Source organism: Paenibacillus sp. FSL H7-0943 (assembly GCF_037963265.1).
GTDB lineage: Bacteria > Bacillota > Bacilli > Paenibacillales > Paenibacillaceae > Paenibacillus_AQ > Paenibacillus_AQ odorifer.
This window is the reverse complement of the sequence record NZ_CP150148.1, coordinates 3,633,301-3,690,971: the sequence shown is the minus strand read 5'-3', so window position 1 is coordinate 3,690,971 and position 57,671 is coordinate 3,633,301. Positions and strand designations below refer to the sequence as shown.

Annotated in this window: 54 protein-coding genes and 1 pseudogene (1 of these 55 running past the window's edge); 20 read left to right on the top strand and 35 right to left on the bottom strand. The window is 42.9% G+C overall.

Annotated features, from left to right (window positions below; genetic code table 11):
• The 3 genes in view from NSQ55_RS16060 to NSQ55_RS16050 are tightly spaced (at most 37 nt apart) and all read left to right on the top strand, a layout consistent with a single transcriptional unit that may run on beyond the window.
• On the top strand, window positions 1-750 hold the end of the coding sequence (locus NSQ55_RS16060; RefSeq protein ID WP_076126801.1) for a spore germination protein. It extends 921 nt beyond the left edge of the window; 750 of the gene's 1,671 nt are visible here — the last part of the coding sequence; its start codon lies off the left edge, out of view; it ends in the stop codon at window positions 748-750.
• A 37-nt stretch (window positions 751-787) separates the two neighbouring features.
• Window positions 788-1,891, top strand: a complete 1,104-nt coding sequence (locus tag NSQ55_RS16055; RefSeq protein ID WP_076184847.1) for a GerAB/ArcD/ProY family transporter — start codon at window positions 788-790, stop codon at window positions 1,889-1,891.
• Window positions 1,884-3,074: a Ger(x)C family spore germination protein gene (locus NSQ55_RS16050; protein ID WP_076126641.1), complete on the top strand. Its 1,191-nt coding sequence runs from the start codon at window positions 1,884-1,886 to the stop codon at window positions 3,072-3,074. The genes NSQ55_RS16055 and NSQ55_RS16050 overlap by 8 nt, the downstream gene beginning before the upstream one ends.
• A gap of 75 nt (window positions 3,075-3,149) precedes the next feature.
• Here the strand turns inward: NSQ55_RS16050 and NSQ55_RS16045 are convergent, their stop codons facing one another.
• Both NSQ55_RS16045 and NSQ55_RS16040 read right to left on the bottom strand, forming a co-directional pair.
• Window positions 3,150-3,458: a DUF4190 domain-containing protein gene (locus NSQ55_RS16045; protein ID WP_036676925.1), complete on the bottom strand. Its 309-nt coding sequence runs from the start codon at window positions 3,456-3,458 to the stop codon at window positions 3,150-3,152.
• Between the two features lie 24 nt (window positions 3,459-3,482).
• The gene (locus NSQ55_RS16040) at window positions 3,483-4,262 is read right to left on the bottom strand and encodes a GNAT family N-acetyltransferase (protein WP_076126639.1); all 780 of its coding nucleotides are present in this window, start codon (window positions 4,260-4,262) and stop codon (window positions 3,483-3,485) included.
• Window positions 4,263-4,450: 188 nt separating this feature from the next.
• Here NSQ55_RS16040 and NSQ55_RS16035 point away from each other — a divergent pair, with 188 nt between their 5' ends.
• Window positions 4,451-5,671 (top strand): MFS transporter, encoded by a 1,221-nt coding sequence (locus NSQ55_RS16035; protein WP_076126637.1) that lies wholly within the window; start codon window positions 4,451-4,453, stop codon window positions 5,669-5,671.
• A 45-nt stretch (window positions 5,672-5,716) separates the two neighbouring features.
• A complete protein-coding gene (locus NSQ55_RS16030) occupies window positions 5,717-6,241 on the top strand; it encodes a GrpB family protein (RefSeq protein WP_076184982.1) in 525 nt (174 codons plus the stop codon).
• A gap of 10 nt (window positions 6,242-6,251) precedes the next feature.
• Here NSQ55_RS16030 and NSQ55_RS16025 read toward each other — a convergent pair whose 3' ends face one another.
• Window positions 6,252-7,115, bottom strand: coding sequence for an AraC family transcriptional regulator (locus tag NSQ55_RS16025; RefSeq protein WP_076126635.1), 864 nt, complete (start codon window positions 7,113-7,115; stop codon window positions 6,252-6,254).
• 257 nt (window positions 7,116-7,372) lie between these two features.
• Between NSQ55_RS16025 and NSQ55_RS16020 the strand changes: the two genes are divergently transcribed.
• The 11 genes from NSQ55_RS16020 to NSQ55_RS15970 all read left to right on the top strand — a co-directional run bounded on the left by NSQ55_RS16020 (window position 7,373) and on the right by NSQ55_RS15970 (window position 18,064).
• Window positions 7,373-8,671, top strand: coding sequence for an alpha-glucosidase/alpha-galactosidase (locus NSQ55_RS16020; RefSeq protein WP_076190244.1), 1,299 nt, complete (start codon window positions 7,373-7,375; stop codon window positions 8,669-8,671).
• Between the two features lie 180 nt (window positions 8,672-8,851).
• Complete coding sequence (locus NSQ55_RS16015; protein ID WP_076280406.1) at window positions 8,852-9,529, top strand: succinylglutamate desuccinylase/aspartoacylase family protein; 678 nt, start codon at window positions 8,852-8,854, stop codon at window positions 9,527-9,529.
• A gap of 156 nt (window positions 9,530-9,685) precedes the next feature.
• Window positions 9,686-10,066, top strand: coding sequence for a GntR family transcriptional regulator (locus NSQ55_RS16010; RefSeq protein ID WP_076126630.1), 381 nt, complete (start codon window positions 9,686-9,688; stop codon window positions 10,064-10,066).
• Window positions 10,063-10,932: an ABC transporter ATP-binding protein gene (locus NSQ55_RS16005; protein ID WP_339167988.1), complete on the top strand. Its 870-nt coding sequence runs from the start codon at window positions 10,063-10,065 to the stop codon at window positions 10,930-10,932. The genes NSQ55_RS16010 and NSQ55_RS16005 overlap by 4 nt, the downstream gene beginning before the upstream one ends.
• A 645-nt stretch (window positions 10,933-11,577) precedes the next feature.
• Window positions 11,578-12,216: an ABC-2 transporter permease gene (locus NSQ55_RS16000; protein ID WP_339167987.1), complete on the top strand. Its 639-nt coding sequence runs from the start codon at window positions 11,578-11,580 to the stop codon at window positions 12,214-12,216.
• Between the two features lie 81 nt (window positions 12,217-12,297).
• Window positions 12,298-13,392, top strand: a complete 1,095-nt coding sequence (locus NSQ55_RS15995; protein WP_036676951.1) for a HAMP domain-containing sensor histidine kinase — start codon at window positions 12,298-12,300, stop codon at window positions 13,390-13,392.
• Window positions 13,393-13,580: 188 nt separating this feature from the next.
• Entirely contained in the window at window positions 13,581-13,997 is a 417-nt protein-coding gene (locus tag NSQ55_RS15990; protein WP_254848917.1) for a MarR family transcriptional regulator, read from the top strand.
• A gap of 62 nt (window positions 13,998-14,059) precedes the next feature.
• The gene (locus tag NSQ55_RS15985; RefSeq protein ID WP_036676956.1) at window positions 14,060-14,272 is read left to right on the top strand and encodes a DUF896 domain-containing protein; all 213 of its coding nucleotides are present in this window, start codon (window positions 14,060-14,062) and stop codon (window positions 14,270-14,272) included.
• Between the two features lie 279 nt (window positions 14,273-14,551).
• Window positions 14,552-15,490: an alpha/beta hydrolase gene (locus tag NSQ55_RS15980; protein ID WP_339167982.1), complete on the top strand. Its 939-nt coding sequence runs from the start codon at window positions 14,552-14,554 to the stop codon at window positions 15,488-15,490.
• A gap of 147 nt (window positions 15,491-15,637) precedes the next feature.
• Complete coding sequence (gene asnB, locus NSQ55_RS15975) at window positions 15,638-17,515, top strand: asparagine synthase (glutamine-hydrolyzing) (RefSeq protein WP_339167980.1); 1,878 nt, start codon at window positions 15,638-15,640, stop codon at window positions 17,513-17,515.
• Between the two features lie 15 nt (window positions 17,516-17,530).
• The gene (locus NSQ55_RS15970) at window positions 17,531-18,064 is read left to right on the top strand and encodes a putative immunity protein (RefSeq protein WP_081387607.1); all 534 of its coding nucleotides are present in this window, start codon (window positions 17,531-17,533) and stop codon (window positions 18,062-18,064) included.
• A gap of 834 nt (window positions 18,065-18,898) precedes the next feature.
• On the opposite strand, the gene NSQ55_RS15965 is transcribed toward NSQ55_RS15970, so the two are convergent.
• The 15 genes and pseudogenes from NSQ55_RS15965 to NSQ55_RS15895 form a co-directional block, all read right to left on the bottom strand.
• Window positions 18,899-19,219, bottom strand: coding sequence for a hypothetical protein (locus NSQ55_RS15965; RefSeq protein WP_076184856.1), 321 nt, complete (start codon window positions 19,217-19,219; stop codon window positions 18,899-18,901).
• Window positions 19,220-19,597: 378 nt separating this feature from the next.
• Window positions 19,598-20,389, bottom strand: a complete 792-nt coding sequence (locus tag NSQ55_RS15960; protein ID WP_076184857.1) for a hypothetical protein — start codon at window positions 20,387-20,389, stop codon at window positions 19,598-19,600.
• A 118-nt stretch (window positions 20,390-20,507) separates the two neighbouring features.
• On the bottom strand, window positions 20,508-22,787 hold the full coding sequence (locus NSQ55_RS15955) for a GH32 C-terminal domain-containing protein (protein WP_076184858.1): 2,280 nt from the start codon (window positions 22,785-22,787) through the stop codon (window positions 20,508-20,510).
• Window positions 22,784-25,255: a PfkB family carbohydrate kinase gene (locus tag NSQ55_RS15950; RefSeq protein ID WP_076184859.1), complete on the bottom strand. Its 2,472-nt coding sequence runs from the start codon at window positions 25,253-25,255 to the stop codon at window positions 22,784-22,786. The genes NSQ55_RS15955 and NSQ55_RS15950 overlap by 4 nt, the downstream gene beginning before the upstream one ends.
• Window positions 25,256-25,279: 24 nt before the next feature.
• Window positions 25,280-26,905 (bottom strand): ABC transporter substrate-binding protein, encoded by a 1,626-nt coding sequence (locus tag NSQ55_RS15945; protein WP_076184860.1) that lies wholly within the window; start codon window positions 26,903-26,905, stop codon window positions 25,280-25,282.
• 111 nt (window positions 26,906-27,016) lie between these two features.
• A complete protein-coding gene (locus tag NSQ55_RS15940) occupies window positions 27,017-27,913 on the bottom strand; it encodes a carbohydrate ABC transporter permease (RefSeq protein ID WP_076184861.1) in 897 nt (298 codons plus the stop codon).
• 13 nt (window positions 27,914-27,926) lie between these two features.
• Window positions 27,927-28,844, bottom strand: coding sequence for an ABC transporter permease subunit (locus NSQ55_RS15935; protein ID WP_175617341.1), 918 nt, complete (start codon window positions 28,842-28,844; stop codon window positions 27,927-27,929).
• Between the two features lie 271 nt (window positions 28,845-29,115).
• Entirely contained in the window at window positions 29,116-30,084 is a 969-nt protein-coding gene (locus NSQ55_RS15930) for a LacI family DNA-binding transcriptional regulator (protein WP_076184863.1), read from the bottom strand.
• A 511-nt stretch (window positions 30,085-30,595) separates the two neighbouring features.
• Window positions 30,596-30,899: pseudogene (locus NSQ55_RS15925) on the bottom strand (alcohol dehydrogenase catalytic domain-containing protein); the annotation flags it as partial.
• Window positions 30,900-30,979: 80 nt separating this feature from the next.
• Window positions 30,980-32,062: an alkene reductase gene (locus tag NSQ55_RS15920; protein ID WP_076184865.1), complete on the bottom strand. Its 1,083-nt coding sequence runs from the start codon at window positions 32,060-32,062 to the stop codon at window positions 30,980-30,982.
• 43 nt (window positions 32,063-32,105) lie between these two features.
• Window positions 32,106-32,804, bottom strand: a complete 699-nt coding sequence (locus NSQ55_RS15915; protein WP_076133019.1) for an SDR family oxidoreductase — start codon at window positions 32,802-32,804, stop codon at window positions 32,106-32,108.
• Between the two features lie 161 nt (window positions 32,805-32,965).
• Window positions 32,966-33,544: a TetR/AcrR family transcriptional regulator gene (locus NSQ55_RS15910; protein WP_076133021.1), complete on the bottom strand. Its 579-nt coding sequence runs from the start codon at window positions 33,542-33,544 to the stop codon at window positions 32,966-32,968.
• A gap of 519 nt (window positions 33,545-34,063) precedes the next feature.
• The gene (locus tag NSQ55_RS15905) at window positions 34,064-35,563 is read right to left on the bottom strand and encodes a dienelactone hydrolase (protein ID WP_076184866.1); all 1,500 of its coding nucleotides are present in this window, start codon (window positions 35,561-35,563) and stop codon (window positions 34,064-34,066) included.
• Window positions 35,564-35,835: 272 nt separating this feature from the next.
• Window positions 35,836-36,069, bottom strand: coding sequence for a transcriptional regulator (locus NSQ55_RS15900; protein ID WP_076106729.1), 234 nt, complete (start codon window positions 36,067-36,069; stop codon window positions 35,836-35,838).
• Window positions 36,070-36,476: 407 nt separating this feature from the next.
• A complete protein-coding gene (locus tag NSQ55_RS15895; protein ID WP_076184867.1) occupies window positions 36,477-37,028 on the bottom strand; it encodes a TetR/AcrR family transcriptional regulator in 552 nt (183 codons plus the stop codon).
• 148 nt (window positions 37,029-37,176) lie between these two features.
• Here NSQ55_RS15895 and NSQ55_RS15890 point away from each other — a divergent pair, with 148 nt between their 5' ends.
• On the top strand, window positions 37,177-38,100 hold the full coding sequence (locus tag NSQ55_RS15890) for a 2-dehydropantoate 2-reductase N-terminal domain-containing protein (RefSeq protein ID WP_076184868.1): 924 nt from the start codon (window positions 37,177-37,179) through the stop codon (window positions 38,098-38,100).
• Between the two features lie 362 nt (window positions 38,101-38,462).
• A complete protein-coding gene (locus NSQ55_RS15885) occupies window positions 38,463-38,789 on the top strand; it encodes an MFS transporter (protein WP_076184869.1) in 327 nt (108 codons plus the stop codon).
• A 25-nt stretch (window positions 38,790-38,814) separates the two neighbouring features.
• On the opposite strand, the gene NSQ55_RS15880 is transcribed toward NSQ55_RS15885, so the two are convergent.
• Window positions 38,815-40,308 (bottom strand): SMI1/KNR4 family protein, encoded by a 1,494-nt coding sequence (locus NSQ55_RS15880; RefSeq protein ID WP_076184870.1) that lies wholly within the window; start codon window positions 40,306-40,308, stop codon window positions 38,815-38,817.
• Window positions 40,309-40,654: 346 nt separating this feature from the next.
• On the opposite strand from NSQ55_RS15880, the gene NSQ55_RS15875 reads away from it, so the two are divergent.
• Complete coding sequence (locus NSQ55_RS15875; protein WP_076302981.1) at window positions 40,655-40,972, top strand: hypothetical protein; 318 nt, start codon at window positions 40,655-40,657, stop codon at window positions 40,970-40,972.
• 20 nt (window positions 40,973-40,992) lie between these two features.
• Here the strand turns inward: NSQ55_RS15875 and NSQ55_RS15870 are convergent, their stop codons facing one another.
• The 3 genes from NSQ55_RS15870 to NSQ55_RS15860 form a co-directional block, all read right to left on the bottom strand.
• Window positions 40,993-41,163, bottom strand: coding sequence for an alpha/beta hydrolase (locus NSQ55_RS15870; protein ID WP_217696906.1), 171 nt, complete (start codon window positions 41,161-41,163; stop codon window positions 40,993-40,995).
• Between the two features lie 244 nt (window positions 41,164-41,407).
• Entirely contained in the window at window positions 41,408-41,998 is a 591-nt protein-coding gene (locus NSQ55_RS15865) for a YdeI/OmpD-associated family protein (protein WP_232061375.1), read from the bottom strand.
• Window positions 41,974-42,915, bottom strand: a complete 942-nt coding sequence (locus tag NSQ55_RS15860) for an alpha/beta hydrolase (protein WP_076179403.1) — start codon at window positions 42,913-42,915, stop codon at window positions 41,974-41,976. The genes NSQ55_RS15865 and NSQ55_RS15860 overlap by 25 nt, the downstream gene beginning before the upstream one ends.
• 99 nt (window positions 42,916-43,014) lie before the next feature.
• On the opposite strand from NSQ55_RS15860, the gene NSQ55_RS15855 reads away from it, so the two are divergent.
• A complete protein-coding gene (locus NSQ55_RS15855; protein WP_076126589.1) occupies window positions 43,015-43,926 on the top strand; it encodes a YafY family protein in 912 nt (303 codons plus the stop codon).
• A 543-nt stretch (window positions 43,927-44,469) separates the two neighbouring features.
• On the opposite strand, the gene NSQ55_RS15850 is transcribed toward NSQ55_RS15855, so the two are convergent.
• From NSQ55_RS15850 to NSQ55_RS15790, 13 genes are all read right to left on the bottom strand, one after another.
• Window positions 44,470-45,327, bottom strand: a complete 858-nt coding sequence (locus NSQ55_RS15850; RefSeq protein ID WP_076184872.1) for an ABC transporter ATP-binding protein — start codon at window positions 45,325-45,327, stop codon at window positions 44,470-44,472.
• Between the two features lie 9 nt (window positions 45,328-45,336).
• Window positions 45,337-46,350, bottom strand: coding sequence for an iron ABC transporter permease (locus tag NSQ55_RS15845; RefSeq protein WP_339167964.1), 1,014 nt, complete (start codon window positions 46,348-46,350; stop codon window positions 45,337-45,339).
• Window positions 46,347-47,318: an iron ABC transporter permease gene (locus NSQ55_RS15840; protein WP_256715787.1), complete on the bottom strand. Its 972-nt coding sequence runs from the start codon at window positions 47,316-47,318 to the stop codon at window positions 46,347-46,349. Before NSQ55_RS15840 ends, NSQ55_RS15845 begins: the two co-directional genes overlap by 4 nt.
• Before the next feature lie 128 nt (window positions 47,319-47,446).
• Complete coding sequence (locus NSQ55_RS15835; protein WP_076184875.1) at window positions 47,447-49,417, bottom strand: AraC family transcriptional regulator; 1,971 nt, start codon at window positions 49,415-49,417, stop codon at window positions 47,447-47,449.
• A 261-nt stretch (window positions 49,418-49,678) separates the two neighbouring features.
• A complete protein-coding gene (locus tag NSQ55_RS15830) occupies window positions 49,679-49,954 on the bottom strand; it encodes a hypothetical protein (RefSeq protein ID WP_076126580.1) in 276 nt (91 codons plus the stop codon).
• A gap of 59 nt (window positions 49,955-50,013) precedes the next feature.
• Entirely contained in the window at window positions 50,014-50,565 is a 552-nt protein-coding gene (locus tag NSQ55_RS15825) for an NADAR family protein (RefSeq protein ID WP_339167962.1), read from the bottom strand.
• 2 nt (window positions 50,566-50,567) lie between these two features.
• A complete protein-coding gene (locus NSQ55_RS15820; protein WP_076302975.1) occupies window positions 50,568-51,455 on the bottom strand; it encodes an NUDIX domain-containing protein in 888 nt (295 codons plus the stop codon).
• Between the two features lie 26 nt (window positions 51,456-51,481).
• Window positions 51,482-52,492 (bottom strand): AAA family ATPase, encoded by a 1,011-nt coding sequence (locus NSQ55_RS15815; RefSeq protein ID WP_339167960.1) that lies wholly within the window; start codon window positions 52,490-52,492, stop codon window positions 51,482-51,484.
• The gene (gene pnuC, locus NSQ55_RS15810) at window positions 52,489-53,169 is read right to left on the bottom strand and encodes a nicotinamide riboside transporter PnuC (RefSeq protein ID WP_339167956.1); all 681 of its coding nucleotides are present in this window, start codon (window positions 53,167-53,169) and stop codon (window positions 52,489-52,491) included. The genes NSQ55_RS15815 and pnuC overlap by 4 nt, the downstream gene beginning before the upstream one ends.
• A 397-nt stretch (window positions 53,170-53,566) precedes the next feature.
• Complete coding sequence (locus tag NSQ55_RS15805; protein WP_254848967.1) at window positions 53,567-53,773, bottom strand: hypothetical protein; 207 nt, start codon at window positions 53,771-53,773, stop codon at window positions 53,567-53,569.
• Window positions 53,773-55,422, bottom strand: coding sequence for a DUF6138 family protein (locus tag NSQ55_RS15800; protein WP_339167952.1), 1,650 nt, complete (start codon window positions 55,420-55,422; stop codon window positions 53,773-53,775). The genes NSQ55_RS15805 and NSQ55_RS15800 overlap by 1 nt, the downstream gene beginning before the upstream one ends.
• Before the next feature lie 44 nt (window positions 55,423-55,466).
• Entirely contained in the window at window positions 55,467-56,393 is a 927-nt protein-coding gene (locus NSQ55_RS15795; RefSeq protein WP_339167951.1) for an ADP-ribosylglycohydrolase family protein, read from the bottom strand.
• A 306-nt stretch (window positions 56,394-56,699) separates the two neighbouring features.
• Window positions 56,700-57,641 carry an alpha/beta hydrolase gene (locus NSQ55_RS15790; RefSeq protein ID WP_076126568.1) on the bottom strand — a complete coding sequence of 314 codons (942 nt, stop codon included), beginning with the start codon at window positions 57,639-57,641 and terminating at the stop codon, window positions 56,700-56,702.
• Window positions 57,642-57,671 lie beyond the last annotated feature (30 nt).

Here is a 57,671-nt window from a genome sequence, read left to right as displayed (position 1 = left end):
GTAATTGCATCCTTGTTAGAGGGAAGAGTCGCGATTTTGCTGGATGGCACACCGTTTGCACTCGTTGTTCCAGTGACGTTCAGTATGCTTTTGCAGTCTCCTGAGGATTATTATGAGCGCTGGATTCCGGGTACACTTTTGCGGATACTCCGGTTTTGCGCATCATTTCTGGCTCTGTTGGCTCCGGCGCTGTATATTTCCTTTATCTCTTTTCATCCGGGACTGATTCCTACACAACTGGCGATTTCCATTATCGAAACACGCCAAGGTGTACCCTTTCCTGCATTAATTGAAGTGTTGATTCTGGAAATTTCCATTGAAATTTTGCGTGAAGCTGGAATTCGGCTGCCGAAGCCCATAGGTCCGGCAATGGGGATTGTCGGAGGTCTAATCATTGGAGATGCCGCGGTACAGGCTGGTATTGTAAGTCCTTTTTTGGTAATTGTTGTAGCTGTGACAGCGATCTCTTCGTTTTCCATACCGATGTACAGTGCGGGGATTACTCTCCGGATCTTACGATTCGCAGGCATGTTATTTGCGGCGGTCCTGGGCATGTTCGGAACCATCCTTTTCTTCCTGCTTATTTGCAGCCATCTGACTCGGCTTTCAAGCTTTGGAGTTCCTTACGTCACCCCTATTTCCCCTTTCCGCTTAAGTGACTGGAAGGATTTGTTCGTTCGTGCACCGTTATCGATCATGAAGCGAAGACCGGAGATGCTGAAGACCCAGAAGAAAAAGCGCAGGTCCTAGAGAATGTATTCTTAGCAGGAGCAGAGGGGAGACCACAGTGTTTAAACGAACTGATGATAAGATCACAACCTCGCAGGCTTCCATAATCTTGACCAATTCAATGCTAGGTGCGGGAATTTTGACTTTGCCCAGAAATGTTGTTAAGGCTGTGCAGACTCCCGATGCCTGGATTTCAGTAGTGCTGGGAGGTATCGTCGTATCTTTGGTCATATTGGTTATGGTGAAGCTTAGCCAGCAATTTCCAGGGAAGACTGTCTTTCAGTATTCTAAAAGAATTGTTGGGAATTTTCCAGGCAGTGTAATGAGTACAATATTGATTCTTTACTTTATTGTGATTGCGGGTTTCGAAATCCGCGTTCTGGCGGAAGTAACATTGTTCTTTCTTCTGGAAGGGACACCGATCTGGGCGATTGTGATGCCGTTCATCTGGGTGGGCACTTATTTGGTGTATGGCGGGATTAATTCCATGGCCCGCGTGTTTCAGATTGTATTTCCGATCAGTATTTTTATTCTGATTATTTGTTATATCTTAAGTACCAGAATATTTGATATCCAGCATTTGCGTCCTTTTCTGAGTGAAGGCATGATGCCGGTGATCCGAGGCATGAAGTCTAGCATCCTGATTTTTACCGGTTGTGAGGTTGTGATGACAATGACGGCCTTTATGGAGCATCCGCAGCAAGCGGTCAAAGGAATGATGGTCGGTTTAAGTATCCCGCTGGTATTGTATTTGGTTACTGTTGTGATGGTTATCGGCGGCCTATCCATCAATTCTGTAATCACCAGCACCTGGCCTACGATAGATTTGGTACGGAGCTTTGAAATATCAGGGTTCTTTTTTGAACGATTTGAATTTCCGTTGCTCGTCATTTGGCTGATGCAGATGTTCTGTAATTTTTGCAGCTTTTTCTTTAATGCATCACTTGGCATCTCCCAGGTATTCCACCTAAAGATCCATCCGGTTATGTTCGCTTTAATGCCCATCATCTTCATCTGTACGATGATCCCTCAGCGCATCAATGATGTCTTTAGTCTTGGTGATGCGATTGGCTATATGGGTGTGCTGATCTTTATAATGCTGCCACTGTTATTGTCGATTGTATTAATCATTAGGAAGAAAGGACTCAAGCAGAATGTTTAGACAGCGGGTTATTCGCCTACTATTGGTATTCGTGATTCTGCTTACGCAGTCTGGCTGCTGGAGCAGTAAGGAGATTGAAGACTTGAGTGTTTATACGGGATTGGCGCTTGACAAGGGGGAGCCGAAAGGAGTCGAACGGGAGTTTGAGGAACTCGGAGGAAGCTATTTTAAGAAAAATAAATTGACGGCTACGGTACAAATTGTGCCTGAAAAAATACTCGGAAACTCTGGCAAAGATGGCGCAACACCACAAACTCATTATCACAATATTTCTGAGACAGGGGATTCTCTGCTTGAGATATTCCGCCAAATCTCAATACGTAAGAACCGTCCGATTATAGGTCATCACCTCAAGGTTGTTGTCATATCTGAGAAACTGGTGCAACAGGAGAAGATCAGACGGCTAATGGACTTTTTACTGCGAGATAATGATATCCGCCCTAGCTGTCTTATATTTCTTAGCCAAGGGCCTGCATCCGACACACTTAAAACAACTTCGGAGGAGATTCCTTCTTTTCGTCTTGCAGACATGATTCATAACCACTTCAGAACCAGTAAAGTTATGAAGGGCATAACGTTGTCTAATCTAGATGCACTTATGTACTCCAGGCAAAGCTTTGTTTTACAGAACGTTGTGGAGGCACAAGGTGAGGTGGAATTTTCCGGAGCAGGTATTATCAAGGGAGACACAGGACAGTGGATTGGCAATATTGATCAACAGGATGTGGAGAGTATTGCCTGGATCAAAGGGGACATAAAAGGTGGGAGCATTAAAGCCTATAATCAGTTGAATGAAGCGATTACTTATGAAATTAAATCAGTTAAGAGCAAGATTACGCTGAAGGAGACTGCGGATGAGAAGTTCTCTATTCATGTAGCCATTGAGTCTGATGGACGTCTTATTGAGAATTGGGATGATAATGAGCATTCCGCGGAAGTTGCCTATTTCAAAGAATTGGAGAAGATATTCGAGGAAAAATTAACCGAAAAAATCAATGCTCTTATTCACAAAATGCATTCTACCTACAAAGTGGATATAGCAGGGTTCGGAAATTGGTTTAGCATAGAAAAACCGCAGGTTTGGAAAAAGATCAAGGATCATTGGGACGAGGAATTTATTCGGATGCCATTGACCTTTGATGTTAAGCTTAAAATCACCGATTTTGGTTCCACGACTGAATGAAGGGTTCACTTGATAGCGTGTTAACTCGAAAAGGATCTCAGCAGCCGATGATGGCTATTGAGATCCTTTTCGTGGTTAGTAAGTAGAAGCTGCAAAAACAAACACAACGACGAATAATATAATAATTGCGTACATCAGCGTGCCCACAATTCCACATACCAGGCCTGCAATCGCTAGGCCTTTGCCTTGTTCATAACGATTACGGATTTCCTTCAGCGATAAGGCGGATAGAATAATCGCAATAATTCCTAACAGAAAACCAATATAAGGCACAACAATAGAGAGGATTCCCAAGACAAAACCAGCGATTGATTTACCATTCGTCGGTGCCGGAGGGGGTGGAGGCTGATAATAGTTCAAATTGTCGTTTGGTGGATAGCTCATTAAAATCACCTCCAATAGAAATTGTTATTGAATGTAGTTAATCCAGTGCTCTAGCTGCACACAAGGGACAAGCCCAATAGATTCAGCTAGACGAATGGACGCTTGATTTCTTTCAAGGACGTGATAGCGTGGAATAAAGCCTCGTTCTAACGTTTCTTGTATGGCTGTGCGAACTACCATTTTCGCGTATCCGTATCTTTGAAATGCTTCTAAAGTATGAACAGCGCCGATTTCCCAAATCTGCTCTTCATTTCGGAACGCTAGGCAGGTACTAACCGGATTGTCGCCCTGAAAGATTGAAACGGAAAACGCTCCTTTTTGGAAATATTCCTCAATTTCTTCCTTATTGTAATGGTTAGCAGCCCAAAGTGGAAGTAGTCTGTCGTCAAATGAATGATTGATTGACACCTCTTTGTCCTTACTATACCTTAACCCCTCAGTTGTGCTGTAAGAGAAAAACCCCCGAGTTTTTTCTAAAGAAAAATGCGCAGACAGTGCCTCTTGGTACTTCACATCCTGTAGTTTAAAAACAAGCTTCGCCTGTGCTGGGAGCAGTGGTAGTAAAGCTGGAAATATATCGGGGCAGCTGTAATCCAAAAATACGATGTAATCCGCTTGAGGATATACCCTATGATCATATGCGTATGCTGTGGCTGGAAGAAGTAATACAATACCCCACTGATCACCATGCTCAACTAGATGTGTTTCCATGACTTCGTGGAAGGAGTTTAACATTTTTAACAAGCTTACATTCTTTAAGGGATTCGTTTGTAATTTGTTTATGATTCGTTCGTTCTGGTGCACGTTCATCCACTCCTAGCTCAGATTTATATATTTTACTATAAATAGTACTTATGCAGATATTTATATTTTTCCCTTTACTAATCATTAATCTATTGAAGAAGGAAGGTTGACATTGACTGTTATAATATATTAGGGAAAATAAAGCTCGCTGTTTGAAGCAGCATACGTGAACGGAGGCACATAATTTCATGACACAATCTATCACAGGCGCTGCTGTTCGTGTAGGAGAAGGTCTATCTAAGCAATTCATCCTAATTCTAGCCATTGCATCAGGACTAAGCGTGGCAAATATGTATTATAATCAGCCGCTCCTAGCTGAGATAGGACGCACATTTAATGCTTCCTCTAACGCAGTGGGATATGTATCGATGCTTACTCAAATCGGCTACGCGCTGGGAATGTTATTTTTTGTTCCACTAGGTGACATTCGTGAACGCAGAACACTGATATCAGGACTTCTTATTGCTGTATCACTGTCACTAATTGGTTTCGCTACCGCACAAAACCTCACTTGGATGTATATCGCCAGCTTTGCTATCGGCATAACTACGGTGGTGCCGCAGGTCATCATTCCTCTCTCGGCTGAGTTAGCTTTACCGGAGGAGCGGGGGAAGGTTATAGGCACTGTAATGAGCGGATTGTTTTTTGGTATTTTGCTAGCAAGAACAATATCCGGAATTATAGGGGATATGTTCGGCTGGAGAGCGATGTACTGGATTGCCGCAGTAGTCATGTTATTGTTATCCCTTATTCTTTATCGGCTAATCCCGGCAACGAAACCAGACAATAATTCCTCGTACTCAGATCTGCTGAAATCAATGGGACAACTGATTCGCAGATATTCGACGCTTCGTGAGTCATCTTTAATTGGGGCTTGCATGTTTGGCGGCTTTAGTGTGTTCTGGACTTCTCTAGCTTTCTTTCTGGAAGGAGAACCTTATCACTACAGTAGCTCTATTACAGGATTGTTTGGTCTTATTGGTGTAGCAGGTGCTGCTGGTGCTCCATTTATCGGGAGGTTAGCAGACAGAATTGCTCCCAAAAAGATTGTAGGAATCCTACTATTAATTACATTAATTGCTTACGGATTTTTTGGTTTAGCCGGATTTACGATCTGGAGTTTGATTGCTGGAGTTATTATTCTGGATCTTGGGGTACAGGGGTCACAGGTCAGTAACCAAACACGGATATATGCACTTGAACCAGCGGCTCGCAGTCGTATTAATACTGTTTTTATGGTCAGCACTTTTACAGGTGGAGCGATTGGATCCACGCTGGGAAGTTTTGCATGGCAGCATTGGGGCTGGAGTGGTGTCTGCTTAATGGGGGGAACGCTAGTTGTAGCCGCTTTATGCATATGGATCGTCTATAGAGTGATCGAGAAAGAGGATATACCAGAGACTAGCTAGAAACGTATTACAGTACCTTTTATTATACCCGGGAGGTGTTTGATCATCGCTGAGAAGACGAAAGTTATAGAGGTTGTCCCGTATAACCCAGAGTGGAAGGCAGAATTCAATAGATTAAAAGAACAGCTCTTATCTTATGTCGGAGATCTTATTATTTCTATCGAGCATGTGGGCAGTACTTCGATTGAAGGGCTAGCTGCTAAACCTATCATCGACCTTGATCTTGTGATGGACAGCTACGATGTACTCCCACAAATCATAGAACGTTTACAACAGCATGGATATGAACACCAAGGGAACTTGGGAATAGAGGGAAGAGAAGCGTTTCAAAGACTTCAGGATGATGGATTTATGAAATATCATCTGTATGTATGTCCTAAGGATGGAAAAGGATACTTGGAGCATATCGCTTTCAGAGACTATCTGCGATCGAATACAGCAGCGCGTCAAGCGTATGCAGAGGTCAAACAACGCTTGGCAGAACAACATCGTTATGACATTGATGCTTATTGTGAAGGAAAGACAACGTTTGTTAGCTCAATTTTATCTAAAGCCATGAAAGAAACGTAAGATACATCAATCACTTGCCCGTTCGAAGATGATTTCGAAATTCACTGGGAGACATGCCGCTCCACTTACGGAACTGCTTGGAGAAGTATAACGCGTCATTGAAACCGACCGAGGAAGAGATCTGGTCGATGGTCAGCGTGCCTCCTAGCAGTTTTTTTGCTTTATCCATACGAACCTTTAATAAATATTGTTTGGGAGACATGCCGATCTTTTGTTTAAAGACTTTAGAGAGGTGCGCCCTATGATAGCCTAGAGACGATGCCATATGGTCGATACTGATCTGTTGATGAAACTGTAGAGAAATCCAACGGATCGCTTGATCGATCTGACGGTCGATAACATCCGGTAATTCTATCGATTGAGAGGGAAGCGAACTTATGTTCGCAACACCGAATTTGTGCACTAGCAGCCGCAGCCAACCCGAAGCTTCTAAGCTCTCCAGTCGAGGATAAGCAGATTGCTGAAAGGATAAACGAATATGTTCATATACTTTATGTATCTCTATTAGGTTATCTAAGTGGATTATTGGCTTGTCCCTTGTAATTCCCACTTCGTGTAGTAGCTGTTCAACCGCTTCCCCTTGTAAGGCCACCCATACATATGTCCACGGACGATCCATGTCTGCCTGATAGCTAAATAACGCCCCCGGAAAAATAACAAAGGTATCCCCCTTACTACATCCCTGCGAATTACTGCCACTTTGAAAAACTCCTTCCCCATCAATTACTGTATGAATGAGATAGTAATCATGAACAGAGGGGCCCATTTTATGGCCAGGAACGGGTTTGCCTTCTCCGCTGAATAATACAGATAGGTCATGATCATCGGGAGCCAGATTAAACCCTGCTGTAAAATGATAATGCTCTGAAGCCATTTACTTAGAACCTCCCCAAGATTGCTTTTATAATACATTTAGATTATAGGATTGAATATACAAATGCAACAAACGTCCATATATCTCTTGTATTTCTCCATACTCATTGGGACCGCTCTCATTTATAGTGATTAGTGAAGAGAGCAGACGGTTATGATCTGACATCCTAGTGTTTATAAGGGAATTATAGTTTACTCTATTCCATAAAACTGCGATGTTAATACCGTTCACCTCACCTATAAGGAGGAATATTTCACATGTCTAAAATTACATTTATCGGAGCGGGTAGCACCGTATTTGCCAAAAACGTGTTGGGAGATTGTATGAGAACGCCAGCCCTGCAAGGGTTTGAACTTGCCCTGTATGATATTGATCTACAACGCCTGAAAGATTCCGAGAATATGCTTAATAATATAAAAGAGAGCAGCGGCAGCACTTGTGTTGTGAAATCCTATACGGATCGTAAAGAAGCTTTGCGTGGAGCTAAATATGTCATTAATGCAATCCAAGTGGGAGGTTACGATCCTTGCACCATCACAGATTTTGAAATTCCGAAGAAATATGGCTTGCGGCAAACGATTGCGGACACAGTTGGCATAGGTGGGATTTTCCGTAACCTGCGTACTATTCCAGTGATGCTGGACTTTGCTGCGGATGTACGGGAGGTTTGTCCGGACGCACTCTTTATGAACTATACGAATCCTATGGCAGTTCTGACCAATGTGATGAATACCTATGGCGGTGTAAAGACGGTGGGATTATGTCATAGTGTGCAGCATTGTATTCCGGGCTTGTTCGAGCATCTGGGTATGAATCAGACAGGTGTTCAGGCTAAGATCGCTGGGATTAACCATATGGCTTGGTTATTGGAGGTTACTAAAGACGGCGAGGATTTGTATCCGGAAATTAAACGCCGTGCCGCTGAGAAGCAACAAGAACATCACGGAGACATGGTCCGTTATGAAATGATGCTTAAATTCGGTTACTACATTACGGAATCTTCGGAACATAACGCAGAGTATCATCCTTATTTTATCAAACGTAATTACCCAGAGCTTATCGAACGGTTTCAAATTCCACTCGACGAATATCCACGCCGCTGTGTAGATCAAATTGAACGTTGGCAACAAATGCGTGAAGAATTGGTTAATAACAAAGAACTTAAACATGAACGTTCGCATGAATATGCGTCTTATATTATGGAAGCTATCGAAACTAATGTGCCTTTCAAAATAGGTGGCAATGTTATGAATACAGGTCTTATCACTAATTTGCCAAAAGAAGCATGTGTAGAGGTCCCTTGTTTAGTAGATAGAAGCGGAGTAACTCCGACCTACGTGGGAGATCTGCCTCCACAGTGCGCCGCACTGAATCGTACAAACATTAATACACAGTTGTTAACGATCGAAGCAGCGATTACCCATAAGAAAGAGCATATCTATCACGCCGCAATGCTCGATCCCCATACAGCAGCTGAATTGTCGATGGATGACATTACAAATATGTGCGACGAGCTGATCACAGCCCATGGAGACTGGCTCCCGGCGTATAAATAAATTAACTAGTTAGGACTAAGGAAGCCTGAGAAATCAGGCTTTTTTTGATTGTATTTCTACGAAAAACGAATGCTATCTTAAAAAAAGACCACGTCGTTTCTTCTTGCTTATCTGTCTAGGACAACTGGGGGACATCGGAATACACATATATGGATTATCTAAATGTGGAGGTGATCCTTTATGATCGTTGAAAGCTATACCTTAGCATCGTCCACAGCTTATGCTACTCCTTATTATGTGATTAGAGGTGAGCTTCCTGGTCCTGTCTTTATGGTGGTGTCGGGGATACATGGGAATGAGACAGGAAGTATTCGTGCCGCACAGATCATTGTAGAACGTTTTAACCAGAGAAGGTTGTATATACACCGGGGCACGATCATTGTAGTACCTCTAATGAATCAAAAAGCTTACCGCAAACGGATCAGAGGTGTACCCGATTTAAATCGCACCTTTCCACGTTCTAGCAAAACAGCGGCAAAACATCCATTAGCTTCAGCTTTGCTACAGCTAGTACTAAGATATCGTCCCACCTGGTTTCTGGATCTTCATGAAGCAAATGGGTTGTCACAAAAAAATCCGAAGCGACTTGGCCAGTCGATCATCGTCACTCCGGGAAGCCGAGGAACAGGTACAGCAAAACGTGTCATCAAAGGCATTAATCGAACGATTCCAAAAACCGCTTATCATTTTAATATCCGTTTACGGGAGCGCCCCGGCTCCTCAAGGGCAGCCGTTACCCGTATATTAGGGGCTAAAGCATTTACTGTGGAAACCTGCTGGAGCCTTGATCGTGAGCTACGGATTCGCTATCAGATAGATATTGTTAGCCGTTTTTTAAAAAGTGCGGGATTATTGTGATAGAGAAAATATCTGATAACTGTGTTAGCTGGTTCTTAGATCCTAGGAATCAGCTTTTTTGCCGATACAAGAAAGGTAATTGACAACAATGGGTATAGTGTATATATTACATATATACATTGATAACACATAAACTAGGAGTGAGGGCACGATTACATGAACATATTGATATCCAACACTTCCGGTGAACCCATCTATGCACAGATTGTCAGCCAGATCCGCCAGATGATTCTGCAAGGAGAGTTAGTGTCTGGCACCCCATTACCTTCTATCCGGCTATTAGCCAAAGAGCTGCAGATTAGCGTAATTACAACGAAACGAGCCTATGAAGAACTGGAGAGAGAAGGGCTTATCAATTCAATTGTGGGGAAAGGTTCCTTTGTTTCTGGTGCAGATCAGGAGTTTATTCGGGAACAACGGCTACGGATTATGGAGAACAAAATGAAGGAGATTATCGACGAGAGTAAAATGCTGGGGATTAATTTTGCTGAGTTTAGTGAGATGTTGAAATTGCTTTATGAGGAGGAGACAGAATGAAAGAAGTCATTCAATTGGACCAAATATCTAAAAAATATGGCCATTTTAGCCTATGCGAACTTACGTTCGGTATCAAAGAAGGGTATATCACGGGGCTAATTGGACCGAATGGGGCAGGGAAAACAACATTAATAAAAATGATGATGGGGATGGTGTTTCCTGATCATGGCAGCGTCAAGATTTTTGACCAAGAGATGTCTATCCATGAAGCAGAGAATAAGGATCGGATTGGCTATGTCTCCGATGAAAATTACTTTTACGATCAATTAACCATCGATCAGATGAGTAAGATTATTGCTCCTTTTTATAGTCGTTGGGATCAAGAAACGTATAGGAAATACATAGAGATGTTCAAGCTTTCCCCGCGGAAAAAGATTAAGGAGCTCTCCAAAGGAATGAAAATGAAGTATTCGCTCGCCATTGCCTTATCACATGGTGCAGATCTGCTTATTATGGATGAACCTACTGCAGGACTTGATCCTATATTCCGAAGAGAGTTGCTTGATTTGCTTAGTGAGCATATCCAGGATGAGAAGAAGTCTATTCTTTTTTCAACGCATAATACGACTGATTTGGACCGGATCGCGGACTATATTGTTTTTGTGAACGAAGGGCACCTAGTATTTAATGAAATGAAAGAATCTCTAGCCAACAAATATATGCTGGTAAAAGGCAATAAAGAGTTGCTTGATCGGGATGTACGAAAATGGTTCATCGGGCTTAGAGAGACGGAAGTTGGTTTCGAGGGTCTTCTGAACAATCGCTCTGAGGAGGAACCCTTCTTTAGAGGTCATGCCATATGCGAAACGCCTACTCTGGAAGAAATCATGTATTTTACGGTAAAGGGAAACGCTTTGTATGTTTAATCTCTTGTTGCTGATTCGAAAAGATTTTATTCTCCTGCGGAATTTTATCCCTATATTTCTCTTGAGTATCTTGTTCATCGCATATGTTCAACTGGATAACTCCAGCATGTTTGCTACTTTTCAATCTTTACTGTTGCTCGTATACTCCTGTTCTATGGATGCACAGAATAACAACACAAAGTTTGTGATAGGGTTACCAGTAAGACGGCAAGAGATTATCTTGGCTAAATACTTATCACTTATTCCTTATTGTTTCATCGGTTTGGTTTGCTCTTTAGCTTTGTTACTAATTTCCTTTTCATTTGGATATTCCATTAGCCCGTTTTATTGGATAGGGGTATCTTTAACATTACTGATGATTCCTTTGGCTGCGTCTATTTATCTGCCGATTCATTATTGGCTTGGTTCCAAAAACTATTACTTCAATATCCTTTTTAATGTAGTAATAACGATTACCACCCTGAACACTGGATCTTCACTCTCAAATTCATCCTTTTTCTTAACAATTACCGACATAAAGCTTCAGGATCATCTGTTGCCGATTGGTTTGATAGGGATTGTTTATCTCTCCATATTGTACTGCTCTTATAGGATTTCTCTACGATTGTTTAGCAAGGAAGAGTTATAAGCTAAGGAGGACGTAAAGTGTATAAATCATTTTTTTTAATTCAAAAAGACTTCATTCTTCTGCGTAAATTTCTGATGCTGCTAATCCCCTTTTTTATTTTTATAGCTTACTCGAACTATCATAGCTTCAGTTTATTTACGGTAATGCCACCCATGCTGTTATTGATAAGCTCCTGCTCAATGGATACTCAGCAGATGACACAACGGTTTCTCGTTAATCTCCCTGTAAGGAGACAAGAGCTTGTCCGTGCCAAATATTTTTCGATCCTCCCGTATGCGCTTGTTGGGCTGGCAGCCACGTCCTTTACCTATCTCCTGATTATTGTAACAGGTAAAGCCGTAACCCCTCATTTTTGGCAAGAGGTTGGTATTGCGTTATCCATTTTCCCTCTCCTTGCGATGCTTTATTTACCGATTCATTACTGGTTAGGGGCAAAGGGAGCGCAAGTGGTTAATCTTGTTTTTATGATGATTGTAATGTTTGGACCGAACGTGTTTAGCTTTTTGATCCAGTGGATACCTGATGTGAACAGATGGCTGAGTTTTGGAGTGAAAGGTACGCTCATTCCCTTTATAATCCTAGGTCTGGCTTATGTATTCTTGCTTAGCTGTTCATATATCATTTCTCTGCGGATTTTTGTGCGGAAAGATCTTTGATTCGAAGGATTTGAGATTTTGAATGAATTCATATACCATTGTCACTACAAAGATAAATAGTAGGGGAAGGGTATATAACCAATGCCTAAAATGATCTATAGCTTTCGCACAAAAATGATTATGCTGCTGATGGCCAGTATGCTTGTATCCGGTGGAATTACCTTTTCAATCTATAAAATTCTGCAGAGATATTATCGATCAGAGGTCTTATTAGAAAATCCATTGACTAAAGTTCGCTACTTGATGCGGGATATCGGTGATGTTAATGCGTTTTTGATTATCTTCATTCCTTTGGCCATCTTATTCTTTTTTATATTTACTAAACCATATGCAAATTATTTCAAGGAAATCTCGAAAGGGATCCATCAGCTGGCGTCGGGTGATTTCTCGGAGCGGGTAGATATCCCATCTAAAGATGAATTCGGCCTTATTGGCCATGATATCAATCTGGCTATTGACCATCTTCAGGAAGCTATTGAGCGGGGCGACTTTGCGGAGAGCAGTAAAGATCAACTTGTATTAAATCTGGCACATGATCTGCGTACACCACTTACCTCCGTTATAGGTTATTTGGATTTTATCCTTAAGGACAATGAATTAACGCCAGAACAGACCAGACATTATACAACGATCGCTTATACTAAATCTCAACGTTTGGAAAAATTAATTGATGAGCTATTTGAAATCACAAGAATGAACTATGGTAAGCTTACGCTTGAAAAAACCTCGATCGACCTGAGTGAGCTTCTTTTGCAGTTAAATGAAGAGTTATATCCCGTTTTTGAGAAAAATGGTCTTACTTCCCGCTTGGATGTAACCCAACCTCTGAAGATAGAGGGTGACGGTGAGCTGCTGGCACGTGTATTTGAGAATCTCCTCACCAACGCAGCGCGATATGGAAGCGACGGTCAATTTATTGATATTCATGGGTATTTAGAGGAAAATGAAGTCGTTATTGAAATCATTAACTATGGAGATTGTATTGATCCGGAAGAGCTGCCGCGTATTTTTGATATGTTCTACACCGGGGATCGAGCGCGAACGCATCCCACAGGGAGTACGGGACTGGGCTTATTTATCACTAAAAACATTGTGGAACAACATGCTGGAACAGTTTCTGCACAAAGCAGTGTAGTGCGGACGATGTTTGAAGTGCGGCTTCCACAAAATAATTGAGAACGAAGTCAAGTGTCGACTGGGCAGGAGTAAAACCGAGATCTACGTGATCTTGTGGTTATACTCCTTTTTTAATGGTTTGGTCAGCAAACAGGATGAATGTTAGGGACATTTATTTGAAATTTTTAATAAATCGTGATATTATTAGCTTGCTAAGTAATTTGTAAGGCAGTACGGAGGAAATATCTGTGATAGAAGATGAGATAAGGGAACTACTGGATAGAATATCAGCGGAAATGCGTAGAGATTATGCAGAGCTGCTTAGAGAACTTAATCTTCATGTGGGTCAAGAACAGTTATTATGCCGGTTATGGAGAACAGATGGAATGACACAGATACAGCTAAGTGAACGCTTGAATTGTGAGCCTCCAACCATAACAAATATGGTAAAATCTCTTGAAAATCATGGGTTTGTTGTTCGAAAAAGAGATCCTGAAGATGGCAGAGTTAGCCGAGTGTATCTAACCCCAGCCGGACGTAATCTCTGCGAACCTGTGGAACAGATCTGGAACAAACAGCTGGATAAATTACTAGCCGGAATTATACCTGAAGAGCGTTTATTATTAAGAAGACTTATGAAACAAATGGCCGATAATTTAGCTTGAATCTGAAACTAATCGCCATAACCATTAGTAAGCTAATTAAAACTAAGAAAAGAGGAACATAGATGATTACAAGTTTGACTCGCATCAATGAATTAGCTAAGAAAGAACGTGAAGTAGGCTTGACACAAGGCGAATGGGTTGAACAGATCGCATTGCGTGAAGACTATCTGCGTGAAATTCGTGGACAAGTTCGTAACAGTCTTTCTGGCGTGACAATTTTAGATCCGGATGGAAACGATGTAACCCCTGAGAAGCTTCGTGCAGCGCGTAAATAATCAATGAACTAAATAAGTGGAAACTACACCTTTAGATAACGTTAGATTAGCCTATGGCTGATCGACGGATATCTAGAGGTGTTTTTTGTTATATAAATCTTAACAGAAGCTTAATTCGTTATCATTAGGAGCTGGTGAAAGTTAAGAATCAATTAAACTTGCGTTACACAGGATCTAAGACTGGATTGTTAGAATGAAATAGACAAAAGATAAGGGATAACATGAAGGGGTGCAGAAGTTGGAGAAACTAAAAGAAACATCAAGGAAGGAAATGAAAGTATGAAAAAAACATTATTAATTTTACTTAAAGTAATAGTCGCTATAGTCATACTCCTAGCACTTTTTCTGGTCATCGTTTTTACAGTCAATGTGATCAGCAATAAAGTGGAGAAAGGAAAAATAGAACCCTATGGTCAGCTTGTACCTGTCGACGGGAAAAAGATGAATGTTACCATACAAGGGCAAGGCAAGGAAACAGTCGTGTTACTCCCAGGGTTTGGAACCGCATCACCAGTAATTGATTTCAAACCACTTGTAGATGAACTGACTCCTTTCTATAAAGTTGTAGTAGTTGAGCCGTTTGGTTATGGACTAAGCGATGTCACCACAAAAGAACGAACGGTCGACAATATCGTGAGTGAGCTTCATGATGCTTTACAAGAATTAAAGATAGATCGTTATATTCTGATGGGACATTCTATAGCGGGAATTTACGGACTGGACTATGTGAACAAATACGAAAACGAAGTTAGTGCATTCGTAGGCATCGACAGCAGCGTACCCACACAAGGGGGCAACGATGAAGAATTTCCATCAGGAACCTATAAGCTGCTTAAAAACTCAGGATTTATGAGATTGCTGGTAAAGCTCAATCCAGCCCAAATCGTTACACCAAGTGATGATGAGGAAACTAAAGAACAAAATAGAATGATTTCACTTAAAAACATGATGAATCCAAATATCATCAGCGAAGCAGAGCATTTTAAAAGTAATTTCAAAGCCACGGAAACATTAAATTTCCCAAAAGATCTTCCTGTTATTTTCTTCCTAGTGAAAGAAAATACGGATGTTCCAGGCTGGGAATCCCTGCATAAAGAACAGATTAAAGACTCCTTACACGGGAAATTGATGTTGCTTGATGGGGAGCATTATTTGCACCATACCCGATCCAAAGATATCGTCGAGAACTTTAGAAGCTTTATGGGAGAGATAAAGTAAGAATGAATGAGAAAAGCCTGCTAATACAGGCTTTTCTTTTTTTGTATTTTCAAATAAGTGAATCCTTTAGAAAAAAATGATAAATTTATCAAAGCAATTATGGGCACTCTATATCCTAATCTTTATTATAGGAAGGACTACCATAGTATGTGCGGAATAGCAGGAATATTAAAATATAATGGACAGCCACCACAGGAAGAAACCTTAAAACAAATGACAGGGGTTATGAATCACCGAGGCCCCAATCATGAGGGAGTATGGCTCGATTCTCACATTGGACTTGGTTTTCGCAGATTGTCTGTAATTGATTTACGTGATGGTAATCAACCGATGACGAATGAAGATCGTACCCTTTGGATTGTTTTTAATGGTGAAATCTATAATTATAAAACACTACGAGATCAGTTAAAGCTAAAAGGACATCACTTTCAGACGCAATCAGATACAGAGGTCATTGTGCATTTATTTGAGGAATACGGCAAGGACTGTGTCCATCATTTACGTGGAATGTTTAGTTTTGCGATTTGGGATCTTAGGGAACAATCTCTTTTTGCTGCTAGAGATCATTTCGGAATCAAACCTTTTTATTATTACAAAGACGAAAATAATCTTTTATTTGCTTCGGAAATTAAAAGCATACTTGCAGTGCAAGGGGTACCCAGAAAGCTTCAATATCAAAGTTTATTCAGCTACTTAACTTTTCAGTATGTCCCGCATCCTAATACGATGTTTGAACACATTCATAAATTAGGACCTGCGGAGCGATTATTGGTTAACTCGGATGGTGTAATGAAGATCGAGAAATATTGGGAACCCCATTTTCAACCGGTAGAACGATCTTTAGCAGACTATGCCGAAGAAATTCAGCGGAAATTGAAAGAGTCTGTAAACCTTCATTTACAAAGTGATGTGGATAGAGGATGTTTTTTGTCCAGTGGAATTGACTCCACCGCAATAGCTGCAATGATGAGAGCAGAAGAATCAACAAAAACCTTTTCGATTGGATTTGAAGGGCTGAACAATGAAACAATCATTGCAAATCAAACGGCAGCCAAACTGGGGACAGATCATTATTTTCACATTTTATCGCAAAAAGACTTTTTTGAAAGTATCCCGAAAACGGTCTGGCATCTAGATGAGCCTGTTGCAGACCCTTCCGCTATTGCACTCTATCATCTAAACCAGCTTGCCAAAGAACATGTAACGGTTGTCCTATCAGGGGAAGGCGCTGACGAATTATTCGGAGGGTATAGAATCTATAGAGAGCCAAATGCATTAAGACCGATAACCTGGATGCCTAACTTCATAAAGGATTCGTTACGAAAATCATTATCTGTATATCCCTATCATTTTTATGGCAAAAATTATTTACTTCGGGGTCTGACACCTTTAGAAGAGCGTTTTTTCGGAAATGCTAATATCTTTAACAAAAGCGGTAAAATGAACTTGCTCCACGAATCGGTACACGCTCAGAATAGCTTTTTACATCCCACGGATATCGTTAAGCCTTTTTATGATAAGACAGCTCACCTAGACCCTACGACAAGAATGCAGTTTATTGATATGAATTTTTGGTTACCTGGAGACATTTTATCAAAAGCAGATAAGCTGTCCATGGCACATTCATTAGAATTAAGAGTCCCGTTTTTAGATAAAGAGGTTTTCGAGACGGCTAGTAAAATACCTGTGTCCAATCGGATTGGGCAAAAAACAACAAAACTTGCTTTGCGTAAAGCTATGGAAGGAATCGTTCCGGAAGCTATTGTAAATCGACCTAAACTAGGATTTCCCGTACCCATTCGTGATTGGCTCAAAACTCCAATTTCAGATATAATGTTCGAACAAATACGATATAGTGGCATTGAAGAAATATTCAATATGAATATCATCGAAGAGATGTTTGCCCAGCATCGGAGTAATAAAGGCGACTATTCGCGTAGAATATGGATAATTTACATTTTTTCAGTATGGTACACTCTTTTTATAAAAGAAGACCTGAAGCAATTAAACAGTGCCGTGTTGTAATGGGGGAGTGATTCGTTGAATATTGAGGAATATGCATGGAATAAACATGAACAGCAATTAAGAGAAACTAACATGTTTACTTATACTAGTCCAAAGATAAAGATTGTAGATAACCATGAATTAAGAAATCGGCTTGAAGAAACGCTTGAAGAGCTGCCGCAGAAGTTTCTGGCCAAATGGGCTTTGAAAGTAGCAGTTGAGCACCTGGATCATCTGGTCCAGCAGCTTGTAAATGACCCCCGGATTGATTTAGGTATAGAAACGCTAGAAAAGCGTATAACTGGTGAGATTAGAGCCTTTGACTTAAGAAAAGTTGGATTTATTGTCAATGAATTAGCCAAAGAGTCCACAACCGAGGCTAGTAAGTATGCTGCCCGTTCTTTTGCACAAGCCATTGCAACTGGACATATGCGAGGACACGCTATGGTTTGCAGTGACTATGCAGTAAAACTGGTGAATTACATATCAGATCATTCTTCAGTTGCAGAGGCAGCTACTAAAGAACGGGAAAGACAATTAAGGATAGCTGAAGAGTTACTTTGTAATTGAAGGTTTAAAGATGAACATGTATGAGGATGATTCTAAAAGTTAAATAATGGTAATAAATAACTTTTTATATAATTGAGAGTTATGTAATCTAATGCAAACAATAAAACATTATTAGTACTTAAAGTTTTATGCGAGACTTGATGAGCTTTAAAGCTTAATACTCGTTTTAGATAATACGATTACTAAATAAGAATCAATTGCTTAGGTAAGGGCAGCTATTTTGAACAGGTTTGAACATTGATTAGATAATCATTAATAGACAGTAAATTGGCAATAATTTGGATCAAATTGGTTGGTTCCTTTAATTTATACACTACTTCCTCACAAAACCCGTATTTTGTACATATGTCACTAAGATGCGTTCTACTTAGATTATACATAGTTCTATATGGATTTGTCTGAGGACAAGAACTTGTACCCATTGACGATTTACGGTGTTCTTCCCTTCATACTAAAAACGCTTCTTTATTATAAATAAAAACCCGTTAATTTTCAAAAGATGAAAAATTAACGGGTTTTAAAAGCTTAATCTTTTTACATATTTATCAACTGACTTTTGTAGCTTTAAGTTCTCTGATTTTAAATGGATGACCAATATAATCCTGCGATGCTAAGGGTTCCTTAGATATAGCTCGATTTTCGTTCTGTTATTTTTATAAGATCCCTCCCCTTTCTCGCAGTAAAAAAGCAATTCGGATTAAATACAAATTGCTTTTTCATTGAATACTGTGCTCCGGTACCTGAAGTATGTTGGGGATGACTCGATAATCACCTGTAGAACCTTAATTTGGATGTCATAATCTAGTTGAATCACGAAGCGGGAGCATTCGATATTCAGGTAATGATGAAGAAGCTCCACTTCCTTATCCAATGCAATATAGTCTTACCTTTGTCCAGAGCAAGCCGATAATACCGTGCGGACAATTTGGAGATTCGTTCAGTCTCCTGGACCTTCTCCTTTCGTGCATTCCATGAGATCAGTACCAGCGTTAATATAGAAAATGCTGACGCAAAGGCCCCCATTTCCACTTTACGCTTGAGTTGTTCGGTCTTTGAATCGGAAGCTATGGCGGGAAAACCAGCATGTACTGAACCAGTCCCGATGAATACCGCAGATCTTCCTATCGTAGAGTAATTGAAAACACTCATTTTCATGGAGCTGCACTCTAACTAGTAAAACGTTGGAGTGCAGCTCCAGTTATATGTAATGCGTCAGAACATCCAGTGCTTTTAGCTGACGAGCTGCATAATACGAAAATTAACGGAGAAGTACGACAAGTTCTGCTATAAGCACCAAACAGTGTGAAAAGCAGAAGATTACTTCAGTAATCTTAACTTTACAACCGAGGTTGGGAATGACGGAACCATGTATCCCGAAACCATCCCGCCAATAATCCTGCGTACGTCATGTTTTACAGAACATGAGGTTTGAAGTACAGGTAGATTCGGTGGTAAGAACGTTCAAACAGACTGAACTGACGAACTTCCGAATGTACAGGTCTAAAGTTAGAGCATATGGAAACATATGCACCATCAAACGATGGGGTGGCGTTTGAAATCCGGCTTGATGTCCGTGGCGGCGATTCCTTCAGCCGGCTCGGCTTCATGGTACATGAAAAAGGCGTCCGCAAAGATCACGCCCCAATCCGAGTTTGCATTGTCAACGATCTCCACATACAGCCTTTTGCCCAAATATTCGGAAAGATCCGCCTTATATTGCTCCATATTGGCAAGCCGCAAGCCCTGATCGGGATTTGGGAAGCCAACGTCAGCGAAGGCGCTATTGCCATACCGGGCAATGACTTGCCCTGTCTCGGCTTCCACGATATTTATATATGCCTTTTTTGGATTTTTTGCACCGGCAAGCTTGAAGCTGATCCAGCCGCTGCCGCCTAGCTTGAAGGTGCTGGAACGAAGCACGCCAGTCGCAGCCTCGTCATGCTTCCAGCCATTTAAATGAAAGGAACCTTCCTGGTTGTACGGAATTTGTTCTCCCCACCAAGTGGTTTCGTCCGATACACTGTCCTGACCGAACGCTTGGCCTTTGACAACCGTCCAGCCTGACATATCTCCAGTTTCAAAGCCTGGATTCTCAATTTGATAGACCGTATCCGTTACGGATGATCCCAAACCATTACTTGTATTTTGGTAGACCGTATCTGTAACTGACGATCCTATGTCCGCCTTTAGATCAGAAGCTTCCCCACCTTCCAATACAACTCCTGCTGCGGCTGTACCCTGGATTGCCGGAGTCATAAGCTGAAGAGCCATAACCCCAACAACCATTTTGAAGATCCAAGATTTACTACTGTTGGCATCCCTCATTAACAAGCCTCCTTAGTCACTTTTTATTCACGCCAAAATAAAGCGCTTCCATTTAGCGATTTACTTATTTGAGGCGTTTTTTTTCTTCATGGGGTAAGGAGCGCCTGGGCGCCCCGCGTTACCAAATAGACTTCATATCCCATATTTCCATGGACTTCACCAATGACTTACCATCTCCCCAGAGCTCAAGCCCTAATGCATCCTTACGGCTGGGATAAACCCGGGTCGTCAGGCTTTTCAAACCGTTGGCATAGGCTTCGACCATGGAGCGGTCCAAATAGATATGCAGCTTCAGATTCTCTCCTAACAATTCCAGCTTCCCTCCTTGAACCCCACTACACTTTTCACCTAGATGCAGTGTCGTTTTCGTACGGTCGACAAGGAACTTAGCTTCATTAAAATCATAATACAGCAACGTTTCCTCTTCTCCATCCGGTGTACACCGGACTTTGATTCCGAGTTGTGTGGCACTGCCTCGATCCAGTTCCAATTGAATCTCAAGCATGTCGCCTTGAACATCCCTCAACTGTACATTTACCTCAGCCAATGACGTGTCCCGGAGCGATAATCGTTTCCCACCGCGCAGCGACTCTAGCTCCTGAACCGGCTCGACTCCCAGCCGCCCATCCTCCCGCAAATAGACGTTTAGCGGCAAGCCGCCGTTATGAGCCCAGCCTGACTGGTATTCCAATTTAGAAGTACGATCACCCTGTGCAATCGTAAAGACGATATTTCGACCAGTCTTCGGATCAACCATGCCGCTCGGACCGGTAAAATGGAAATCACCGACATCTATCAATTGCGGTTCTTCTAGATCCGGGATAAATGAAAGATTGTCTTGATCCAGCTGCCCGATCCAATAGAATACCTCAACATCGGCACCCTTTCCTACAGGACTAACCAGCAGAAGATGCTTGTTTTCCCCCTTGTTGTCAGTGCCTAAGGGAAGAAGTACAGGCAACTCCCAGATGGGTCCAAGATAAGGGAACTTCTGAATATCCGCCTGATGGAAAGGCCCTTTGTATGTCCAATTCAGCATATCCTGCGAGGTAAATGCCAGCGCTGCCCCGCCTTCGCCTTCAATCCCTGACCCGACCAGGGCATACCAGCCGTTCTCATCCTTCCACACAAACGGGTCCCGAAAATCTCCGAATGCACCCATTCCCTTCTGCTGCACGATGAGCGGCACCGGGTGTTTAATCCACGTAATGAGATCCGGGTCTCCATCCTGCGGATAAGTGCTACGGGCAAGCGCGACGCTCTGATTCGGTGAAGCACTATCATTGCCTGCCGTAAAGAACAGCACTGGCAGTCCCTCTGCATCATAGGTTGCACTTCCAGACCATATCCCGTCCGGTGCGAGCTGATCCTTCTCAGGTGCCAGCGCTACAGGAAGATCACGCCAATGCACCAGATCTTCACTCACCCAATGTCCCCAATGGATATGATGAAAGTACGGTCCTTGCGGATTGTGCTGATAGAACAAATGATACTGCCCTTCAAAATAAATTGGCGCATGAGGCTCGTTCATCCAATGTGCCGGCGGGCTGACATGATACTGCGGTCTGTGCCGATCCGTAAGCAGAGGTGTACGATCCAGCTTGATGTCGTCATATCTCAATTGCGGCCGGACGCCTCCATGTGCGGAATCCAACACTTCCTGATAAAAAGCTGCTACGTCCTCATTACTTAGGGCACGGTTATAAATCTTCAACTCATCCATGATCCCGCTGAACATATGAAGGCTGAACACTTCGGCAAGCCTGCTGCTGTGATTATTCCTGCCGATGAACAGATCCGTGTCCAACGCCTCAGCCAGGCGGGAACCGCGGGGCACCGCTGCCGATATGATTTCGGTGCCGTTCAGGAACAGCTTGATTTCACCCTCTTCTCCATCGAATATAGCGTTCACATAAGACCACTCATTCTTAGGAAGTTCATAGCCGTCCGGCGACCAGATTTCCTTCCATTCTCCTCCCTCAAGCCCGATTTGGAAGGACCAGGAGCCGTGACGGAACATGCCAAGCAGATATCCCTGCTTAGCCTTGTTATTGTAGCGGTTCACTATGGCAGCCAGTTTGCCTTCATGTCCCCACTCATAGGTGCGCGGGGCAACCCAAACCCCAATGCTGAGAGCCGATAGAAATTCCGGCTCTCCGTTACACTCTTCTCCGTGGACAGAATGAGCAATATATGTTGAGTAACCATCGAAGAGGAGACCACTTCCTGTTACCCCCTGTCTCCACAGCGGAGTACAAGGGTCGGTAAACTCTGCGTTGTTGAATACATAATGAATCTCATCTACCGTCTTAGTGACGCTCTCCATAGCGCTCGCTCCGGTCCCTTCATCAAAAGCCCAATGCATCATTAGTCCCCGGTTACCGACTTGGCTACTCATGCCTCATTCCTCCCTGAAGACTGCCCTGTGCTAACACTCGGAATCTGTATGGACTTCAGCGTATGGATTTGAAGCGAGTTCAGGACAACCTGTCCTGATTGTGTACTTATCTGAATATTCTCAATCGGAGCATCCGGGAAAATCTGATCGGTTAACACAACCAGACCATTAGCCGCATAAACTTCAACTGCATTGCGATCCAGCCAGATGTGCAGCTTAAGCTTACCGTTCGTAGCGGCCAGGCTGGCACCGTGACGGCTTGCGAACGCCGGGTGGAAATCAGTCAGACCACTTTCTGAACGGTCGGTAAACAGCCATTCCTTAGCAGGGTCATATCCGATAATAATTTCGCTCTGCTGTCCGCCAGATTGCAGATGGATACATATCTCGTCCCCGGATTTGATATCAATCTCTCCTTTAATTTCTAACAGATCACTATTCGTCTGCTGTATAAAAGGAGTCTTCGGCGTAACTGTGACATCGTTCCAGCTCATAGATTCATTACGCAGCTGCTCTATTTCCCGGACAGGCATTTGGCTCAGCACGACACTTCCGTTCTTACTAGTCAGGGACAAGGCGCGGGGCAAAGTCATTGCACCTCTCCAGGAGCCGGTAGGCGTCTCGTTGGCATATTTCCAGTTGCTCATCCATCCGATGATTACGCGGCGTCCATCCTGCTCCGGAATATCGGACCAGGTAACTCCCGCATAATTATCTCTTCCATAGTCTAGCCACAGTATATGATCCGCAGGATTGTCATTGATGAACGTCTTTCCATCGAACTCTCCAATAAAATATTGCGTACGCGATCCCTCTGGACAATTGGGATTATCTCCGATGCTGATGATCAGCACCCATTTTGAACGCCCGGTGTCATCCACCGGCAGTTGAAACAGATCAGGGCATTCCCAGACGCCATCATGTGACCCTTCATTTATACCAAATTCACCGGTCAGCGACCATTCACGCAAATTCTCGGATGCGTAGAACAGGGCATGATCTCCAGCGACAATCACCATAATCCACCGTTCACTTTGCGGATGCCAGAACACCTTAGGGTCCCGGAAGTCTATCAGTTCTTCCTCGATCAGCACCGGATTTCCGTCATACTTATGCCAGGTCTTGCCCTTATCGCTGCTGTAAGCCAGGCTCTGCCGCTGGCGCGGCTGCCCCGTGTCCGAATGGTTATCGGCATGCGTAAAGATCGCGACCAGTCCATCTGAATCTTCGAATAAGCCGCTGCTGTTATTCCAATCCACTACACAGCATCCCGAAAAGATCGCTCCGTGCTCATCCGGGAATAGAGCAATAGGCGCGTGCTCCCATTGAATCAGGTCTTCACTGACAGCATGGCCCCAGTGCATTGGTCCCCATTTATTACCGTAAGGATGATGTTGATAGAATAGATGATAGCTTCCCTCATAATAGACTAATCCGTTGGGATCGTTTGCCCAGTTTGAGGGAGGTGTGAAATGAAACCCCGGTCTGAACCGCTCATCATTGAATTGTTTTTTTGACTCTATCATATCGTTAATCTCATCTGTCGTTGGCATGGACCCAAGAGCCCCCTTTCGTGTGGTTACCAGCGCTCCGGCGGCATTGGCAAAGGTCAGCATGTTGGTGATTTGCAGCTTGGTCAAATCCTGTAAAGAGCTTCCGCTTTCCAGAATCTTAAATAACATACTGCCCAGAAAAGCATCACCGGCTCCTGTTGTGTCAATGGTCTTGACCTTAAAGCCCGGTACATATCCCTCTTGACCAGCCAAACGGTAATAGCAGCCTTTTTCCGCTAGAGTGACGATAATGAGCATGATATCGAAGTTCTGCTGGAGCTCTTGTGAACCCTGTTCAACATCACTAGTTCCGGTTATAAAAGAAAGCTCTTCTTCTGAGATTTTCAGAATATTAGCATAATTCAGGCCCCAAAAAATATTCTGTCTGGCTTCTTCCTTGCTCTCCCATAAAGAAAACCGGATGTTAGGATCGAACGACAGTAGAACTCCTGCTTCCTTCGCCTTAAGAACTGCCGTCCTGGTAGCCGTGCGAGCAGGTTCATGGGTCATCGACAACGAACCAAAATACAGCGCCTGACATGCTTCAATCCGCGCCAGCGGAACATCCTGCGAGTGTAAGAAGGTATCCGCCCCCGGTTTCCGGAAGAAGCTGAAGGACCGGTCCCCCTGATCGTCCAGATGGACAAAGGCCAGCGTTGTACTCGCTTCATTGGTAACCGAAACTCCTGTTACATCTACCCCGCTGTTACGCAGAGCATTTTGCAGCAATAAACCGAATTGGTCTTCCCCAACTTTGCTGATCAGTGCTGATCTGGCCCCCAGGCGGGATAGCGCTGCGGCTACGTTAGCCGGAGCTCCCCCCGGATTGCATTCAAACTGATCATTCCCCCCAGTCGTCCTGCCTGCAGGTGTAAAGTCTATCAATACTTCCCCTATAGCGATGACATCAAGCACAGTTTCTCCCCACCTAACTTCTATTTATTTTTTCAGATTTTCATTATAGCGATCCAGCCCTTTTTGATAGATCTCCATCAGTTCATTCAGGCCCATCTTTTCCAGTGTTTTAATGTAGTTGTCCCACGCCTCATCTGCGCCGCCATCCACAATGAATTTTCCTCTTTGGGTATTTACATATTTAATCAGTTCCGGCTCAATCTTATTGATGGTGTCCAGTTCCTCCGGCTCAAAGAAGATGTTCGGATAGTTTTCTTTTTCCATATACGGATTGTAGTATTTCTCCAGGTCCTCAGCTCGCTGCTGAGCCCGGGGTTCCATATCTACCACTTTTCCGAAGTCATCGAAAGTAATGATACCGGGTGCACCAGATCCCGGAGCAACCTTCTGTCGGAATTCACCTGCTGAGGCTCCTTCAGGAAGCGGTAAATTCACCAGTTTTCCGTTTTCGTCCTTCTTGTACACGACATCCAGTGGTCCCCAGTGGATTTGAGCAGCCATGTAAGGTTCATACTGCTGGTCAATCCAACGCATGGTGATTTCTGGATTGCTGTTCTCTTTGGTAATGACAAAAGACCCGCGCCCCGGACCGCCGCCATTAGCGCGTCCAATCGTCTGCTCGCTATCCGCGCCTTTAAGCGGAGACAATAGCACATAATCCTTGGCACGTTCGGTTCCGACAACTTCTTCGGCTTCCCACCAGACATAAGATCCCAGCGTCTCATCTGTCGTTTTACCTTTGGCCAGATACTGTGCTGCATCCTGAGTGAAGGATTCCGGATCAATCAGGCCCTGCTTATACCATTTTTCATGGAAATAATTCAAAGCATCCTTATATTCAGGCTGAGTTGCGGTGAAAATGACTTTTCCATCGCGGACGACACGGTGTTCCAGATTATCCGGAAGACCAAAGGCCCCGAATAGTCCGGCAATATCCATGCACCACTGCATGTGCATAAAGCTTAACGGGATTTCATCCTGCTTGCCGTTGCCGTTCGGATCTTTTGTTTTGAAGGCAAGCAGCGCTTCCGTGTATTCATCCAGCGTTTCCGGTACTTTTAGGCCAAGCTTATCCAGCCAGCTTTTATTAATGACGTGAAAGAAAGGGTTGGTTCCAAGGTTGTTTTCTTCCCAGGACGGCAGACCGTAGATATGCCCATCCGGCGCTGTGATCGATGATTTGATATCAGGACGACGCTCCAGAAGCGCTTTCAGGTTAGGCGCATATTGATCAATTAAATCCTCCAGCGGAATTAGCGTTCCATCTTCACCATAATTGATAAGCTCGTAATCAGTGAATCCGGCTGCATAGAAGGCATCCGGCAAATCGCCACTTGCGAGAAGCAGGTTTTTCTTTTCTGTATAATCGGTATCCGGAATGTTCTCCCAATTAATCTTCACGTTGGTTTCTTGCTCCAGCCGCTTGAAGATTTCCATCTCTGAGAACTCTGGTGCCAGGGCCGCCTTCGGGGCTACCATTCTTAACGACACTGGTTTGTTTACAACGGGAAGACCGGTTGCATTGAAATTGTCTTTCTGATTGGAATTTTCCGCCTGATTGTTTGTCCCGTTACCGTTACCCGAACATCCGCTCAGCGCAAACGCTCCTGCTAATACCAGAATCCCCGCATTTTTAAATAAAGAACTCATTTTCGATAACCTCCCTTTTGTTCATCCCGCCAGCTAATTACTCCTGTTTTGTTTTCATATATTGCTCTGTATACGCTGTGCATCCCCCCTTTCAAGTACCGCGTCAAAGTATTATCCTTTGATGGAGCCAATCATTACGCCTTTAACAAAGTACTTCTGAAGGAAAGGATACAAAATCAACAGCGGAAGACTGGATACCATAATGACCCCGTATTTGATCAGTTCCGTCACACGCATCTTGGCTGCATAGGATTCCACATCGATCATCATGCCGGAGTTGACCTGATTCTGGACAAGGATGTTGCGTAGCACTAATTGCAGCGGATACTTGCTCTCATCATTTAGGTAAATCAATGCATCGAAGAATCCGTTCCAGAAGCCGACCACATGGTATAACACCATTACCGCCAGGATGGACTTGGACAACGGCAGAACGATGCTCCAGAAGAATCTGGTGTTAGAACATCCGTCGATTGAAGCCGCTTCCCACATTTCGTCTGGTATGGATGACTGAAAAAAGGTTCTTACAATAATGACGTTAAAGACACCGCCTGCCCCGGGAATGACCAGCGCCCACATCGTATTCAGCAGGTGCAGATCTTTAATCAGCAGATAGGTGGGAATCAGCCCGCCGCTGAAAAACATGGTAACCAGCAAAAACCACATAATCAAAGACTTCCCGGCCAGATCCTTCCGGGCTAACGGATAGGCTGCAAATACTGTCACGGCTACTCCAATTAATGTTCCCAGCGTTGCATAAAGAATGGAGTTGCCATATCCGATCCAAATGGAGGAGTCACTGAATATCCGTTCATAACCGTCCAGCGTTAAGCCTTTCGGGAATAGCCAGACCTCACCGGAGTAAATGTAATTGGGGTCACTGAATGAGGCAACCAGTACAAAATACAACGGGTACAATACTAGCAGCATAATAATGGTCAACAGAATGTAATTGATGATGTCAAACCATACATCCCCTCTGCTCTTTCGCTTCAATAATTGATTCATAATCGTCTCCTCCTTACCACAGACTGGTCTCTGTCATCTTTTTAGCGATCCGGTTAACGGTGAAGATCAAGATAATATTAATAAGGGAGTTGAACAGGCCGACTGCCGTAGAAAAGCTGTATTGGGCTTTCTGAATCCCCATCTCATATACATAGGTAGGGATAATATTGGAGGTGGCGTAGTTTAGATCACTCTGCATCAAAAAAGCCTTTTCAAAACCGATACTCATAATGTTGCCGAGTGCGAGAATCAGCAAGATAACGATCGTCGGCAGTATGCTGGGAATATCTACATACCAGACACGCTTCCATTTGCTCGCCCCATCCATAATGGCCGCTTCATGCAGCTCAGGATTGACTCCCGCAAGTGCAGCAAGATAGATAATCGTGGCGAAGCCTGTTTCCTGCCAGATTCCTGATAAGATATACAAGGGACGGAACCAACCCTCATCAGCCATGAAGAGAATAGGCTGTCCGCCAAACGAGGTAATAATATGATTCACGATTCCGCTGTTTGGAGATAAAAAAACATTAAGCATGCCAACGAGTACTACGGTAGAGATAAAGTGCGGCGCATAAATCACAGTCTGTACAAATTTCTTATAGGACTTGCCCAGCATCTGATTCAGCATAATTGCGATGATGATTGGAGCCGGGAATCCAAATAACAGCGAAAGAAAACTGAGTGAGAGCGTGTTTGTGATGATTGTCCAGAAGTTATAGGAATTAAAGAAATCTACAAAGTGCTGAAATCCTACCCATTCACTTCCCCAGATCCCCTGGCTGGGTGAGAAATCCTTAAATGCAATTTGCACCCCATACATCGGATAGTACTTAAATACGAGGTAAAGAATAATGATTGGCAGTAAAAACAGGTACAGTTCGTAGTCGCGTTTGAACCTGCTCCATGGTTTACGTTTTGGTTTGATCATGGAATGATTCGCCCTGTTAGTTGTTGAATTCACGCGTATTCTCCCTTTCGTGTACAATTAATTACTTTTGAAACGTTTCCAATTTGAATTTAGAAAAAAACATTGGATAGATCTTTATCAAGAATCACCCGGATGTGCACATGTTTTCCAAAACTTTTTATAAGAACTGATCTATCTTAATTATTTTTGAAACGTTTCCAATTTAGAGTGAAAAACATCAGTTAGTAACGTGCTTCCACAGAATGAGCTGAAGTTTTTCGATTAAAGGGGATCATGTAGTTTCACCTTGTTTGAATTTAACGGGGATACGATAAACTTGTTTATCTAAAGGAATGCCATCAATCTTGTTATAGAGCAGTCTAATTGTCATGCGTGCCATCTCTTCCACCGGTTGCCTGATTGTTGATAGAATAGGATGAAAATAAGGATTATCCTGAATACCATCATAACCGACGACCTTCACATCTTCTGGTATACGAATGCCCTTCCTGCGTGCTTTGTCAATATAGCTGGCAGCGAGCATATCGGTAATGGCAAAGATACCATCTACATCGCCATGTTCGTTGAGGAACTCGTTAATATAGGCATTGTCATCTACTATTGGATCCGGCTTCTCGTAGATCACATAATCGATGCCTAAAGCCTCCGCTTCATGAATAAATCCTTGCCTGCGGTTCATGGTTTCGCTGAAAACGGAAGTGACACTCCCCATAAAAGCCGGTTTCCTGGCTCCTGCTTTCACCAGCTCTCTTAAAGCAAGACGTCCTCCCTCAAAATTATCTGAGGTCACACAGGTAATCTTCTTGTTAAAGTGCCTGTCGATGCTTACAATCGGAATGTCGTTGCTTACATTATTCTCGATATCGTTGTAAGTTATGCCAACAATACCAGCCACTTTGTTCTGCCGGAGCATTTCCAGATAATATAGCTCCTTTTCAGGCTTGCCTCCACTATTACATAACATAAGCTTAAAGCCTTCCCGGTCCAACTCATCCTCAATGTAATAAGCCAATTCAGAAAAGAATGGATTCCAGATACTTGGAAGTAGTAGAGCCACCATCTTAGATTTCTGCATCTTGAAATTCCTGGCCACTTCATTAGGGAAGTAATTCAGTTCTTGTATAGCTTCCTCCACTTTTTTGCGTGTCTTGGGTTTTACAGCGCCAGAGTTGTTAATGACTCTGGACACGGTTCCTACAGCAACGCCTGCTAAGTTTGCAACATCTTTAATACTTGTCATTTAACACCCCCGACCTCTCTATGGAAATTATAATATCACCAAAATGGAAACGTTTCAATATTTATTTTGGAAACGTTTCAACTTTTCTTCTGCTTGTAACAAAGATCTGTTTTTACTGCTATGGATGTTCTAAGGTATAGCCTGCAAAAATCAGATCAGAAAATTAGATGAACATAAAATCGGCAATAGTACCATATTCTTGTCCATTATCGGCAATGGGAGCAAGTTCTTGTCCTGAGCAAAGGACAAGAACTTGCTCCCTTAAAACAGAAAACCCGCGCTTGGCGCGGGCTCTAATGGGACTATGTTGTTGTCCACCGACATACAATGACAAAAAGTTACCTACATAAATATAGATGTCATCCTCCCTATAATGATAACAAAAAATCTATCTTCAAAAAAATTCTTCAATTAAAAATACTATATCTATTAGGTAATAGCCTACGGATTTTTTATGTTGTTCTAATTCAGTCAATTTATATTCGAGATACAAGTTCGAGTTAATCCGATATTTAGGCATTTTAAATATAGCTTCATCTTTGACCGCCACATATTCAGCGAAAACTCCTATTTTATTCACCGGCAACCTCGTATAAACTCGGTTACCAACCTGAAAATTAACAACATCTTTACCACATGCTTCTATAACACCAGATAGTTCATTACCTAATGTTAATGGGAAATCATAATCAGTAATCATTCGGATACTGCCATTTAAAATTAATGAGTACCTCACGATTATCGATTTCCGGTATCTTAACATTGTTTATTTCCAAATGAATTTCTTTTGAGTATTGTATTTGAGCAGCTCTCATGTTCTGCCAGCTTCCTCTCCATTTGAAAATTTTATGGCGTACAATTTTCAGTTGTACGCCAGTTGTGATTCCACATATTCTTATTGATGTTGAGTTTTTAATTCTTCCATTCTAGGGTAGTCTGTATAACCTGAGCTTCCGTTACCAGAGTATAATGTTTTAGGATCAACTTCATTTAAAGGTGTTCCTTTTTTTAGTCGTTCCACAAAATCCGGATTAGCTAAAGACCAGATACCGACTGGTACGACATCAGCAGTACCACTATCAATATCTACACTAATATCTTCAAGTGCCCGCCCTACTCGATTGACCAATAATGGATTTGTCCAAATTGAACGAATTTCATGGAGCAGTATTTCATTCCCTAAATGCATCACATGGAGGTATGCTAAATTATAATTAGCTAATTCTTTTACAAGATGGCGATAAACCTCTGGTCCTTGTGCGCCTTCAACAATCCCACCAAGAGGTGTTCCTGGTGAAATACGGAAACCGGTTCTTTCTGCTCCAATTTCTTCAACGACTGCTCTTGTTACTTCAATTGCAAACCGAGCACGGTTCTCCACAGATCCACCGTATTTATCGATTCGTTTATTAGAATTTTCACTAATAAATTGATTAATTAGATAACCGTTGGCTCCATGAATTTCAACCCCATCAGCACCTGCTTTAATAGCTGCTGCAGCTGCTCTTCGGAAGTCTGCAATAGTATTTTGAATATCTTCTTCACTTAGCTCTCGTGGGACGGGTATTTCCTGCATTCCTTTAGCAGTAAACATTTCTACACCAGGTGCGATCGCAGAAGGTGCAACTGCTTGTCGATGATGCGGAGTATTGTCGGGGTGCGATATACGGCCCACATGCATTAATTGTATATACATAAAGCCACCTGCTTCATGCAACGCATCCGTAACCTTTTTCCAACCTTCAATTTGCTTTTCAGTATAGATGCCAGGTGAATTTAAATAACCTTGACCATCATCAGATGGTTGTGTACCTTCACTAATAATTAATCCCATAGATGCTCTCTGAGCATAGTAAAGAGAGCTTAGTTCTCCAGGTGTGCCGTCCTTCTGTGCTCTACTACGTGTCATAGGTGCCATTGCTAAACGATGAGGTAATTCCATATTTCCAATTTTCGTATTACTCCACAATTTGTTCATTTATTATTCCCCTTTATGAATTAAATTAGAAATGAAATTGTTATTAAGAAAGATGAGGGTACAGTGCAGGAACGCCACCTGCAAGTCCACCTTGTATCATTCGGCTGTTATCATCAGCAATAATTTCAAAGCTGCCAGATTCTATGCCATTAATAGCTATTTTTGCGATATCTGCAGGGCTTGCTTTGGGGACTTCTAAGCTGGTTGTCATGTCTGTATCCATAAAGCCCACATGTAATCCTGATACTCTTATATTATGAGGATATAGATTTAAACGTAAATCGTTCGTCAATGCCCACTCTGCAGCCTTTGCAGCTGAATAAGCACCTACAGTTCCTGAACTAAACCAAGATAATGCGGAAAGAACATTTAAAATAGATCCTCCCCCATTTTTTTCAATTATTGGTGCAAAAGCACGAACCATGGACAGCGTACCGAAGAAATGCGTATCAAACTCCAAATGTATTTTTTCTACCTCATCGTCCAGCAAAGTGGCGCCAGTAGCTGAGCCTGCATTGTTGATTAAAAGCGTCACGTCCTTAGCGAGGATAACAGCTGCTTCAACTTCTTGAGTGTTGGTAATATCAAGCTTTACTGGTATAACGCCTGGAATGTTAATGGTTTCCGGATTTCTTGCACCACCATAAACCTTAGCCCCTCTGGATAAAAGCTCCAGCGTGAGATGGCGGCCAAAACCTCGATTTGCTCCAGTGACAAATGCTACTTGTTCAGAAATTATCATTTTTGTTACTCCTTTTATTCATCGTTTATTCACTATATGGGAATGATCATTCTAAAAAACATATAAGAAGGATCGTTTAAAGAGATCTTTAAACGAGACAAGACTCAGTTATGAGAACAATCATTCTAGAATATGCATAAGCAATTATATTTAAATAATAATTACTTATATAAAAGTTTAATTGATAAATCGGCTATTCGATGTAATTTTTCTTTAGGCACTGAGGTCCTAGTCATTACCCTTAATCCCACAAAAACAGAATGCAGATGTTCCGCTAGATCGTCGGCATTGAAATCCAAGCTAAATTCTTCATCCTGCTGGCCCCACAGAATAATATCTTTGAGCAGCTTCTCTGATAATGTGAACGATTCAATGGACTTCAAATCCACATTGGCATCGCGCATTGCTAATTCCACCGCTGAATTCACCATCAAACAGCCTGAGGGCGAATCTTCTTCACCATTTATTATGAAACTAAAGATAAGCTGAAGTGCCTCAGTTGCAGTCTTGGAACGTTTAACTTCTCTTGAAAGCTCAGCATTCACTTTATCGCGAAAACGGTCCATGGCTTTCAAAAACAGCGTATGCTTGTCGCCAAATGTGTCATATAAACTTCTTCGATGAACTCCCATATGCTCTACAAGATCTGTCAAAGATGTCTTCTCGTAACCCTGTTCCCAAAAAAGCTTCATCGCCTTATCTAATACTTCGTTCTCTTCGAATTCTTTGCTTCTTGCCATTCGATTCCCTCCCTAATAGTAAATGTAACATATTGAGAACGATCGGTAAAGAATAGATTTTCTAATCACTGTTAACGATGTGCTCTCTTAGCTTTCTTCTTCACTCCTTCCGACTGGTCTGTGGTGACTTACCTCCGAACGGATCCCTTCCCCATCATAGCGCGACTATGTAGGTAACTTTAAGTCAATAAACCACAATGTAGATACATTTGTGCATTTTTTTTGACACAAATGTACCTACATAAAAAAAAGAAAAGCCTGATTTAACAAGCTTTTGTCGAGTAGCTTATGTTGGCACTTTTGTGTCTTTGGACAGTTCGTTATATACATGTCGGTGGACAAGAAGATTGTCTACTTCGGCTACGGTACTTAAAAGGGTAAAGTTAACGGGTGGCCGTTAGCTAAAGACAGCCGATCAACTAGACGGCTGCGATCGTGTATGGATTGATCGTTCCCCATAAGCGTAATGATGTTGCTTCAGTCAAAAATAACTGCAATCTTATTAACCTGCTCGGTAATTTATAGCGAGGTTACGAACTTCACCTCCGGAAAGCGGCTATCTGGTCCTTTCATTAAGATTCCGTCTTGATTTTTCAGATACATATCGAAGAAATTCAGCATATAGGTATTGGTAACAGAGTCCGCTCTATCGGGCTCAATCTTTCCTGTAATGCCCAGCCTTTTGAAAATCGGAGAAATGAACTGTACGTCGGTAAAATTCAAATGCTCCGTATTTTCGATATAGAGGACTTGTCCCCCTTCGTCGACCGCTTTGCGCATCCGTTCAAGCTCCAACTTTTTATCTTCCGTTACTTGATCCTCCCACTCTCTGGTTGAGCCCATACGGTTAATTTCTGCATCCGTGTAGACCCGGTTATCCATCACCATTTTTAATTTTTCGAAATAGCTTTCCGAGTTGAGGAACAAAAACGGCTTTCGCAGTCCCTCTCTTTCACGCAGACGATAAAGCCCTCCATCCAGATCTATGCCAACCGCGATTCGCGGATCGTAAGAAGCGTCATAAGCCGTTGCTCCGCCGATAGAATGACCGAACACCCCGACATGGTCGAGATCAATCCAGCCTTTTAGATGACTTGGAATCTGCCCCGATTGGATAAGCTCGAATTGGTCCAGCACAAACACCACATCGTCGGTTAAAACTTTCCCTAACTTGTCGCGATTTCTGCTTTCCGTCCGATAATTATGGTCAGGCGAGAATAAGTCGTTGGTTGTGCTGGTCGTGATTCGACCGTCCGGAAACTCGGTTGCAAATGTGTTGTAGGTGTGGTCGATCATTGCCACGATATATCCGTGACTCGCGAGATATTCGGCTTGCGACGTGTGGAGGAACCTAGAAGAGCCGTTGCCGGGATTCCCAAGGATGAGTGGGTATGAAGTCTGTGCCGTAGAGATTTCCGCCTCCGAATATGCATAACTGGATACGTACTTCAGGTGTTGAAAAGTAAACCCGGGAAGACCATAGTTCGCGGCCATATAACTTAAAATCCGCGTATCGGGAATAAAAGCAGTTCGCTTGCCACTACCAGCTTGAGTAGGATACCATACCTGAACCATCAATTCTCTTTTACCCTCTCTTGCTTTATCAAAAATCTCTTCCCTATTGGTATCCACAAAATGAAACGTTTGCGTTCCTACCTTAAATTTGCCTGTCAGTTCAGGGAGTTTAAATACAGGAAAAGCATACATGAGAACAGCTGTTCCGATCAGCATGATCGCTATAGCGGTATAAGCTGAACCCAACAGGAATCGAGGGGTTTTTTGGAAACTGCTTTTTTTAAAATAACTATAACCTGAAATGGCTAAAAAAATGACCGTTATGCAATATGGGAAAAACAGCTGAACTCTGTATCCTTCTACCGTCCAATGAATGACCAGCAAAACTGCGGCGATCCCGCTTGCAACGAATACTGGAATAATACGCTGACCTTTTTTTAATACAACTGTTAATACAAATAAACTGATGTTTGACAAATATAGCAATAATTCAAACAATCTCATCTCAAGTCTCCTTTAAAAAAAATTCATTTTCATTTGTTCCAATCATTCCTGCCTAGCTAGCCTAACCCCCCTCCTTTTGCTGCTTCAGTATAAAGACGGTTTCTGAATCCAAAATGTATCAGTTTCGTTTCTGTAAACTGCTTATTAGCTTAATAAAAAGGCAGCCGATCTTTTGACCGGCTGCCTTCTTATTTTGATAGAGTTATCGTTTCCCATTATCTTAGCTTAATGGATCACATTCGTAGTCTTAATGCAACCTACCACTTATTCCATTAATCTCCCTTTACTTCATTATCATTCGGAATTAATTCATACAAGGCACGAACATCACAACCGATGGAATCGGCGATCGATATGGCAATTTTGAGTGGCATCACTCTTTTGTTTTCAATAAAGTCGTAAACTCGTTCCGGTTTAAAAAGCAAGTCTTTTGCCAGCCATTCCGCTGACTTCCCGGATTCCATCAATCGTTCATTCAGTAAGCAACGTCCTAGTTCAAATTTCAAGAAGTGATGACCTCCCGCATAAGATAATACTTAACCTTAAGCGTTGTCCATTGCCAGCATGAATATACTTCATAAAGGGTCCTATAACGATGAAGTTCCCCATGTTTCCCGTTAGTTCAATCTGTGGTTTTCCTATTTTTAGCCCAATTTTCCTGTTCACAATTGAGATTAATGATGCATAATAGCACTGTGTAGAAAATCTGCTAAATCCTCATTGCTATATTGATTAAGATGTTCATATCTCTCACTCCGTACATATATAAGCAATAACGCCCCATCTCGTGGTCTATAACATCGTCCACCTTAAGAGTAAGTTAGGTCAGTTTTTATGGAGTATATTGTGTAAACAAGCTTATGCGCGCTTTTTTATTGTTATAGAACATATGGATTTGGTTTGAATGACAGACTCATTCTTTAAAATAAGGCGTAATCCCTCTTGAATATAGGTTCTCCACTAACTTGAAAAATTCTTCTGACGATAAATCCTTTTGACGCTGGAGCCAAAGACGAAACAAAGAAAGAGCAGTTGTCAGGTAAAACTCAATGAAGTATGGCGTTAAGGATTGGTTTTGCGGAACGTTTAATTCTAATTGATCCAAAGTGATTTCTTTTTTTAAGCGTTTTAAAAAACGGGCACTTCCATAATCACCCAAAAGGGCATTAAGAACCAGGAGATGTTCTTTTTTGTCCAGACAATTGAGCGTATCTTGAACCGTATCCTTCGATAGCTCTTTATTCGCCAATTCTTTTTTCATGTCATTTAATAAGTCATTTTCAACAGAGTCTAACAATTCGTAAATGTCAGTAAAGTATTGATAAAAGGTGCTGCGGTTATATCCTGACTTATTCGAAATTTCCTGAATCGAAATTTTCTCAATCGGCTTTTGGCTATACAACTCACAAAAAACTTCTACAAATTTTTGTCTCGTTTTCTCCGTTATTTGGGGTTGCTTTTTCATGTTTCCCTCCTACTAGTGAATAAGAATATCATCCGACAAATCATAAAAAACTGATGGTTGATCAAGGAATAATGAAGATTTATAATCACATCATACAACATGTTGTCGGATAATCAAAAGGAAATATTAACAAGTAGGGGTGGTTTATATGTCAGCAAAACAAGATAGAATTTTAATTTTTGGTGCAGGTGTCATCGGGAGCATGTACGCAATAAAGCTTATTGAAGCAGGGTTTGACGTTAGCCTGTTTGCACATTCGAATAGATATACATCATTAAGAGAAAATGGCCTGCAGTATATAGAAAAAGGTACAGTTAGATCGATACAAGTGAATGTCATGGATACGCTCGAAAATGACGATGTATACGATTTTATTTTCGTTACTGTTCGTTATGATCGGTCCGAATCAGCATTGTTAGCGCTAAAAGATAATCAAAGCAAAAATATAGTTACGATGATTAGTAATTCAATTGGATTTTCTTCGTGGCTGGATATCGTAGGGGATAGACTTCTACCAGCTTTTCCCGGCTTCGGTGGACAGATTAAAGATGGAGTATTACATGCGCGATTTCTACCAAAGTTTATAGCGGCAACTGCATTTGGAGAAATTAATGGTGCAGTGACAGAACGTATAGAAAACCTCGCAAAACTATTTAAAACAGCAAAGCTTCCCTACGTTATTAAAAAGGATATGCAAGCGTATCTAATCACACATTCCGTATCAGATATTGCCATGTTGAGTTTTTTGCATTCTGAGAATAAGATTATTGACAAAAAAACAGCCAGAACCAGAAAGACGGCACGCAAAATAACAGTCACTTTAAAAGCGTATCTTAGGGAAATACAAAAAGCGGGTGTTTTAATTGATCCTCCAATGCTTAAAATGGTGCTTAAATTTCCAAACTTATTTTTGGATCTTTTCTTTATGACATGGCTACGAACTAAGATGGTTAGGGATATGATGTTGCCGGATTATGCGAATAATGCTAACAATGAGATTGTACAGCTGAGTAATGATTTAATGAAATTTTTAAGTCAACATGATATCAAATCGGAAATACATGTTCAGTAATTTTTTGTTAAAATAGTATGGTGTTTTTTTATTTATTTTCATTAAATCCTTCAATCAGGCATTAATCTGAATATGAAAATCTAAATATATAGTTTTTTCGTAGCATCCTTGAATAAACTAACGGGAAATGATAATTGAACAGCGGCAGTCTAAGACTTTATTTATCAAGTCTTGGACTGTCGCTGCTTTATTATCCGGGACAGTCAGCTGATAAACGCATTTCAGTATTCAAAGTTTTACTCACACCTGGGGTGATTCCTATCTTGGTTGTGGTTCTTGCCTGGATGATATGGGGCTGGAACCCTATCTCGGACAGGTTCTGCTTGTTTTTGGAATTATGGCACTGGTGGGAATCTGGGTGATTGGGATTTGCTCTGATATCTCTTGTACTAGGACTTTGGAGTGAGCATGGTACTATTATCTTCATTTCTGTTGCGCTGTGGGGGCTGACATTCGGTGGTGCGGCAACATTGTTGCAGACAGCACTTGCTCAGGCTGATGGGAAGCAAGGTGTGGATATCGTGATGCCTATCAATACAACGGTTTGGAATCTGGCTATCGCCGGCGCCGGGATGTTGGGAGGAGTCCTTCTGAATCAATGGGGCACCACCTCCTTTCCTTGGGCACTTCTGCTTCTCTTGCTTCTTGCTCTGTCTCCTTTCTTTTATAAAAATTTCACCCTATTTTGATAAAGCTCAGTGTAGGCAAGCTTCATTAATCTTTCCATGTTACCTGCCATCCATATGACTGAAGTTTAAAGTATTTATTAAATTCCGCAACTACGGACTTCGCGTTCTCTTTCGATGTTGCATGAAATATAGTTATATCGACTATATTACAGTCTGAAATTTCCTCCAAACCTTTAAGTCTTGATGCATCTACTCCAATCTGCTTTAGACTCATACAATTTTTGAGTATTGTTAAATCTCCAACCGGATAAGTGAACTGCTTTAATTTCTTCAATTCTCCTATAACCTCTATATGTGATTCATCTATTGCACAGCTATCTGTCTCAAAAACCGTTAGATTCTTTAAAGCTTTTAAGAATGATAAATGTGGTATTGTCACTTGTTTGAGCTCTAGTTTTATTAACTTACTAAGGTTTGAAATATAAAGCAGGTCGCCAACCTCCATTTCTTCTAAACTTAGTTCCTTCAAATTTTTTATAGTTCCTATTAATCCCCTATCAATTGAGTTCATTCTACATAATCTCAAACTCTTTAATTTCTTTATATCTTTCAGTGTATGTATATCTTTTAATGGAAGTCCTATTAATGTTAGCTTCCTTAACCCATCTAAAGAAACTAAGTACTTCAAATCAGACTCTTTAAAAGCTTCTGATCCTATCACAAGTTCTGCTAAAGAGGCCAAGCGTTGAAGTACATCAAAATTAGTAATTTCATCCGCATGTATAATAAGTTCTTTAAGATTAACCATATGGGTTAAAATATCCAAAGATATTGCTCCGTATTTTTGAGCTTGATCAGCTCTAATAAATACCATTCTCTTTTTTTTCAATGTTTTTGAAGATACAAAACCACTTTCAACATCGTCTTTAAAATACTCTTCCCAAAATCCGCTTACAGGGATAAGGCTGTTCTCTTCGATATTCAAATTAGTCAAAGCCAAAATATCATCTAACAAACTTCCACTTTCACGGGATAATATGATTACATCTTCTTCTTCACGAATACCAATACTACTATTTCTGAGACTCGAATCGATAAATTCAAAGAAATGTCCCAAACTTTCTGCAATAACATAGGAAAAATGAGAATTATGATCTATCGTGATAATTTGCCCATAAACGCCCTTTTCTCCGGGGTCTAAATCTATTGCCAAAAATGAGCCACCACCATCTTCAGCAAAAGGAATCCAGCCTTCTCTGTAGTTCCCATCTTTTATTACATCTGATTTGCTGGATATAATATCGTACGCTGATTCCAAAAGGGACTTCCAGTTGCTTACTATCGATTCAATGTTCATCCAACCAAGACCAGCCATAATGCCAAAAATCTGCTCTCCTTCTCCATTAAAATTCATGTATAGCTTTCTGAAATCTTCTGGAAATTTGCAGTTCATCATGCTCTCGAAAAGATTTATTTCTGATTCCTCAACTGCTGGATTCAGTAATTCCTCTACATTTGGTATATGCGATTTTAATGTCTCGATAAGTAAACACTCTTCTTTTTTATTAGCTAATGACATATAGTGGCCCCCATTCTACAGAGTCATAATAGTTTCAGTAAACATTCTTGGTTGATCATCAATCATTTTGTTATGATTCATCTTCAACAGTTCTATCAATAATTAATTCTATCTTAAATATGGAGCATCTATCTCCCGATTTAGCAATATCGTATCATGAATTTGTAAATATTGTTGTATTAAGTCATATGAAAAAAACTAAGAGTCATCTTAGGGGTTAATTTTATCTCTATATAAACTTCATTCACAACTAATTTTCACCCTATTTAATGGTACGGTTCAGCGTAACATCTATAGAACGCAGACACCTACACAAACACCTGCACCATTGTCTCCACAAGCCGGGTTGGATACGATTAATGCTTACTACGTTCAGCAAGCTGGCGATGCGCCTGACCACTCAATATTTGACACTACTGGAGTAACAGATGTTACTCCGTCGAACTTAACCTATGTTGATTATGCATTGAGCGTGGACGAGACATCTCCATGGACAGTACTTGAAATTCAAGAGATTGTTAATGAAGTTCATTCAGGACTCGTATTGACAGCGATCGGCACGGGGCTTTCCCATGCCGTTTTGAATTCCATTTTTATTCCCGTTCTTACCTTTGAGCTTAACTTAATGACCTTGCCTGTTTGGGTGTCCTTATTGTTTTTCTAAGTTTTGCTTGCTAAGCGACTCTATTCAGCATCATTCTGCTCTTCCAGCCATCTCAAAATCGCTTGGTTTGTTTCTTCCGGCTTTTCTTGCTGGATCCAATGACCGCAATCCAGATTGACCACTTCTGCATTAGGCACGAACTTTGTCAGGTTTTCAGACCTCTGGACCGTATCCCGGTCACCATAGATCATGAGGGTCGGCTGTACCATGAAAATGAAGGGGGTTGCGATTTTGGATGAGCTGTTTCATCCCTTCTTCATTTAGCGATTTGATTTATGCCTCGCATTTAAAACGTTCTGACTTTTGATGAGAATTAAACCCTAATTGATTGAGAAATACAGTAGCTCCTCTCTCCTATAGATCAGGGAAACAATAGACCCAGATTTATGCAGTACCAAAAATCCTTTTAACCATTCTTTTGTTATTTATATTTCCTTATTCTGTAATATATTTTTTGCAATGTTGAAATTTTAGCCCTTCTTCAGATGAAGCGATCAATATTCCAAGCCTTCTTAATCGTGTTTCTTCTTTCTTGGCGCTCATTACCCACCAGATTGAATCTCTTTTATAGGATGGTGATAAATTAGTGAAGAATAGCCAGGCTGTTTGATTTGCCTTGATTTGTTCTTCATATTCTTTGGCAAGTTCCACGTTTCTTTGTTCAGAGGAATAGCCTTGTGCATCGGTTCTGTTGTTAAAGACGTGCATTCCTTCTGGTCTCATCTTTCCAAACTGTATTAGTGCTTTTACCTTCTTTACGTTCACAGCACTCCATACACTATTTACTTTGCGCGGAGTAAAGCGAATCTTATAGCTTTGTTTATCAATGGTTTTTCGTATACCGTCAATCCACCCAAAACAAAGAGCGGCATCTACTGATGCAGACCAAGTAAGGCTTGCACGACCTGTACTTATCCCAAAATAGCCCACCCAAATTTCACTAGCTTCAGCATGATGTTCTTCTAACCAATCGTTAAACTCTTCTTGGTTGTTGAAAAAAACTACATCTCCCATTGTTCCAGCCATTTTAAAATCGCTTGGTTTGTTTCTTCCGGCTTTTCTTCCTGGATCCAATGACCGCAATCCAGATTGACCACTTCCACATTGGGCACGAACTTTGTCAGGTTTTCAGACTTCGCAACCACATCCCGGTCGCCGTAGATCATGAGGGTCGGCTGCTGGATGATTGGGTTCACTTTCGCCAATAAGCGCCAGTTGCGGTCAAGGTTCCTGTACCAATTTATGCTGCCCGTGAACCCTGATGTTTCAAAAGCGGAGACGTAAACAGCCAGCTCGCTTTCGCTCAATACGGGCTCACCGAGCGGTGTTTCTGCTCTGGCGAGATTGATCAACGCCATACCTGGCTCAGGTGCTCTGAGAGGCTCGTTCTTCCGGTACAGGTTGCGAAGGAACCTGTATGTATTGTCTTCGAATACGGCGTCCGCGACGCCTGGCTGTCGATTGAAGTGGACGAAATAGAAATCGCCGCCAAGTATTTCTTCCATGAACTCGATCCAGGGTTTTTCTCCGCGCTCTTGGTAAGGCAAGCTCAGATTTATCACTTTATTGACGCGGTTTGGATGCAACAAGGTCAGTCCCCAAACGACGAATGCACCCCAGTCATGACCGACAAAGGTAGCGTCCTCGTATCCATAGTGATCGAGAAGCGCGATGAGATCACCCGACAAGTGTTCAATGTCATAGTCTGTTACTTCGGTCGGACGGGATGAGTTGCCGTAACCCCGCTGGTTGGGGACGATGACATGGTAGCCCGCTGCGGCAAGTGCGTCCATCTGATGGCGCCAAGAAAAGGCATGCTCTGGCCAGCCGTGGCAGAGTACAATAGGTTTTCCTGCGTTTTCTCGGCCTGCTTCAAACACTTCGAGTTCCACACCGTTGGCTGAAATAAGGGTGGGCTTGGGAAAATCGATTGGATTAAACATTGAATTAAAACCTCCTTCTTGTGATACTTGTAGTATAATGAATAAAAGGTGACATCTAGGTGTCACCTTTCTGAAATCATGTAAAAAAAGAGGGCAATTATGGACAAAGTGGAGAGACTCATTTCGATTATCATGATATTGCTGAAAAAAGAGGTTGTTTCTACAACGGAATTCTCACAACTATTCAATGTCTCCAAAAGAACGATCCTTCGCGATATGGAAACATTGAGCTTATCGAACATCCCGATCTACTCTGTCAATGGGGTCAAAGGGGGCTACGGCATAATGGATGAATACAAGGTTGATAAACGCCTTTTAAGCAGCTCCGATTTACAGAATATATTAACTGCGCTCGGCGGATTGGAACAAATCCTCCGTACTGAAGAAGTTGAAAGAACGATAAAAAAAATAGAGGCAATGGTTAGTCCATTGTCTCTAAATCGTTCCATTCAACTGTCGTTTTATGATTGGGAAGGTCGGTCCGAGATTCTTGAAACCTTAAAGACATATCAAGAATCCATTTCAAAAAAGAGGCTGGTTTCGTTTGATTATACAGATAAGGACGGGGCTGTAACGAATAGAATGGTCGAGCCCTATGAGCTGCATTTTAGCGAATCGAGTTGGTACTTGAAAGGATTCTGTTTACATCGACAGGGATATCGAACTTTCAAGTTATCTCGGATCGATCATATTACTATGGATGAACGCGCGTTTCATCCTAGAGACGATTGGTCAGAGCAAGTACACGAAGCAAATTATCTACCTGAATTCGTCACGATTAAGGCCTGGATATCGCCTAGCATAAAAGATCAAATCATCGAAAGGTATGGTCGAAGAAGTATTGAAGACCATAATTCTGGATTTTTATTAGCAACCATTTATGTCCCACAAAATCGTATGGGATTTCAACTTTTAGCAAGCTTCGGCACTCATCTAAAAGTTGTAGAGCCCAAAACCTATGTTGAAGACTTTCGAAATTATTTATATCAAATGATGGAGAACTATTCCTGATATATTTAGCATTAAAGCTTCAACCTTCAACTCAACTTTTCGCCCTATTTATGGTACGGTTCAGCCCGATTTGTCCTCACCGCGGGATACATCTGTTCCAAGCTTTCAGCCACGTTTAGATTCTATTGTGATTGTGCGCCTGAGTCTGAACCAGCTGATCTTCTCAACTGCTGTGTTGCGGTCCCCATCTGCAGTTTCCGGGCAATCTGCTTGTTGCACATTCCTCTGATACTTTCAATAGTCCTCCTTGCTTCATTTAGAGTTATATATACTGGTTTTATCAAATTAATCACGTAATCTAGTGCTCCGAATAATAAAAAAACCGCAAGCTAGTTACCTGCGGCTTTGAATTTAGGATATGTTGTTATTTATTATTATCTCTCCCCTCTCCAACAAGCCTTAGTCCACTTTCATGGAGTTAGTTGCTTGTGGAAGCTACAACAAAGGCTATACGCGTTGAATCGTGGCTATCATGACACCGGCAAATCCAATACCTAACTGCATCAGTATTTCCGTGGGCCCGCAGGACACGCCATGCGGTTTTCAAGTGGCAATCGCCTCTTTCTGTTCCTTAGCTTTTGGAAATCCTTGATCCACTCCTTGTTCTCTACGATTATCACGCAAGAGCTCGTACGTCACATACACCGGTCGCCCTGTTCTTGGTTCCAGCATAATCTCGGCATCAATGGCAAACACCTCACGCAGCGTCCGTACCGTCATTACACGCTCCGGCGAACCATGCTCCACCACCTGACCCTCACGAATCGCCACCATATAGTCGGAGAAGCGTGCTGCCAGATTCAGGTCATGCAGCACCATCACAATCGTCACCTGTTGACTGCGATTTAGTTCATAGAGCAGTTCCAGCACTTCAAGCTGATGCGCCAAGTCCAGATAGGTGGTGGGTTCATCCAGCAGGATCAGATCGGTTTGCTGGGCGAGCGCCATCGCAATCCATACGCGCTGACGCTGACCGCCAGATAGCGTATCGACCTCACGATGCTCAAACGCTGTAAGCTGTGTAACCGATAGGGCCCAGGCTACTACTTGCTTATCCTCTTTGGAGAGCTTGCCGAAGCCCCGTTGATGTGGAAAACGCCCATAGGCGATTAATTGACCGACCGTCAAACCGCTCGGTGCGGTCGGCGTCTGCGGCAGAATCGCCATCTGCTTGGCCACTTCCTTGGTGGACAGCGTGCGGATATCGGCACCATTCAGATAAACCGTACCATTATTCGTCTTGAGCAGCCGACCAACTGCCTTTAGTACGGTTGATTTGCCGCATCCATTGGGACCGATAATCGAGGTAATCTGTCCACGCGGAATCTGCAAGTCCAGTTCTTGTACGATAAGCGTGTCATTATAGGCAATATCGATTTGTTGCGCTGTAATACTTTCCATGACGTCCTCCTAATTGGCCTTCGATAGTAAATAAAGAAAGTACGGAACACTGATGACCGTAATGACAATTCCCGTCGGCACATCTCCCTCCAGGCTAACCGTGCGCGTAATCGTGTCAGCAAGTACCACGACTAATCCACCGGTTAGGCTGGCAGCCGGAACGAGCAATTTGTGATCGGGCCCAACCAGTTTTCTTGCCATATGCGGAGCGATCAAGCCAACGAAAAAGAAGCTTCCGCCCACGGCCACACTGCCAGAGGATAAAGCAACCGCAGCGACCGACAACCCCAAAAACTGCCGCTTCACGGCAAGACCCAGCCCTTCTGCCGTCTGATTGCCCAGATGGAGGGTGTTGAGTATGCGAGACTTGTAGAAAATATAGCCGAGTAAAATCAAGACCCATGGTGCCAGTACGGAAATATAACGCCAATCAGCGCCCCATAAGCTTCCCGCCAGCCAATGCAGCATGAAATCCATCTGCGAATCATTCAGCTTGAGAGTCAGGAAGGTGGTCAGCGCTTCATACCCGCTTCCGAGTGCGACCCCGGTTAAGATCAAACCGATTGGCGAAATATCTCGCCCACGGCGATACGATAATAAGAAGATCAATCCCGCCGCCAATAATCCGCCAACAAAGGCCAGTAGTGGTAGGGCAATAAAGGAGCCCTTTCCTGTCGATGCGATGAATACGACGAAGAACAGGACAAACAAACCCGATCCCGAACTAATCCCCAGCGTCCCTGGACTAGCCATGTCATTACGCAGCAAACTCTGCATCACGACCCCAGCCGCTCCCATTCCCAGACCTACCAAGATCGACAGTGTGATTCGTGGCAGGCGAAAATCGAACACGATCAGATTTTGCTTATCTGTACCGTTTCCGAGGAGAACATTCAGCACTTCTAGCGGTGAAAGATTCATTTTGCCAGAATTCATGCTAATGACAGCAAACATAAGGATGAGCACCATAAGCACTATATTGACGATTATGCCCCTTTGCACCGTATAACGCTGCTTGATCATTCAGATTCCCTCCTTTGCTTGCGAGCCAGGAAGAGAAAGTACGGCACACCAATGATAGAAAATATAATGCCAATCGGTGTTTCGAACGGCTTATTGATCAAGCGTCCAGCCAGATCGGCCGACACGGTCAGCAACGCACCATATAGAGCAACTGCCGGAATAATGTAACGATAGTCGACACCGACCATGTATCGCACAATATGTGGGGTAATCAGACCAACAAAACCGATCGGGCCAACTAAGACAACAGCCAATCCAGTCAGCACGAGCACGATAATCGTCGATAACCCTTTGACCAGTCCGCTACGAATACCGAGACCACTTGCCACATCATCCCCCAAACTGAGCAGTGTAACAGAAGGAGATAGCGCCAGCGCCAGCAGCACACCACCAACAAATAGCGGTGAGATGATCAGCAATTCCCCCCACTTGACCCCTGCTGTACTGCCTGCCGTCCAGAATGCCAATGCTCGACCCAGATTATAATTGATCGCTAAATACTGACTGAGTGCGCCAAATAGCATGGAGATGGACAGTCCTGCCAATACCAGCCGCTGAGGCGTCATCCCGCGCTTGCCCAGTGACGCGATGAAGTAAGTGATCCCGGTCGCGAGCGCTGCCCCCAGACAAGCAAACAGCATCATATGCCCATACGAATAACCCGGCAGAAAGGCCAGGCAAAGAGCAATCGCGAATGCTGCCCCAGAGCTGATGCCCATCAGCCCGGAGTCAGCCAGCGGATTTCGCGTCGTTCCCTGCATAATAGCTCCACATACCGCAAGGCTGCATCCGACGATCAGATCGGCTACGGTACGCGGAAGACGTAGGGTTTGTATAATTTGATGCTCAGTGAGCGTTGGATCAAATCGGAAAATAGCCTCCCATGCAGTCGCTAACCTCATGTCGGCGGCGCCGAAGCTAATCGACGCCGCCGACATGAGAACCGTTAATCCAAGCCCTACCACCATGTACATGGTGAAATTCACCGCCCCACGGCGTTTTTGTTCAGGCTTGTTTTTCATTACGCTTTCCTTTCCTTACCTACTGATAGTCATATTTACAAATTGGAGTACTTCTTTTTACCTCGTCAAAATCCTTATCTAGCCATAGCCAGCAATTGATTTACAATATGATCAATCAATGCACTGGAAGTCATTATATCCGTGGACCAAGATAGCGATGTACCCACCGATATGATCCGATTATGTTGCACAGCAGGTAGCGATTTCCAGACCGCATTATCAGTAGGGACTTCCGTATCTCCTATAGCGATTAGATAATCCCCTATGTAAGCAGCCAAGACCTCCATAGAGATATCTCCCCAATATTTATCTGTGTCAATAATATCAGTTTGAACTTTTGAAGGTGCCTTCATTTTAAGTCCATCATAAACAAGCTCGCCAACCGCATGCTTGGCTCCAGCGATGTAGTTACTTTTATCACTGAATTCCCCCATAGTAATCGTCACGTCTGAAAGACCTGCATTCTGAAGGGCTAGCTTCGCTTCTTCTATTTTTCCGGCATAAGCACTCAGAACAGCCTTAGCCTCTTCCTGCTTGTTCAAAACATCACCAATAAAATGTATCCGCTCTTCTGTAGTCATATCACCATAAGGGACATAAATTGTCGGGGCAATTTTGGATAAATCTTCATAATTTTCATCGCCCCATGCTAAAATGATCAGATCAGGCTCAAGAGTCATGACATCTTCCGGCTCCATAGCTATTTTAATAGAGTCTGTAATCTGGTTAGCAAAAACAGCCTCTTTCCCGTCCCTTGCCGCTCTCGCCACCCCTAAAGGAGTTACACCTAGGGCCACCACATCACCAACCAAATAATCGACTACAACACGCTGAGGGTTGTTCGGTACCTTAACGTCACCCTTTACTGTGGATATCGTTCTCGTCTGTGAGACTGCTTCTGAAGCATTCGTCTCGGATACTTCCGGTTGTGTCGTCTGTTGTGTCTGCGCAGGGTTTGAATTCACCGTTCCCCCGTTATTCGATGGCGTTCCCGACGCACATGCCGACAATAACAGCATCAAGCTCATCGTCGCCGCCAAGATCATTTCTTTACTTCTTACTTTTCCAAACATGGTTGATTCCCCTTCTCTATAAGACTGGACTAGAACTGCTAGTTCCCTCTCATAGTAAAGAAAATGAGAATCATTATCAATACCATCAACCTGCATAGATAGTGCGTTTATTTTCCGATAATCACTTGGTGTCATCTTGTAATACTTCTTAAACATCCGAAACAGATTTTTCTCATCTGTAAAACCAGATCCTGTTGCGATCTCTTTAATGGTTGCTTCTGTATGTTTCAAGTCATGGCAGGCAGCTTCAATCCTTCTCTGAATGAGGTACTCCTGTAAGCTCATGCCTTCCTTTTTTTTGAACAGCCGCGTCAATTGCCCGCCACTGATCCCAAACATATCAGCAATTTCTTGGAACATAATCGGCTGCATGTAATGTTTATCGAGATATATCTTGGCAGAACAGGCTGGATCTGGCTGGAGATACCGAATCTCCCCACTCTCAAAATCTCTGTACACCCCATGTATCAATTGATATAGAAAACTTTTGGCCTGCAACTGATCCATCGCTTTGCCGCGGTTCCAGCCATTCATCATCTGTTGAAACCAATCGAGTAGCAAGATAGGATTACTTGGTGTATAACCATACTGTTGAACAAATGGATTTACTTCCTCGAGTAATTGCTGCAGGTGCCTCTTGAAAAAAAGAGGTAATTCTGCTTTATAAAATACCATAAAGGTCTTCACATTCTCCCCTTTAGGCGAAATACTGAGCAGGCTCCCCTTCCCTCCGTGAACTAAACCAAAGCGTTCCATTCCAAATGTGGTTTCATTCAGTTGAATTTGTGCTTCTCCTCCACATGCATAGATAAACATGCTACTAGGCATTTTATACTGCTCCAACGGGTATTGGGACGCTACATTCTGAAAACGTACATCTATTAATGTAATGATCGAACGTGTCCAAATGTGGGCCATCGTATCGATCATCTCCGGTGTAAATACCTGGCTTGCTGCTGCTTCGTCTTGCATCTATCTGCGCTCCTTCATCTCACCTTTTGCAATTTATATATCACCTATCAATTCAATTGATATTGATTATCAATATCATAATTAATGAGGTAAGTATATCATCATTAAGTGACATTGGGGACAAGTTCTTGCCCTAAACAAAAGACAAGAACTTGTACCGATAAAAAAAGCCGCGCACAGCGCGGCATCCCGTGAGACTATGTTCTTGTCCTCTGAGCGAAGAATTGTTTCTATACTCTCAGTAGAAGATATTATTTACAGCTAAATATTCCGAAGCAGTGAAAGATTTAGTTCCGCTCTCCCTAAGTAGCCGCTGCAGATAACGGGGCGGTTAATGATTTCATACATTTTTTTAAGATCCGAAATGTACTCTTGGCTCCAAGTTTCAAAAGAATCGAATTCCGCCTTAGAAATTTGATGGTACTCCGGGGAGTCGGTTACCCCCGTAAGGACCTCATATGCATAAATATTATCGCCAAACTTTCCTACTGATTGGTATCTTCCTGTTTTCAGGCAGATATAATCGGTATATTTCACGGTCATCCCTCATCCTGTCATTGATTTCCTCAAGTCCATTAATTTAATCTTGTATAAATCTAACTCCGCAGCAACTCGTCCCGCGCTTCCGTCAGTGCGAACCCCAGCAGATTTCTGCCCCGCCATTTCATGGGATTCTCAGCATCCGGATTGGACTGGCCCATGCCGATCCCCCAAATACGGTCCCGCGGGCTAGCCTCGACGAGGACGCGGTTCTTCGTCGAGTTAAGATAATCGTTAAGCTTCGGATTCTGCGAAAATTTGGCCAAGCTGGCTCTTTTGACGATGTTGTAACATTCCTTATCCCAAATATCTTTGTCAAAGTTTTGGACCGCACGTCCAAAAGCCTTCATCTCCTTTGGATGCTTAGCTTTAAGGATGGACTCCAGCATTTCGTCATCGCCGAACAACCTTGCCTTCTCGGCCATCATAAACTGCTCGGCGCATGAGTACTGCGTTCCCTCTACCGTGAACGGGCACATCCACCATTGGCTGAAGCAGCTTTTATCAACGCTCCCGTCCTTAGGCGGTGTATGTCCCCAAAAAAACACGAATTTGAACTTTTTTCCCTCGTTATATGCTTTTCTTAACTCATCGATATTGTAAATCATCGTTAACCCTCCAAATTTCTCCGATATAAGCGGGATGGTCTATGCCCCGCATTTTCGGTATAATGATCGGTCTCCATTACAAGATCGGCTACTTTACGCCGGAAGGCCGCCTTCAACAGCTCTTTATCCATAATTACCTCATAAACCTGCTGCAGTTCCGTCAAGGTAAAAAGCTTCGGCATCAAGTGCAGTGCAATATCGGTGTAATTCACTTTTCCCCGTAACCGATCAATAGCGCATGTTATGATCTTCGCATGGTCGAAGGCCAATCCGTCATTCGATACGATCTCATAATCCGTGCCAGTCGATGTAGTCTTCGCTGTCATAGTCCTCGCCACGACCGCCGAAAGTACTTCTTCTTCACTGCTTAGTTTGAGTTCGTACTCCAGCGTCTTGATGTATCCGTCCACAATCAGTTCTTTTTGCTCCCGCAGCGGCCGATAGGATACCTTGAACCAGGCGGCGTCTGCTGCATCATCTCCTGCCTTTAACTCCAACTTGTCGCTGTTAATCAGAGCCATATAGCTGCAGCTTATTACCCAGGTTCGTGGGTCGCGCCCGATATCACTGAACGTATACAGCTGCTCCAGATAAACATCTTCCACGCCGGTTTCCTCGCATAGTTCCCTTACTGCTGCCTGCTCAGTCGTCTCATTCGGCCGGACAAAACCGCCAGGCAGCGCCCATTTGCCCAGGAAGGGGTGAGCCCCCCGGCGAATTAGTAGGACGCGTAGCTCTTTTTCTGGTAGTTTGCGATAACTGTCAGCCTCGTCTTCCGTCACAGTGAAGATAACCATATCCGTTGTCACTGAAGGCCGCTCGTAATCCCCTGCTCTGTATTGCTCCAAAAATTCGCGTTCCATAAGTCCATCCTTATCCAACAAATCCAAGTGGGTACGCCTCCTTTATATTTGATTTAACCGTTCAGCTCTCCGAAATAGTTCCCGTAGGGCTCGAACTTCGCCAACACTTCATCAACCCTGCGAATACGTTCCTCCAGACTCCCCCGCAGCGTAATATAGGGGATCCGCCGCTCCTTCAAATCCGCGATAATCTGTTTATGAAAGACATGCCGCTTCTGATCCCCGCTGCGGTCCCACGTATCGTCGTAAGGAATATCGTCAGCGCATAAGAAGAACAGATCATAACGTTGCGCGTTCTCCAGAGCGATCCGGGTTAACAGCTCGGGGGCCCGGCCGTGGTAATCTAGGGCGAACATATACGTCGTGATCGCATTGGTATCGACGAACAGAACCCGGTTCGCCGCAAGCATTGCCTGTTCTTCGCGCTCGATATGACCCACCGCGATTTCATCGAACGATTCCAAGCCGATTCGGCGGTCCACCTGATGTTCGGTCCAATAATCGCGTCCGTATTCGCTTGCGAACGTTGTGCAATATCGCTGTGCCAGTGCTTCGGTGATCGTCGACTTACCCGTTGACATCGCTCCAACGAATACCAATTTCGTGATCAAATCCCGGTACACAATATCACTTACGAACTCCTTGTACTTATATGGATTAGAACGGACCATCGTCGCTGAAATCGGAACCCGCTCTCGGGCTTCATCCACCCGCCGGTCTATTGCACCCAAAGCGAGACTCATATGTTTGCCGTAGAATTCGCTCGAGTAAAAATGCGTTACTTGCTCTCCGTTCAGCAAACCGAGTATATACTGTTCTTCCCGAACCTCATGTTCCCTGTCATCCGAATATCCATCCGGACCATCCCAAGCTTCGATTACCCGGACTTCCGGATAGAGCCTGCGAATCCAATTTGCCCGGACATGAAGCGGGATCGGAGTGACTGTCGTTTCGTAAATGACTAGGATCAATTCATCGACCTCTTGTAGCGCCGTTTCAATCATGAACTGATGGCCTTTATGCAGCGGGGCAAACTTCCCCAGTGTTAGTCCAAGCGTGTTCATGCCGCCACCTCCTTCGCCCCTTTATTCCAAATATAGTACCCGTAAACTGCGTTGACCAGATACGCGCTCCACATCACGATCATCAGTAGGCCTTCCCCGCTGCCCTCCAGCATGCGAATCGCCCACAGCAGCACCGTAAAGAGATTTAGCACGATATAGACCAGCCATTGTTCCTTGAATCTTCTAACCATTAAGAAGGTCGCCACAACAGACAGCACCGTTGTAGTGGCATCAATGTAAGGCGAATTCTGTCCCGGAATGAACGAAAGCCCAAATCCGAGGAGCAAACAGCCGATTACACAGACCATCCCAACGAGGAGCAGACTTCTAAGATCCATCTGCCGCATGGTCAGTCTACCGTCTTTTTGGCGATTATTTTTCCACATGTAGAAGCCAATAACATTCATTGGAACAAAGAATAGCAGATTCAGCAAAACCTCTCCAAACAAACCGTTAATATAGGCCAAATAAGCATAACCGATGGTATTGTACATGCCGAAAACATAGCTCATCAGGTTGCCCTTCGCTGCAAGCACCACGCATAACACCCCAGTAATAAATACCGTGAATCCGAATAAAGAGTCCTTTGTAATCACTGTAAACCCGACAGCGATTGAGGTAAATAGTATCAACCACGTAATTTCGAACAGATTCCAGTTAGCCGCCACCTTTTTCATCTTGCATCCCTCCGCTTTTTCCACTCATTCATAGAGCGAAAAAAATTAGTTGTACTTAGTATCGTTTTGATAATAACATATTGTTACTATCAAAAGTAACAGAAAATTCTGCGAAGGGCAAGCAAATTTTTCCTATTTCCACAGACAGGTACTTATTTAAGGCTTCTCAACAGAACTAACTTTAAATTTGTAAAAATAAAAAGAAACCCCTATTAAAAGGGATTTCCTCTAATCTTGTTCAACTAACGTACCAATAGGTGGACTGTTTTTTAAGGTTTACTATTCCGTCTTTCTACTCAAATAAATAATCACCCTCTTTTTCTAAGAGAACAGGTAAATACTGAGTTACCATTTCAGTAAACACGAAATCATCCCCACAATTAAATTGTGCACTTCATTACATAAACCCGTCTTCGGGTTCACCAACATCAAATCCTAATACTTTTGTCGCTTCCAATTTAAATCTCTCTATCCAAGAACTCCAATCACTATTACTCATCTGTGCATAAAATGATAAACCACTTGGCTCCACTGAAGCCACAATAAAAACATCATCATCTTCCTGCCCGAACCAATAGGGAATTCCATTTTTATATATCGTCATCAACTTATAAGAGTCAGTAGCTCCGATAGAATAACTCTAAGCTCAAGTTCCGTCTGCTCTGACTTCACGGCTTTTTCCATCTTTGCACGGCTTCCGAATATCCGGTATAGAACCTGCTCCCGTTCATATATTTCTTTAGGCGACAGCTCTTGAAGCAGCGCTTCTGCAAGCTCGACCCGATCGATCACGAAGTTTTTGACAGATCTTGCTTCCTCATTTCCTGCTAGCAGGATGTCTACTAGGACTGGCATAAGCTCAGCCTCCACGCCGTGCGCATCAATAAAGGTCTCCGCATAACTATCCTGTATCATTTGGTGCTCCGAATCTACCATCTCCATATAACGAGAGACGAGTGAGAAATATTCCTTGCTATATAATCCTAATCCGAGTACAGCATAGGTACTAGGCATGACCGACTTTTCACCCGGTTCCGTGTCCTTGTACCACGCATAGGGCTCCATAGCGATATCCGCATACGCAGCCAGCTTAGGAAAAAGAGACGGATAGGCTAGTGCACCAGCAAAAAACTGATGAAGACCTGATTTAGCCATTTTTTTTAGAGGAAGATAGTTCTTTTGTTTGCTTTTCAGCTTCAGGTTATATTCCTTCGGGAATCCCTGCTGCAGCAATTGGGTAATGTGATCCAATGCTTCTCCATAAGCTGCTTCCTCCTCGTTCAAAATCCGGACTTCAATGCTCTGCGTTACATCATTATTATCAACTTCAACACGGGTCCCTTTATATACTGGAGTGAATTTCCCGCTTCCCCCCTGGATATACTCCGCTGCGTGTTTTGAACCCAGCTGGACAGCTAGTTTCAAATATTGTTCCCGGATGTCCGGTTTCGTTTTTCCAATTTGCAGAGCGGCATATACAAAAAAGGAAAGTTGATCTGCATTCGGATCCATAAGCGCCATATCCTCTTTAGGTATCCAATCCATTCTAAAGCTGCCTGTACGCACAAAATAGCGTGGAAGAAAAATATTTTGAATCCAATTATCCATAGCCAAAGTATACTGGCCAGTCCATTCGTCTAAGCGTCGCCTATTACTTCTGAGCTTGTCGGATAAATGCTCAATTAATGGGCCAACCGTATTTTCTTCTTGCTTCATAAGATCAGGGTTCATCAAGTGATGAGAAAAGAAAAACTGGTCATCAACACTCGGCAATACGGGAAGATTAGACATGATTTTGGATGTTATAAACTTCTGTAATGATTTGCGGAGTTCGTTCAGCTTCTCTTCGTTAACCAGATGCACGCAAAGTGTTAAGTCTTCGTCCTCCATTTCAAAGGAAAGTACGATCTGGAATCGGTAATCAAAAAAACGAGGACCTAACTTCTCTGATAAAAAAAGCTCCTCCACTCTCTTGCATAAAGCCGGGTAAAGTTCAGATCTAATTAATTCATCCGTGAGTTCGGCGATATAAGGACCTGCTTCGATTTTATAAGAGCTGTCTGTCCAATCAAACGGTTCTTCAACATCAATATGTATTTTTCCGTCACGCCAAGCTACCTGAAGATAATCCTTTATCCCTGCCTGGAGCGGACGATTTCCTATGAATTCATTTATTCTTATAGTCTCTTTGTTGTATATGGTTATCATCTCGCTCAACACATCGTCTAAAAACCTCTGTACTGCTGCGTTCATTCCCACTCCTCCTCATTGTTAATGCTAATAGAACTTAGTACACCTCATGCAGTTTGAAGACGGAGAAGCAGTTGATCAACCAGATCTGCCTCTCGCAGCTGGTTGATCCAGCGCTGAGGGATATGCTCATAGCCATATCGGATTCCGGCAAGACCACCTGTGATACAGGCCGTTGTATCCGTGTCGTTGCCTAAGGCAACTGCTCGTTTGACGGCATCTTCGTAGGAAGTGCAGGTTTGGAGGATCATACACGCACTGAACAAGGAATCTACGACATAACCAGATCCTTCGCCATAGAATACTTTATCTGGATGAATGTTCTCTTCGAGCTCCCGTTCATGCTCAGGCATCTGCTGGTAGATCGTTCGAAGCTTGCTAAGAGCAGTTCGGTAGCACAGATTGAAGTCTTGCTCTTGCAACAGTTCACGTGCAATTAACACATAGAAGGCACAACATACCTGATTACAGATATGTGCATGAGTTACAAGGCATTGAGTATGTGCATCCTGAACGAGTTGTTTATCTGTTCCTTTGTGCCACAAGGCAAGTGGTAGCACGCGCATTAGCGCCCCATTCCCTTTCCCATCAGGAACTGTATTGCCACTCTCGTAAGGGGACATTCCTTGGTAATAAGTAGACAACGTACGACTGGTTTGTATTCCAACATCAAAAACTTGTTGGGCTACTGCCCATCTACCTTCATGATACCAGTCGACCAATTTGTCAGCAAAATCAGTTAGCTCCAGTGTACCTTTATCGATCAGACTCTCCAGCAGACATAGTGCCTGCGCACCATCATCCGACCAGGTGCCGGCAGGAACATCTCGGTAGGTGGGCTGAAAGCCCACAGGAGGAGTAAACTCAATCTGCTCCAGAGGTGGGAGCTGCTCCGCTGATCTGAATTCATAGGGGACACCAAGAGCATCTCCAATCAATAAGCCGTAAAGCCCACCCTTAATCTTATCCCACATGTTGTATTCTCCTTATCACTAGATATAATTTGGATCAAGCTGTCTACAAATATATAAGCCTACCCTATCAATATTTAAACTGTTTTGCATCATGTAAATAAAAATTGAAGAAATAAGCTTCCAATGAACAATACGATAGTAATCTAAGCCTTTTTTGAAATCAATAATATATAACAAAAGATGAGGCTGTTTTTAAAATCAACAACCTCATCTTTTTTATGAATCTTTCCCGAATAATTACGTGTCTCTACTTAAATAACCATTCAACTTTTTCTGCGTATCCGCAGTTTATTTTAGTCCCTATAATTAGCTAGGATGAAGTGCCCGGGCCATCGCATCCATATAGCCCTGAACAGCGCGCTGACTCACTTCTGTTTCTGGAGCAAAAATTTCGAAAAGGTGAAAACAACCGGGATACAGGTGGAATTCGACATCCACACCTGCTTGTGCAAGTCGTGCCACATACTCCATTGTCTCGTCTCGGAATAGATCGAGCTGACCTATACAAGTATAGGCTGGCGGCAAACCTGCCAAGTTCTCCGCTCTCGAGGGTACTGCATAAGTAGATTCTCCTCTGACATCGCTCTCCTCGCCCAGGTACATGTTCCAAGCTGCTATGTTGTCTGTTCGTTTCCAGATTGCGCCTGCTTCCGTAATCTCATGACTGGACGGTGTGATGTTACGGTTGTCAAGCATCGGGTATAATGGCATTTGGAAAATAAGAGACGGTCCTCCTTTATCACGCGCCATCAGCGCGAGTGCTGCTGTCAGTCCGCCGCCACCGCTAGCACCGGCAATTGCAACCCGATCCACATCAATGCCAAGCAAGGCTGCCTCCTCCGTCATCCATACCAATCCAGCATAACAATCTTCGATCGCCGCCGGATAAGGGTGCTCGGGAGCAAGCCTATAATCAACCGATACGACTATACATTCAGCTGTCTGAACAAAGCGTTCGCATAATTCGTCGTCCATATCCGGATGTCCTAACACGTATCCTCCCCCGTGAATCCATAGCATGGCAGGTAACAAGTCATTCGTTCGCCCGGCAGGCTCATAAATTTTCACCAGCATCTCGCCTCCATCCCTCGGGATTTTGCGCCTGGTTGTGTTTACATGCTCTGATCCTTCCACGGATGCAGCTGACACTAAGCTCCTGCTCCACTCTAAATTCTTCTCCAATTCAAATCCAGGAAATTGTGAATAAACCTCTCTTAATTCTGGTAGTATACGTGGTTCAACACTCATAATAATCCCTCCAAATAAAATAATGAATTC

Coding starts and splice junctions, on each gene's coding strand:
- NSQ55_RS16050 (WP_076126641.1), top strand. CDS start 1,884: ATGTTTAGACAGCGGGTTATTCGCCTACTATTGGTATTCGTGATTCTG.
- NSQ55_RS16045 (WP_036676925.1), bottom strand. CDS start 3,458: ATGAGCTATCCACCAAACGACAATTTGAACTATTATCAGCCTCCACCC.
- NSQ55_RS16035 (WP_076126637.1), top strand. CDS start 4,451: ATGACACAATCTATCACAGGCGCTGCTGTTCGTGTAGGAGAAGGTCTA.
- NSQ55_RS16025 (WP_076126635.1), bottom strand. CDS start 7,115: ATGGCTTCAGAGCATTATCATTTTACAGCAGGGTTTAATCTGGCTCCC.
- NSQ55_RS16020 (WP_076190244.1), top strand. CDS start 7,373: ATGTCTAAAATTACATTTATCGGAGCGGGTAGCACCGTATTTGCCAAA.
- NSQ55_RS16015 (WP_076280406.1), top strand. CDS start 8,852: ATGATCGTTGAAAGCTATACCTTAGCATCGTCCACAGCTTATGCTACT.
- NSQ55_RS16010 (WP_076126630.1), top strand. CDS start 9,686: ATGAACATATTGATATCCAACACTTCCGGTGAACCCATCTATGCACAG.
- NSQ55_RS16005 (WP_339167988.1), top strand. CDS start 10,063: ATGAAAGAAGTCATTCAATTGGACCAAATATCTAAAAAATATGGCCAT.
- NSQ55_RS15995 (WP_036676951.1), top strand. CDS start 12,298: ATGCCTAAAATGATCTATAGCTTTCGCACAAAAATGATTATGCTGCTG.
- NSQ55_RS15985 (WP_036676956.1), top strand. CDS start 14,060: ATGATTACAAGTTTGACTCGCATCAATGAATTAGCTAAGAAAGAACGT.
- NSQ55_RS15980 (WP_339167982.1), top strand. CDS start 14,552: ATGAAAAAAACATTATTAATTTTACTTAAAGTAATAGTCGCTATAGTC.
- asnB (WP_339167980.1), top strand. CDS start 15,638: ATGTGCGGAATAGCAGGAATATTAAAATATAATGGACAGCCACCACAG.
- NSQ55_RS15965 (WP_076184856.1), bottom strand. CDS start 19,219: ATGAAAATGAGTGTTTTCAATTACTCTACGATAGGAAGATCTGCGGTA.
- NSQ55_RS15960 (WP_076184857.1), bottom strand. CDS start 20,389: ATGAGGGATGCCAACAGTAGTAAATCTTGGATCTTCAAAATGGTTGTT.
- NSQ55_RS15955 (WP_076184858.1), bottom strand. CDS start 22,787: ATGAGTAGCCAAGTCGGTAACCGGGGACTAATGATGCATTGGGCTTTT.
- NSQ55_RS15945 (WP_076184860.1), bottom strand. CDS start 26,905: ATGAGTTCTTTATTTAAAAATGCGGGGATTCTGGTATTAGCAGGAGCG.
- NSQ55_RS15940 (WP_076184861.1), bottom strand. CDS start 27,913: ATGAATCAATTATTGAAGCGAAAGAGCAGAGGGGATGTATGGTTTGAC.
- NSQ55_RS15935 (WP_175617341.1), bottom strand. CDS start 28,844: ATGATCAAACCAAAACGTAAACCATGGAGCAGGTTCAAACGCGACTAC.
- NSQ55_RS15930 (WP_076184863.1), bottom strand. CDS start 30,084: ATGACAAGTATTAAAGATGTTGCAAACTTAGCAGGCGTTGCTGTAGGA.
- NSQ55_RS15920 (WP_076184865.1), bottom strand. CDS start 32,062: ATGAACAAATTGTGGAGTAATACGAAAATTGGAAATATGGAATTACCT.
- NSQ55_RS15915 (WP_076133019.1), bottom strand. CDS start 32,804: ATGATAATTTCTGAACAAGTAGCATTTGTCACTGGAGCAAATCGAGGT.
- NSQ55_RS15910 (WP_076133021.1), bottom strand. CDS start 33,544: ATGGCAAGAAGCAAAGAATTCGAAGAGAACGAAGTATTAGATAAGGCG.
- NSQ55_RS15905 (WP_076184866.1), bottom strand. CDS start 35,563: ATGAGATTGTTTGAATTATTGCTATATTTGTCAAACATCAGTTTATTT.
- NSQ55_RS15895 (WP_076184867.1), bottom strand. CDS start 37,028: ATGAAAAAGCAACCCCAAATAACGGAGAAAACGAGACAAAAATTTGTA.
- NSQ55_RS15890 (WP_076184868.1), top strand. CDS start 37,177: ATGTCAGCAAAACAAGATAGAATTTTAATTTTTGGTGCAGGTGTCATC.
- NSQ55_RS15880 (WP_076184870.1), bottom strand. CDS start 40,308: ATGTCATTAGCTAATAAAAAAGAAGAGTGTTTACTTATCGAGACATTA.
- NSQ55_RS15870 (WP_217696906.1), bottom strand. CDS start 41,163: ATGATCTATGGTGACCGGGATACGGTCCAGAGGTCTGAAAACCTGACA.
- NSQ55_RS15865 (WP_232061375.1), bottom strand. CDS start 41,998: ATGGCTGGAACAATGGGAGATGTAGTTTTTTTCAACAACCAAGAAGAG.
- NSQ55_RS15860 (WP_076179403.1), bottom strand. CDS start 42,915: ATGTTTAATCCAATCGATTTTCCCAAGCCCACCCTTATTTCAGCCAAC.
- NSQ55_RS15855 (WP_076126589.1), top strand. CDS start 43,015: ATGGACAAAGTGGAGAGACTCATTTCGATTATCATGATATTGCTGAAA.
- NSQ55_RS15850 (WP_076184872.1), bottom strand. CDS start 45,327: ATGGAAAGTATTACAGCGCAACAAATCGATATTGCCTATAATGACACG.
- NSQ55_RS15845 (WP_339167964.1), bottom strand. CDS start 46,350: ATGATCAAGCAGCGTTATACGGTGCAAAGGGGCATAATCGTCAATATA.
- NSQ55_RS15840 (WP_256715787.1), bottom strand. CDS start 47,318: ATGGTGGTAGGGCTTGGATTAACGGTTCTCATGTCGGCGGCGTCGATT.
- NSQ55_RS15835 (WP_076184875.1), bottom strand. CDS start 49,417: ATGCAAGACGAAGCAGCAGCAAGCCAGGTATTTACACCGGAGATGATC.
- NSQ55_RS15825 (WP_339167962.1), bottom strand. CDS start 50,565: ATGATTTACAATATCGATGAGTTAAGAAAAGCATATAACGAGGGAAAA.
- NSQ55_RS15815 (WP_339167960.1), bottom strand. CDS start 52,492: ATGAACACGCTTGGACTAACACTGGGGAAGTTTGCCCCGCTGCATAAA.
- pnuC (WP_339167956.1), bottom strand. CDS start 53,169: ATGAAAAAGGTGGCGGCTAACTGGAATCTGTTCGAAATTACGTGGTTG.
- NSQ55_RS15805 (WP_254848967.1), bottom strand. CDS start 53,773: ATGACGATATATAAAAATGGAATTCCCTATTGGTTCGGGCAGGAAGAT.
- NSQ55_RS15800 (WP_339167952.1), bottom strand. CDS start 55,422: ATGAACGCAGCAGTACAGAGGTTTTTAGACGATGTGTTGAGCGAGATG.
- NSQ55_RS15795 (WP_339167951.1), bottom strand. CDS start 56,393: ATGTGGGATAAGATTAAGGGTGGGCTTTACGGCTTATTGATTGGAGAT.
- NSQ55_RS15790 (WP_076126568.1), bottom strand. CDS start 57,641: ATGAGTGTTGAACCACGTATACTACCAGAATTAAGAGAGGTTTATTCA.